Origin of the sequence: Pseudomonas sp. NPDC078416 (assembly GCF_050268485.1) — a bacterium.
In the GTDB taxonomy this organism is placed as follows: Bacteria; Pseudomonadota; Gammaproteobacteria; order Pseudomonadales; family Pseudomonadaceae; genus Aquipseudomonas.
Genome location: NZ_JBNNGV010000015.1, coordinates 9950 through 67620 on the forward strand (window position 1 = coordinate 9950; position 57671 = coordinate 67620).

Below are 57671 nucleotides of genomic sequence, written 5' to 3' on the forward strand. Positions count from 1 at the left end.
AAGCCGGTCCCGCTGACAGATCGCGTGCATTTAGTGGGACCGGCTTTAGCCGGGAAGGCGTCGGATGTCACGCCGCAGAATGGAGGGTGCCTGCGCGGCCCCCTTCCCGGCTGAAGCCGGTCCCGCTGACAGATCGCGTGCATTTAGTGGGACCGGCTTTAGCCGGGAAGGCGTCGGATGTCACGCCGCAGAATGGAGGGTGCCTGCGCAGGCCCCTTCCCGGCTGAAGCCGGTCCTACAACAGAAAGGCCAGGGAGTCCAAATGTCCTGCCTGACTCAGAGCACTGCCGACTTCGCCGCCCTCAGCACCCGATCCGACAGCTCGCTGGGGCCCAGGGCTCGGGCGAGCGCAAGACCGCCGACCATCAGCGCGATGTCGGCCAGGGTTTTGTCGGTTTCTTCAGGGCTGGCGGCGAGTTGCGCCACCATCAGTTCGACGTGTTCCGCCAGGGCGTTGCGGAAATCGTCGGACAGACGCGCCATCTCCCCGATCGCCGTCGGCAAGGGGCAAGCGTGCTCTTGGGCGTCGCGGTGCCTGCGCGACAGGTAGAACGCCGCCAACAGCGCGCGACGCTCTTCACCCGGCAATTGATCGTCGATGCTGGCGACCATCTCACGGCGCTCGGCCAGCAACTGGCTGAACGCTTCAAGCATCAGCGCTTCCTTACTGTCGAAATGCGCGTAGAAACCGCCCACCGTGAGCCCGGCTGCGCCCATGATCTCGTTCACGCTGGGCTCGATCGGGCCGCGCGCGATCAATGCGGTACTGGCAGCCGTGAGAATACGTTCGCGGGTCTGTGCTTTTTTGTCGTTCATGACCGCCTCCGGGATGATGGCGATAATATTATCCTCATCATGTGCGTTGGCAAGGTCGCATCAGGCATTTGAGATGACTGACAGGCGAATGAGTTGAGAGATGAACAGAGATGAGGTCAACAGAGAAGGGATTGAGAACTCAAACCCCGGAAAAACAAAAGGGCCATTCAATAATCGAATGACCCTTGGTCTCGCAGAGCGAGAAATCGTGGCGTCCCCTAGGGGACTCGAACCCCTGTTACCGCCGTGAAAGGGCGGTGTCCTAGGCCACTAGACGAAGGGGACGCAAAACCTTCAGTCAGGTTCGTCGAACAACATGACGAACCCTGGCGAAATTGGTGGAGCTTAGCGGGATCGAACCGCTGACCTCCTGCATGCCATGCAGGCGCTCTCCCAGCTGAGCTAAAGCCCCGAATTTACGCCTCTCGGCGGAGATCAGCTCTAACAACGGCCTCACTCGGTAAAACTGGCGTCCCCTAGGGGACTCGAACCCCTGTTACCGCCGTGAAAGGGCGGTGTCCTAGGCCACTAGACGAAGGGGACGTAACCCTTGCGTACCGCATCGGTGCTGGTTCCGAAGCGGGACAAACTTCAAGGAGGTAAAGCGAACCTTGAAGCTTCTAATTTGGTGGAGCTTAGCGGGATCGAACCGCTGACCTCCTGCATGCCATGCAGGCGCTCTCCCAGCTGAGCTAAAGCCCCACAATACACTTACGTAGAAGGCCGCGTTACCGCGTGTTTCTGCGTTGCCGTGTGGACGGGGCGCATATTAAGTGCGACCCACAAAGCTGTCAAACTCTTTTTCAAACAATTCCAAAAGAATTTTCCGGGATAACAATCACTTACCGCCTCCCGGAAAACCGAGCCATGCTGGGCCACTGGGCAATCGCCCAATGGCCCGGTGTCGCTCAGGCAGCCGCTCAGCCGATGGCGCCGAGCAGCTTTTCCCACTCTTTGTTCTCTTTTTTCGACACGCCGCCCAGCATGTCCAGCGCCTGGCGCAGACGGAAACGGGTCAGGTCGGGGCCCAGGATCTCCATCGCGTCGGTGACCGATACCGAGTTCGCCTGACCGGTAATGGCGGCGAACATCAGCGGCATGGCGTCACGCAGCTTCAACTCCAGGTGCTCGACCACCGCCTGAATGCAACCGGTGATCTTGTCCTTCTCCCACTGACGCAGGGATTCCAGCTTCCACAGAATCAGTTGAATGACCTGACGCACCTGCTCCGGCGACAGCTTCTTGTGCTCGAACAGCTTGGCGTCCGGGGTCACGCCACCGGCGAAGAAGAAGCCGCCCAGCGGTGCGATCTGGCTGAAGGTCTCGACGCGGCCCTGAACGTGGGGGGCGATCTTCATCATGTAGTCGCTGTTGAACGCCCACTTCTGCACGCGGGTGGCGAACTCTTCCACCGGCAGTTCACGCAGCCATTGGCCGTTGAGCCACGACAGTTTTTCGATGTCGAAGATCGGCCCGCCCAGGGAGACGCGGCTCAGGTCGAAGTGCTCGACCATTTCGTCCAGGGAGAACTTCTCGCGCTCGTCGGGCATCGACCAGCCCATGCGGCCGAGGTAATTGAGCATCGCTTCCGGCATGAAGCCCATGCGCTCGTAGAACGTCACCGAGGTCGGGTTCTTGCGCTTGGACAGCTTGCTCTTGTCCGGGTTACGCAGCAGCGGCATGTAGCACAGCGCCGGTTTTTCCCAGCCGAAGTATTCGTAGAGCAGGATCAGCTTGGGCGCCGACGGCAGCCACTCTTCGCCGCGCAACACGTGAGTGATGCCCATCAGGTGGTCGTCGACGACATTGGCCAGGAAGTAGGTCGGCAGGCCGTCGGTCTTCATCAGGACCTGCATGTCCATGCGGTCCCACGGAATTTCGACTTCGCCACGCAGGAGGTCCGGCACCACGCAGACGCCTTCGCTCGGGACCTTCATGCGGATGACATGGGGTTCACCGGCGGCCAGGCGGCGCTGGACTTCTTCTTTCGACAGCAGCAGCGCGCGGCCATCGTAGCGCGGGGTTTCGCCACGGGCGGTCTGCTCGGCGCGCATCTGGTCCAGCTCTTCAGCGGTGCAGAAGCACGGGAAGGCATGACCGGCGTCGACCAGTTCCTGCACGTACTTCTTGTAGATGTCGCCGCGCTCGCTCTGGCGATACGGGCCATGGGGACCGCCGACGTCGGGGCCTTCGCTCCACTCGATGCCGAGCCAGCGCAGGGCGTCGAAAATCTGTTGTTCGGACTCGCGGGTCGAGCGCAGTTGGTCGGTGTCTTCAATGCGCAGGATGAATTCGCCGCCATGCTGTTTGGCGAAGCAATAGTTGAACAGCGCGATGTAGGCCGTGCCAACGTGGGGGTCGCCGGTGGGCGATGGCGCGATGCGGGTGCGAACGGTGGTCATGGAAAATCCCGGATAGGTCGAACAAGCCGCGAATGTTAACAGGCGCGGCCTGCGCGGCTCCAGCGCGGACGCTTGATGGAGCGCAGAATCGTGGTAATGGCAGGACAGGCGGCCACGCCCTCGCCGCCCGGCACGCGTGGCCACGCGTGTTGCAACGAATGCCCCGCCATCAGTGCCGGTCATGATCGCGACGATGGCTAGGTGCCAGACCGCCAACCCTGATAAGTTTGCTTACATCCCAATCATCCAGAACGCCCATGCCCGCCCAACTCAAGCGCCGCCTGTTCATCTTCTTCGTGGTGGTCCTGCTGATCGCCCTCGCCTTCTTCGCCCAGTGGTACCTGAAGGGACGCTTTCACGAGTCCACCGACAACGCCTACGTGCAGGGTGAAATCACCCGCGTGTCCAGCCAGCTTGGCGCACGGATCAACGAGGTGCTGGTGCAGGACAACCAGCACGTGGAAAAAGGCCAGTTGCTGGTGCGGCTTGAGCCGGATGATTTCCGCCTGGCCATCGACCGGGCCCAGGCGACCCTGGCGACCCGCGAAGCGGAACGCCTGCAAGCCCAGAGCCGTTTGACCCAGCAGTCGAGCCTGATCGCCGCCAGCGATGCGCAGGTGCAGGCGAATCAGGCGACCCTGGGGCGCACGCAACTGGACCTGGCGCGGCTGCAAAAGCTGCGCACCCCGGGTTTCGTCTCGGAAGCGCAGGTCACGACCATGACCGCCGACAGCAACGTCGCCCGCTCCCAGGTCACCAAGGCCCAGGCCGATGCCCAGGGTCAGCGCCAGCAGGTCAACGCGCTGAACGCCGAGATCAAGCGCCTGGATGCGCAGATCGCCACTGCCCGCGCCGACCTGGCCCAGGCGCAGATCAATGTGCAGCGCACCGAAATCCACTCGCCCCTCAGCGGGCTGGTCGGCCAGCGGGCGGCGCGCAACGGCCAGTTCGTTCAGGCCGGCGCGTACCTGTTGTCGATCGTGCCGGACGAGGACATCTGGGTGCAGGCCAATTTCAAGGAAACCCAGATCGAGCACATGGAGATCGGTCAACTGGCCCAGCTGACGTTCGACAGTTTCCCCGACACGCCCATCGAGGGCCGCGTCGACAGCCTGTTTGCCGCCTCCGGGGCGCAGTTCAGCCTGCTGCCGCCGGACAACGCCACCGGCAACTTCACCAAGGTCGTGCAGCGCATCCCGGTCAAGCTGACCTTCACGCCAGACAACCCGCTGCACGGCAAGATCCGCCCGGGCATGTCGGTGACCGTTTCAGTCGATATCCGGCCGCCAAACGACGCCCGACATGGCCAGTGACGAGCTGATCCGCCCGGTCGGCGAACCGACCCGGCGCGACTGGATTGCCGTGATGAGTGTGATGCTCGGCGCGTTCATGGCGGTGCTCGACATCCAGATCACCAACTCGTCGCTCAAGGACATTCAGGGCGCGCTGTCGGCGACCCTGGAAGAAGGCTCGTGGATTTCTACCTCCTATCTGGTGGCGGAAATCATCATGATCCCGCTGACGGCCTGGCTGGTGCAGTTGCTCTCGGCGCGACGCCTGGCGGTCTGGGTGTCGGTGGGGTTTCTGCTGTCGTCCCTGCTCTGCTCGATGGCCTGGAGCCTGGAGAGCATGATCGTCTTCCGCGCCCTGCAGGGCTTCACCGGCGGCGCGCTGATCCCGCTGGCGTTCACCCTGACCTTGATCAAACTGCCGGAGCATCACCGGGCCAAAGGCATGGCGCTGTTTGCCATGACCGCCACCTTCGCCCCGTCCATCGGCCCGACCCTGGGCGGCTGGCTGACGGAGAATTTTGGCTGGGAGTACATCTTTTACATCAACATCCCGCCGGGCCTGGTGATGATTGGCGGTCTGCTCTACGGGCTGGAGAAAAAGGCGCCGCACTGGGAGTTGCTCAAGAGCACCGACTACGCCGGCATTGTCACGCTCGGCGTCGGGTTGGGCTGCCTGCAGGTGTTTCTTGAAGAAGGGCATCGCAAGGACTGGCTGGAATCGAACCTGATTGTCGGCCTGGGCAGCATTGCGCTGGTGAGCCTGATCAGCTTTGTGATCATCCAGTTTTCCAAACCGAAACCGCTGATCAACCTGGGGATTCTCGGCAACCGCAATTTCGGGCTGTCGAGTATTTCCAGCGTGGGCATGGGCGTCGGGTTGTATGGCTCGATCTACTTGCTGCCGCTGTACCTGGCGCAGATCCAGGGCTACAACGCGCAGCAGATCGGCGAGGTGATCATGTGGATGGGCGTGCCCCAGCTGTTTCTGATTCCGCTTGTGCCGCAACTGATGAAGGTTATTTCGCCGAAGTTGCTGTGTACGCTGGGGTTTGGTCTGTTCGGGCTGGCAAGCTTTTCGTCCGGCGTGCTCAATCCGGATTTCGCCGGGCCGCAGTTCAATCAGATTCAGCTCGTGCGAGCGCTGGGTCAGCCGCTGATCATGGTGACCATCTCCCTGATCGCCACAGCGTTCATTCAGCCCCAGGATGCGGGGTCGGCGTCGAGCCTGTTCAACATTCTACGGAACCTGGGCGGCGCCATTGGCATTGCGCTGCTGGCGACGTTACTGGATGCGCGGACCAAGACCTACTTCGACTATTTGCGCGAATCGATCTCCCCCGCCAACCCGCAAGTCGCCGAACGCATGGCGATGCTCACCGACCGGTTGGGCAGTGAAACAGCGGCCTTGGGCAAGCTCAGCGAGATCGCCCATCAACAGGCAGCGATCATGGCCTACAACGACGCGTTTCATTTTGTCGGGATTGCGCTGGGGGTCAGCATGCTGGCAGTGCTGTTGACGCGGAAGTTGCCTTCGGGGGTCAAGAGTGGCGCGGCGCACTGATTAATCAGCGGTCAGGCGCACGTCTATAGGAGCCAGCTTGCTGGCGAATGCTGTGTGTCAGTCGCCGGGTGGGTGACGGGTAGAACGCGTTCGCCAGCAAGCCGGCTCCTACGGATTGAATGGCGCCGTGACGACGGTCTGCGCCATCACGACGGTCCGCGCGTTCTCGCGGCATCACACCGCCAGCAAGCGCTCGCGAAGTTTGCCGATTTCGTCGCGCATCTGCGCTGCGGCCTCGAACTCCAGGTCGCGGGCCAGTTGGTACATCTTTTCTTCCAACTGACGAATGCGTTTGGTGATTTCGCTTGGCGAGCGCAGCTCGGCTTCGTACTTGGCGTTTTCCTCGGCGGCTTTGGCCATGCCTTTGCGCTTCTTGCTGCGCGAGCCGGGCACGGTGGCGCCTTCCATGATGTCGGCGACGTCCTTGATCACGCTTTTCGGCGTGATGCCGTTGGCCAGGTTGAAGGCGATCTGCTTCTCGCGACGGCGATCGGTCTCACCAATGGCGCGCTCCATTGAACCGGTGATGCGGTCGGCGTACAGGATCGCGCGGCCATTGAGGTTACGCGCGGCGCGGCCGATGGTCTGGATCAGCGAGCGCTCGGAACGCAGGAAGCCTTCCTTGTCGGCATCGAGAATCGCCACCAGTGACACTTCCGGCATGTCCAGACCTTCGCGCAGCAGGTTGATCCCCACCAGCACATCAAAGGTGCCCAGCCGCAGGTCGCGGATGATCTCGACGCGCTCGACGGTGTCGATGTCCGAGTGCAGGTAACGCACGCGCACGCCGTGGTCGGCCAGGTAATCGGTGAGGTCTTCGGACATGCGCTTGGTCAGCGTGGTCACCAGCACCCGCTCCTCGATCGCCACGCGCTTGTGGATCTCGGAGAGCAAGTCGTCGACCTGGGTCAGCGCCGGACGGATTTCGATCTGCGGGTCCACCAGACCGGTCGGTCGCACCACCTGCTCGACGATCCGCCCCGCGTGCTCGGCCTCGTAGTTACCCGGCGTCGCTGACACGAAGATGGTCTGCGGGCTGACATTTTCCCACTCATCGAAACGCATCGGCCGGTTGTCCAGCGCCGACGGCAGGCGGAAACCGTATTCCACCAGCGTCTCCTTACGCGAACGGTCGCCCTTATACATGGCGCCGACCTGGGGCACGCTGACGTGGGATTCGTCGATCACCAGCAGCGCGTCAGCCGGCAGGTAGTCGTACAGCGTCGGCGGCGGCGCGCCGGAAGGACGGCCGGACAGGTAGCGCGAGTAGTTTTCGATGCCGTTGCAGTAACCCAGTTCGAGGATCATCTCCAGGTCGAATCGGGTGCGCTGCTCCAGACGTTGCGCTTCCACCAGCTTGTTGGCGCCGCGCAGGTATTCCAGACGTTCCTGCAGCTCGACCTTGATGCCTTCCATCGCGTCCAGCAGGGTTTCGCGGGGGGTCACGTAGTGGCTCTTCGGGTAGAAGGTGAAGCGCGGCAGCTTGCGAATGACTTCGCCGGTGAGCGGATCGAACGCGGAAAGGCTTTCGACTTCATCATCGAACAGCTCGATGCGGATGGCTTCCAGGTCCGATTCCGCCGGGAACACGTCGATCACGTCGCCGCGTACACGGAAGGTCGCCCGGGCGAAATCCATGTCGTTGCGGGTGTACTGCAGGTCGGCCAGACGGCGCAGCAAGGCGCGCTGATCGAGCTTGTCGCCGCGATCTACGTGCAGAACCATGCGCAGGTAGGTTTCCGGGCTGCCCAGACCGTAGATGCACGACACCGTGGTGACGATGATGGAGTCCTTGCGCTCCAGCAACGCTTTGGTCGCGGACAGGCGCATCTGCTCGATGTGGTCGTTGATCGACGCGTCCTTCTCGATGAAGGTGTCCGACGACGGCACGTAGGCTTCGGGCTGGTAGTAGTCGTAGTAGGAAACGAAGTACTCGACCGAGTTGTTCGGGAAAAACGCCTTGAACTCGCCGTACAGCTGGGCAGCCAGGGTTTTGTTCGGCGCCAGCACCAGGGTCGGGCGCTGCACCTGCTGAATGACGTTGGCGATGCTGAAGGTCTTGCCCGAACCGGTCACGCCGAGCAGGGTCTGGTGCGACAGGCCGGCGTCGATGCCTTCGACCAACTGACGAATCGCCTCCGGTTGATCGCCGGCCGGCTCAAAACGGGTAACGAGCTGAAACTCGGACATAACGTACCTCTGGACGGGCTACTGCCAGATTCTGCAGCAACGCAATGAGCACGGACGACTGATCCCGCCAGGGAAAAGACGTACATAGAAGAAAGTGATGGGACTACAAGTGGAGTCGACTGCGCCACCTTTCAACCCACCCTCCGCAGATTAGTCCGCAGCACGGGACTAACGGTCGAAAAATTTCGCGAAAAACCCGGAAAAACCGGTCCCGGCCTGTCGCCCGCACTGGCGAGGGGCTTTATACTTGCTCCCCGTTTGTGCACCGCTCTAGTGCAATCGGCTGGAGCGACGCGACCCATTCACTCCCCACTCAGAGCCCCCGCACAATGAGCCTGTTCTCCGCTGTCGAAATGGCACCACGCGATCCTATCCTGGGCCTCAACGAAGCATTCAACGCCGATACCCGTACGACCAAGGTCAACCTGGGTGTAGGCGTCTACAGCAACGAAGAAGGGAAAATTCCGCTGCTGCGCGCCGTTGTCGAAGCGGAAGAAAACCGGGTGGCCCAACACCTGCCCCGCGGCTACCTGCCAATCGACGGCATCGCCGCCTACGACAAGGCTGTGCAAACCCTGCTGTTCGGTGCTGAGTCGCCGCTGCTGGCCTCGGGCCGGGTAATGACGGTCCAGGCGGTCGGCGGCACAGGCGCGCTGAAAATCGGCGCTGACTTCCTCAAGCAGTTGTCCCCTGACGCCGTTGTGGCGATCAGCGACCCGAGCTGGGAAAACCACCGCGCGCTGTTCGAAACTGCCGGTTTCCCGGTGCAGAACTATCGCTATTACGACGCCGCCACCCATGACGTGAACCGCACGGGGATGCTGGAAGATTTGCAGAACATGCCGTCCGGCTCGATCGTCGTGCTGCACGCCTGCTGCCACAACCCGACCGGCGTTGACCTGACCCTGGAAGACTGGAAGAAGGTCCTTGAGGTGCTGAAGGCCAAGGGTCATGTGCCGTTTCTGGACATGGCGTATCAGGGCTTTGGTGACGGGATTGACGAGGACGCTGCGGCGGTGCGTTTGTTCGCTGACAGCGGCATGACGTTCTTTGCTTCCAGTTCGTTTTCGAAGTCGTTTTCGCTGTATGGCGAGCGGGTCGGCGCGTTGTCGATCGTGACGGATTCGAAGGAAGAGACGGCGCGGGTGTTGTCGCAGGTGAAGCGTGTGATCCGCACCAACTATTCGAACCCGCCGACCCATGGCGCGTCGATTGTGGCGACGGTGTTGAACAGCCCTGAGTTGCGTGCGAAGTGGGAGGCGGAGCTGGGCGAGATGCGCCTGCGGATTCGCGGCATGCGTGAGGAGATGACGCAGCGTCTGGCGAATAATGCGGCGGGGCAGGATTTCAGTTTTGTCGCGCGGCAGCGGGGGATGTTTTCGTATTCGGGTCTGACGACGGCGCAGGTTCATCGTCTGCGCAATGAGTTCGGGATTTATGCGCTGGATACCGGGCGGATTTGTGTGGCGGCGTTGAACCAGGGGAATATCGGGGCCGTGACGAAGGCGATCTTGGCGGTTATCTAAACCGCTTAGATTTTAAGATCAAGATCAGGAGCGTCTGCCTAAGGGCAGACGTTTCGCCTTCGGCGAGTTACTTGGAAAAGCACCCCAAGTAACCAAGGGTGCTTGCTCCTGGTTGGGTTCCTCCTTCGTCGGAATACCTTCACTCCGGTCCCGCTCCGTGGGCCCGCCGCCATCCGCCATCCATGGCGGGGGGCGGCTCTCGCGGCATCCATGCCGCTCGGCCCACTCCGCGAAACCTGCGTTCAGCCTGCACCCAAGTCGCGATGGGTGTCGTCTGAAATCCTTGCGTAGGAAGATCAAAAGCGGATCACAAGCAGATCAAAGGCTTCCCGGCTGAAGCCGGTCCTACAGTCAGAGCCGGTCCCACTGGATGAACGCGACTTCACTGTAGGAGCCGGCTTGCTGGCGAATGCAGTTTGTCAGGCTACGTCTTCATGGCTGACCCACCGCGTTCGCCAGCAAGCCGGCTCCTACAGGGGATCGCATCCAGTTAGAGAGACTGTGCAAACGCTAGTCTTCACAACACAACACAACACACGTTTGTCGTTGCCGTTGCCGTTGCCGTTGCCGTGTGATCGTTCCCACGCTCCGCGTGGGAATGCCTCCGGCGACGCTCCGCGTCACATCCCCAAGCCTGAATGCGCGTCGTCTGCAGGACGCGGAGCGCCCGAGGCGGCATTACCACGCGGAGCGTGGGAACGATCAGTGAGTTCAATGCACGCGCTGCTTTGAGTGGGACCGGCTTCAGCCGGGAAGCTTTTGCTTTTGCTCGCCTTTGCTTTTGATCTTCATACGCAAAAGGTTTAAACACCACAAATCGCGACTTGGGTGCAGGCTGAACGCAGACGACGCGCAGTGGGCCGAGCGGCATGGATGCCGCGAGAGCGCCGTCAGGACAGGGATGTCCGTTCGGCGCGGGCCCACGGAGCGTCGTCGGAGTGAGGGTATTCCGACGAAGGAGGAACCCAACCAGGAGCAGGGCCTTTTTGGTTACTTTTTTCTGGGCCGGCAATCCGGGCTCTTGGAAAAAGTGACCCGCCGTAAGGGCGGAACCCTAACAACAGCGGACACAAATATTGGATATACACAGAAGACTCGATCGCTACGCCTTCTTCCGATACGCCATCGAATCATCTATCCGCTTAAGTATGTAATCCCCCGCCGCCACCGCCGGATAAAGACTCGCCCCCGCATCAACCCCCAAATCGCACGGATCAACAACCGCCCCATAGGTCGGGTCATAAAACGTCGCGATCGAATACCGCTCATGCCCTGACTGATTGATCACCCGATGCATGGTCGACCGGAACCGATCGTTCGACCAACGCGCCAGCAAATCCCCCACGTTCACCACCAAAGTGCCCTCGATCGGCGTCGCATCGATCCACGCCCCGCTGCCCAACTCACGCACCTGCAGACCGCCGCTGTTGTCCTGATGCAACAACGTGATGCAGCCATAATCCGTATGCGGCGCGACGCCGAACTGATCGGTTTCGGCCCGGGGCGGATGGGGCGGGTAATAGACCATCTGCGTGCGCTGCAAACGCTTGCCGTATTTCGGCGCAAAGAAACCGGGCTCAATGCCCAAGCCCACGGCCACTGCCTTCAACAGATCAGCGCCCGCCTTGCCGATCTCCTCGTAATACGCGTCCAGCGCCACCCGCAGCTCAGGCATGAAGTCCGGCCACTGGTTCGGCCCGCGCAACGCCTCCCCTGCCAGCACGCTCGGGTCATCCTCCGGCAGCTCCAGGCCGATGCTGAAAAACTCCTTGAAATCCGGCTTGGTCGCCTCGTACATCAGCGCCCCGCCCAACGCATGCCAGCCGCGATGACGTTTGTTCACTGCCACCTGGCGCTTCACCTCCGGCGCGAAGGCGAAGAAGTTTTTTGCGGCCACCATGGCGCTGTCGATCACTTGCCGGGGCACGCCGTGGTTAATGATGTAGAAGAAGCCGCTCTCGCTGCAGGCGCTGCGGATGGCTTCGCCGGCGCGACGGATCGCGGCCTCGTCGCCTTCGCGGACGCCGGCCATGTCGATGATCGGGAGGTTGGCGGTGACGGTCATGACAGGCTCCGGGCGGAGGAAATGGACTGGGCGGTATAGACCGGATCAAGCATTTACTGTGCCGCACCGCCCACAACGTTATTCGTAGGACACCGCGCGATCACTATGTGGGACCGGCTTTAGCCGGGAATGCGCCAGCGCGTGCGACCTGGATTCTGTGGTGTGACATCCGACGCTTTCCCGGCTAAAGCCAGTCCTACAGGGAAGCCCTTAGCGCCCTCAACCTACCGGCGTCGATCAACTGGCCTGCATCTTGCCTCAGCTGTCTATACAGCCTCCCCGCTTTCAGGCACGCCCCACCCCTGACGCGAATTGATCGAGTGGATTCCATGAGCGACCTGCAACAGACCATCAGCCAGTTGCGCCAGGCCCTGGGCGATGCTCAGGTGCTGACCGGCGAGGCCATCAGCCCGCGTCATTACAGCGACTGGACCCGCCACGCCCCCGCTTGCCCCGCCGCGTTGCTCTTGCCGACCAGCACCGAACAGGTCTCCCTCGCCCTGGGCATCTGCAATGCGGCGGGGCAAAGCGTGGTGCCCCAAGGCGGCATGACCGGGCTGGCGGGCGGCGCTGTTCCGCGCACCACCGACATCGCGCTGTCGCTGGATCGCCTGCGCGGCATCGAGGAGATCGACCCGGCAGCCGCAACCGTCAGCGTGCGTGCGGGCACGACGCTGGAGGACATTCAGCACGCCGTGGCCGAGGCCGGTTTTCTGTTTCCACTGGACCTGGGCGCGCGAGGCTCCTGTCAGATCGGTGGCAACATTGCTACCAACGCCGGCGGCAATGCGGTGATTCGTTACGGGATGACCCGCGATCTGGTGCTCGGTCTGGAGGTGGTGCTGGCGGACGGGCGCGTGCTCGACCTGATGAACAAGATGATCAAAAACAACTGCGGTTATGACCTAAAACAGTGCTTCATCGGCAGCGAAGGCACCCTTGGGGTGATTACCCGGGCGGTGTTGAAGATGGCGCCACCGCCGGGCCCGACCACCACGCTGCTTTGCGCCCTGCCCGATTACCCGAGCGCTGTCACCCTGCTGCGGCGGATTCAATCGAGTGTCGGCACGCCCCAGGCGTATGAACTGATGTGGCAGGACTTCTTTCGCCTTGGCGTGTCGTGGCTAGAGAAGCCCGTCGCGCCGATGCCCGATGATCATCCCTTGTACGTGCTGCTGGAATCGTCCGCCCCCCACGGTGCGCTGGAGCAGACCCTCGAAGCGGCGATCGAGGCCGGTGAAGTGGTCGATGCCATTCTCGCGACCTCCCAGGCCCAGGCCCGCTTGCTGTGGAAGATTCGCGAGGCCACGGGCGAGTTTCCCCAACGCATGGCGCCCTTGAACTTCGACATCAGCCTGCCCATCGGCCGCATCGGTGAGTTCGCCGAACGCTGCCGTGAGCGCATCGACGCGCGCTGGCCGGGTAACCTAAGCGTGTATTTCGGCCACATCGGTGACAGCAATCTGCACCTGACCGTGGACTGCCATTCGCTGCCGCAGCCCGCGCCGGTGCTGGAAATCGAAGAACTGGTGTACAGCGCCGTCGGCGAGCTGGGCGGCGCGGTGTCGGCTGAACATGGCATCGGCCTGCTCAAGCGCGAGTTTCTCCATCACTCGGTGAGCGCGCAAGCGCTGCAAGTGATGGCTGAGCTCAAGCGCAGTTTCGACCCCAACGGCATTCTCAACCCGGGCAAGATCCTCGGCTGATAACCACCTGCCGGTTGTATATACCGGTATGGCACGCTAACTGCAGTTGCAGAAGCCAGAGCAAAACCGTTCACCCGCTCACCAACATCCCACAGCCTTCGACGCCACACGCCCCATCCACCCAGGAGCCATCCCATGCCACTCGACTCTGTGTTCCGCAGGACGTTTAAACGCTTGAGTATCGCTGCCACGCTGGCGCTGTTGCCATTGGCGGTGCACGCCGACCAACTGGCCGATGTGAAAAAGGCCGGTGAGCTGGTGGTCGGCACCGAGATGCAGTTCGCGCCCTTCGACTTTCTCGAGGCGGGCAAGCAGAAAGGCTTGAACGCTGAGTTGTTCGAGGCGCTGGGTCAGGAGCTGGGGGTCAAGATCAAGTTCCTCGACCTGCCGTGGCCGAGCGTGCTGCCGGGCCTTGAAGCGAAGAAATTCGACGTGGTGGCCGGCCCGATCATCGTGACCAAGGCGCGCAAGGAGCGTTACCACTTCGTGTCGCCGATTGCCGAAGCGACCGTGGCCCTGCTCGCGGGCGCCAAGGACGACAGCATCAGCAAGCCGGAAGACATCGCGGGCAAAACCGTCGGTGCCGGCAAGGGCTCGGCGCAGCTGGAAGAGTTGAAGGCTTTTGCTGCGACCCTGCCGCAGAAGGTCACCATTCGTGAATACGTCGACAACAATCAGGCCTACGCCGACCTGGCGGCCAAGCGCATCGTCGCCGTGGCCAACTCGCTGCCGAACATTTCCTTCGTCGCCGCGCAGAAAAGCAATCTGTACAAAGTGGTGCAGCCGCCGTTCGGCAAGAAATCCTACTTCGCCTACCTGGGCCGCAAGGACGCCGATGCCGACAGCCTGATCGCCGCACTGGATGCGGCTCTGACCAAGATGCATGACGACGGCCGCCTGGCCGCGCTGCAGAAGAAATGGCTGGGCGCGGAAATGGACGTGCCGAAGGGTGATTTCGAGCCGACGTGGTGATAAGGAGCTGAGTCAATTGCATCGTCCCGAAACGATGCACGACCTGTAGGAGCGTGGCTTGCCCGCGAATGCGGTGTGTCAGTCACGCTTGCATCGACTGACTCACCCTATTCGCGGGCAAGGTGGAGCGCCACCCCGGTCGCTCCTACAGGATTTGCGTCAGGCATACGCTGGAGAAACGCCGTGTTCGATTGGCCCTTGCTGCAGCAAAACGCGCCGTTACTGCTCGGCGCCCTGTGGGTGACGTTGCAGGTGTCGATCGCCGCGCTGGTGTTCGGCTTTGTCATCGGCATTGTCGTTGGCAGCCTGCGCCTGTCGCCGATCCCTCTTCTGCGCCGCCTCGGTGGCGCTTACATTTTCGTGTTCCGCGGCATTCCGCTGCTGGTGCAATTGCTGTTCATCTATTACTTCCTGCCCCGGGTCGGCCTGCCCAATGTCTCGCCCACGGTGGCGGCGATCATCGGCCTGTCCCTGGCGGCCGGCGCCTATATCGCCGAGATCATGCGGGGCGGCTTTCTTGCGATTCCCGGCGGTCAGCTGGAGGCCGCCGGCCTATTGGGCATGAGCGACGCGCAGATGCTCATGCGCATCCGCGTGCCTCAGGCCGTGCGCCTGACGCTGCCGGCGCTGGTCAATGAAATGATCCTGCTGATCAAGGCCTCGTCGCTGGTCTCGGTGGTCGGGCTGGCCGACCTCACCCGCACGGCGCAGAACCTGGCGGCCAGCGACTATATGTTCGTCCAGGACTACCTGATGCTCGCCGGCTTCTACTGCCTGATCAACGTGCCGCTGGCGTATGCCGCGAGCCTGCTCGAACGACGCCTGAAGGAGCGCACGGCATGACCTTCGACCCGAGCATTTTTACCGACCACCTGGGCGACATCGGCTCGGGCTTTCTGGTCACCCTCGGCACCTGGAGCAGCGGCGTCGTGCTCGGCCTCGCGCTGGGCATGCTGATCGCGGTCGCCCAGGTGTTCGGCAACCACTTCGTGCGCGCGCCATTGCGGGTGTTCATCGAGCTGATCCGCAGCACGCCGTTTCTGGTGCAGCTGTTTCTGGTGTATTACGGCGGGCCGTCGTTCGGCATCAGCCTCGACCCGATCCCCGCCGGCATCCTCGGCCTGGGGGTTTACGGCAGCGTGTACTTCGCCGAGATCTTCCGCACCGGCTTCGAGTCGGTCGCCCGGGGTCAGCTGGAAGCCGCCGATTGCCTGGGCATCACCCGCCTGCAATGCATCTGGCGCATCCAGGTGCCGCAGATGCTGGTGATGATTCTGCCGGCGCTGGTGAACATGGTCACGGTGCTGTGCAAGGAAACCGCCGTGCTGTCGATCATCACCATTCCCGAGCTGACGATGGTCCTCACCGGCATCGGTTCGGAGACCTTCGCCTTCGTCGAAACCCTGCTGATGCTGTGCATCGGCTATCTGATTCTGGTGGAGCTGTGCTCGCGGCTGGGCATGCTGCTGGAAACCCGCGTCGGCCGCTTCATGAGCAGGCAACCGCGATGAACAGTCTTCTGATCCCCGGCGGCAAAGTGCCCGCCCCGACCCGCGAAACGACCCGCGAATCCCTGGATGAACCTATGAAAACCAACGGCGAGCAGTCGACCGTCCTGACCCTGAACAAGGTGGGCAAAAGCTTCGGCCACCTGCGCGTGCTCAAGGGCATCGACTTGCAGGTGCAGCGCTCGGAAGTGGTCTGTCTGATCGGCCCGTCGGGCTCGGGCAAAAGCACCCTGCTGCGCAGCATGGCGTTTCTCGAGGAGTATGACGAAGGCGAGATCCGCATCGAAGGCCAGTTGCTCGGCTGGCAGGACACCGACAAGGGCCGTCGCCGCGCGCCGCAATCGCAGATCAACCAGGTGCGACGCAACGTCGGCATGGTTTTTCAGCAGTTCAACCTGTGGCCGCACATGACCGCCCTCGGCAACGTCTGCGAAGCCTTGCGGCGGGTGCGCAAGCTCTCGGCCGACGACGCGAAAAAGCGCGGCATGGCGATGCTCGACAAGGTCGGCCTGGCGCACAAGGCCGAAGCGTATCCCGCGCAGCTGTCCGGCGGTCAGCAGCAGCGGGTGGCGATTGCCCGGGCGCTGGCGATGGAGCCGCACATCATGCTGTTCGACGAGCCCACCTCGGCCCTCGACCCGGAGCTGGTGGGCGAAGTGCTGCAGGTGATGAAGACCCTGGCGAAGGAAGGCATGACCATGGTCGTGGTCACCCACGAGATGGGCTTTGCCGCCCAGGTCGCCGATTCGGTGATTTTTCTCGATCAGGGCGAAATCGTTGCTCGCGGCACGCCCCGGCAGATGTTCCACAACGCCGAGCAACCCCGGCTGCAGCAGTTCTTGCAGAACTACCTGGACCGCAACGCGTTCTGGCAGGACGCCAAGGGGTGATGCACTTTTTTAGGGCCGTCAACGCACGCCTGTTCGGCAAGGGAGAAAAACGATGGACAAGCCGGCACCCCAGGCCCTGTATCGGCGGGCGAAATCTTTCGTCAACGGCAAGCTGTCGTCGGGGGAATGGAAGCCCGGCGATCTGATTCCGTCGGAGAACCGTCTGGTGGTCGAGCTGGGCATGTCGCGGATGACCGTCAACCGGGCGTTGCGCGAGCTGACCGAAGAAGGCCGCCTGCTACGGGTGTCCGGGGTCGGCACCTTCGTCGCCGCCAGCAAGCCGCAATCCAACCTGCTGCGCATCACCAACATCGCCGACGAAATCCTTGCCCGGGGCCATCGCTATCGTTGCCAGGTGCTGCATCTGGCACGGGAATCGGCGTCGATGCCCATCGCGTCGGCCCTCTCGCTGGCCACTGGCGCGTCGGTGTTTCACCTGTTGTGCGTGCATTACGAGGATGACGTGGCGGTGCAACTGGAGGACCGTTACGTCAATCCCCACGCCGCGCCTGACTTTCTAAACCAGCCCTTTGGCGACACGTTGCAGTCGGCGCGGTACCTGTTGCAGATCATTCAGCCCGATGAAATGGAGCACATCGTTGAGGCCAGCCACCCGAGCGCCGAGGAGCTCAAGCATTTGCAGATCGAGTCGGGCGAGCCGTGTCTGGTGCTGATGCGCCGCACCTGGAACAGCGGCAACGTGGTGACCTACGTGCGCCTGGTGCACCCGTCGTCGCGCTATCGACTGGGCAGTCGCATGCCGGTGACCGGCGCCTATCGCGACAGCTGAAGCCTGCCGGTCAGCACATGGATCGAACCCTTGCGCGTCGTTGCCCTCGATATCTGTAAGCCCTGTGAACGGGGCATGACATAAGAGGTGCGTATGGCTACCCAGAACAATGATCAAACCGTCAACCGCAACGACCCGGCGATTACTCCTGCCGTTGAGCAAGTCGGGCCCGACAGCAGCCTGGCGCAGAACGATGCGCTGAAAAACCAGGGCGGATCGCAGAGCCAGTCCGAGGACGGCGCGCAGAGTCAGGAGAACAATGGCAACGTGACCGGCGAGAACAGCTTTACCCCGGATTTCGAGCCCGAAGAGCATGAGTCGCCGGACACCACCAAAGAGGAACGGCAGACCGGTGAGCTGGATAAGGATATTGATACAGCGGGGGGTTGAGGTCGGTCACTGAATGCTTGCCTGACCCCATCCGTAGAAGCCGGCTTGGTGGCGAACGGGTGGGGTCAGTCATGAAACAGGTGGCTGATACATAGCATTCGCCAGCAAGCCGGCTCCTACAGTGGGATGCCGTCGCGATCCCTCCCTCGCGCATCTTTCATTGCGTAGCACCCTAACAAAACGGCACCATCACGCTTTCGTCTGCGACTGCAGACCCGCCTGAAGTTCATCCCCCGGAGCGTTGTCGATAATGGTCCAGCCCGCCACTCAGGATGCCCCGCGCGTCGGTAATAAACTCACACCCCGCGAGTTTCGCGGCATGGCGGCGATTTTGATGTCCATCGCCCTCGCCACCCTCGACACCGCCATCGCCAACACCGCCCTCCCCGCCATCGCGGCTGATTTGCACGCCTCGCCGGCAGCGTCGGTGTGGATCATCAACGCTTACCAGCTCGCCGCTGTCGCCACGCTGTTGCCGTTCGCGGCGTTGGGCGGCGTGCTCGGCCACCGCAAGGTGTACTTGGGCGGGCTGATTTTATTCGTGGTGTCGTCGGCGCTGTGTGCGCTGTCCTGGTCATTGCCCACGCTGACCATCGCCCGCGTGCTGCAGGGCATCGGCGCCAGCGCGATCATGAGTGTCAACGCCGCGCTGATCGGCTCGATCTTCCCCCACGAGCGCCTCGGCCGCGGCCTGGGCATGAACGCGCTGGTGGTCGGCACCTCGTTCTCCATCGGCCCGACCGTGGCCTCGCTGGTGTTGTCGGTGGCGAGCTGGCCGTGGCTGTTCGCGATCAACCTGCCCATTGGGCTATTCGCCCTGGTGTTTGCCTGGAATTCGCTGCCCGCGACCCGTCTCGGCACCCTGACGTTCGACCGCTTCACCGCCGTGCTCAACGTCATCACCTTCGGCGCGCTGATCTTTGCCCTGAGTCAGGCGGCGCAACTGGGTTCCATGACCAGCGTGCTGATCGCCCTGGCGGTTTTTCTGGTGGGCGGCGCGCTGATGCTCAAGCGCGAGGCCGGGCACCCTGCGCCGATGTTTCCCCTGGATTTGCTCAAGCGGCCGCTGTTTGCGCTGTCGGCCCTGACGGCGTTCTGTTCGTTCGCCACCCAAGGACTGGCGTTCGTCTCGCTGCCGTTCTTTTTTGAAAGCACCCTGGGCCGCGACCCGATCCAGACCGGGTTTCTGATGACGCCGTGGTCGGTGGTGGTGGCGATGATCGCGCCGTTCGCCGGGCGCCTGTCTGACCGCTATGCGCCGGGGCTGCTGGGCGGGATTGGCCTGGCCATGCTCTGCCTGGGGATGATTTCCCTCGCGACCATGCCCGCCGACGCCAGCGTGATGTCCATCATCGCGCGGATGGTGCTGTGCGGCATCGGCTTCGGTTTCTTCCAGGCGCCGAACCAGAAAGCGTTGATGACCAGCGCGCCGAAGGAGCGCTCCAGCGGCGCCAGCGGCACCATCGCGACGGCACGCCTGATCGGTCAGGCCACGGGGGCGGCCTTGGTGGCGTTGAGTTTCGGGATTTCCAGCACCCACGGCCCGGTGCTGGCGCTGAGCATCGGCGCAGGCTTTGCGGCGGTGGGCAGTGTGGCAAGCGGGTTGCGGCTGGTGACCAGGAACACGGCCAATCCGCGGGTGTGAGATGTCCACGGTCTGCGCCTGGTAGGAGTGAGCTTGCTCGCGATCGCGGTGTGTCAGTTGATTCACCTATAACTGACACGCCCTGATCGCGAGCAAGCTCACTACAAAATGACTATCAGTCGCGCCGTGGCAGCGCCAAGCCAGAGCAGGATCAGGCAATCATCGCGTAGAACTGGGTCATCGGTTTCGCGCGCAGGGTTCCTACCATGGGGCCTACGATCAACAGCTTCGGTCTTGTGAGGAAACGCACTATGAGCACAACTAAAACCCTGTTCATCACCGGTGTCAGCAGCGGCTTCGGTCAGGCGTTGGCGCAACAGGCGCTGGCGGCGGGTCATACGGTGATCGGCACCCTGCGCAGTGAAGACGCCGTACAGGCGTTTCAAGCCCAGGCACCCGGTCGCGCCCACGGCGTGCTGCTGGACGTCACTGATTTCGACGCCATCGACCGCGTGGTGGCCGAGGCCGACAACGCGTTCGGGCCCATCGACGTGCTGGTCAACAACGCCGGCTATGGCCACGAGGGCATTCTGGAAGAGTCGCCGCTGGAGGACTTGCGTCGGCAGTTCGAGGTCAACGTGTTCGGCGCGGTGGCGATCATCAAGGCCTTTGTGCCCCTGTTCCGCCAGCGCCGCCGCGGGCACATCCTCAACGTCACTTCCATGGGCGGCTTCATCACGATGCCGGGGATTTCCTACTACCACGGCAGCAAGTTCGCCCTGGAAGGCATTTCCGAATCCCTTTGCAAGGAGCTGAAGCCCTTCAATGTGTTCGTCACCGCGGTGGCGCCGGGTTCGTTCCGCACGGATTGGGCCGGGCGCTCGATGCAACGGACTGCGCGGCAGATTACCGACTACGACGCCAGCTTCGACCCGATCCGCAAGGCCCGTGAAGAACGCAGCGGCAAGCAGCCGGGGGATCCGGTCAAGGCAGCCAACGCGATGCTCAAGCTGATCGACAGCCCCAACCCGCCGGCGCATTTGTTGCTGGGCAGCGATGCGTTGACGCTGGTGCGGGAAAAGCTCGCGCAGCTGGAAGCGGAGTTTGCGGAATGGGAAGAAGTGTCGCGCTCGACGGATGGGTGAGTGAGGACTCATTCAGCCGTCTGTGCTGACACGCTGATATTTCAGCTGCCACCACAACACGTGTAGGAGCGCGCTTGGTCTGGGCCGCATCCGGACGAAGGCGTCGGCATGGACGACAGAGATGCGTCGGACGCACCGGCCTCTTCGCGGGCAAGCGCGCTCCTACAGGTGCTGCGTTAGCAGGGAAATCTGCGGTGCTCCCTTTTGAACGCTAAACCCCGCCGCGGCTGAAGATCCGGATCACTTCATCCAGATGCCCCGCCATCGCCTGCCTTGCGGCTTCCGCGTTGCGGTTTTGCAAGGCGTCGAGGATCAGGCGGTGTTCGTGCTCGGAGCGGAACGGCATGTCGTCGGAGGTGTAGTGCGCCTGTAGGCGCTGGAACATGCTGCCGTACTGATGCCCGAGCAGGTGCTTGATCATCAGCGCATAGGCCGGGTTGCCCGAGGCCTGGGCGATGCGAATGTGGAACAGCCGATCGCCCGGGTGGGTATGGGAATGCTCGCGGTTGTCCCGGGCGTTTCGTTCGAAGGCCTCGCGGATTGCGTCGAGTTCTTCATCGCTGGCGTTTTGCGCGGCAAGCGCCGCCGCTTCCGGCTCGATCAGCCGACGCGCCTGGAGCAAGGCAAACGGCGGAATCTCCGCGCTGAAATCCACCTCGATACCCAGCTCCGGGTCGACATCCTTCCACTGATCGCGGGTGACCTGGGTCATCACCGGTTCATCGGTCAGCACTTTCGCTGGCGGCTCACAGACCAGTACGCCATTGCCCACGCGCACATCCACCAGCCCGATCACCTCCAGCGCGATCATCGCCTCGCGCACCGACGCCCTGCTCACCCCCAGCATCTTCGCCAATTCACGTTCGGCCGGCAGGCGGCTGCCTGGTGGAAATTCGCCGCTGTCGATCAGCGCGCGCAGCTGGTCGGCGATCTGGCGATAAAGTCTCTGGTTATCAATTACTTGGATTGGCATCGGGCATCGGCTCGGAAATTTTCAGCGCACTGGATCGACAAATGGCCTTGTTGCGGCCCATGACAAGTGCTAAAAACAGGACCAATGGCCTGACCATTGGAGCGCTGCAGTGAGCGGAGCATAGCAAAACCCAACGGGGTTCGGCGTGTTTCAGATCCAGCTCGACGCGCTGCACTGGTTCGATCAACAGACCTCGAAAGCCCCGTAAGCAGACAGGTCGTCTCAACAATAAAAACAAGGGATCAACATGGACCTCACCGGTAAGCGAGTGCTCATCACGGCCGCCGCCCAGGGCATCGGTCAAGCCAGCGTCGAGGCGTATCTCAAGGCCGGCGCGGAAGTCTTCGCCGTGGACATCAACGGAGCCGCGCTGGACCACCTCCAGGGCGTGCACAAGCGTGTGCTCGACGTCACCGATCACGCCGCCATCGAACGGCTGGCCGCCGAAGTGGGCGCGCTGGACGTGCTGTTCAACTGCGCGGGCGTGGTGCACAGCGGCAATATCCTCGAATGCTCCGACGATGACTGGCGCTTCGCCTTCGACCTCAACGTCACCGCGATGTACAAGATGATCCGCGCGTTTCTGCCGGCGATGCTGGCCAACGGTGGCGGCTCGATCATCAACATGTCGTCGGTCGCCTCGGCCATCAAGGGCGTGCCCAACCGCTTCGCCTACTGCGCGAGCAAGGCCGCCGTCATCGGCATCACCCGCTCGGTCGCTGCCGATTTCGTCGGGCAGAACATCCGTTGCAACTGCATTTGCCCCGGCACCGTGGAATCCCCTTCCCTGCGTCAGCGGGTGGCCGATCAGGCCGCGCGCGAGCACCGCGAAGAAGCCGAGGTGTACGCGGCGTTCGAAGCGCGCCAGCCTATGGGGCGCCTGGGCACGCCCGAGGAAATTGCCCAATTGGCGCTGTACCTCGGTTCGTCCGCCAGCGGTTTTACCACCGGCACCGCGCAGATCATCGACGGTGGCTGGAGCAACTGAGCATGGCTGCTGATCACCCTTAACGGCAGGAGTTAGCTGGTCCGTGTTGCATCCGGGCGATAACAAGGTGTTAGTCGACCGATGAGCACCCGTACCATCGGATCGCGAGCAAGCTCACTCCTACAGCATCAACGAATCTGATCAATCACCTTTAGAGGACACCCCATGAAATTGCTGCGTTACGGCGAACCCGGTCAAGAACGCCCTGGCCTGCTGGACAGCAACGGCCGCATTCGCGATCTGACCGACCTCATCGGCGACCTGTCGGGCACTGCCCTGAGCCCGGAAAGCATCGCGCACTTGCAGTCCCAGGACGTCAACAGCCTGCCGCTGGTGGAGGGCAATCCGCGTATCGGCCCGTGCGTCGGCCAGATCGGCAAGTTCATCTGCATCGGCCTGAACTACGCCGACCACGCCGCTGAAACCGGCGCGGACATTCCGAAAGAGCCGATCATTTTCAACAAATGGACCAGCGCCATCGTCGGCCCCAACGACAACGTGGAAATCCCGCGCAACTCGAAGAAGACCGACTGGGAAGTCGAACTGGGCGTGGTCATTGGCAAGGGCGGTCGGTACATCGACGAGGCCGATGCGCTAGAACACGTGGCGGGTTATTGCGTGATCAACGACGTCTCCGAGCGTGAATTCCAGATTGAGCGCGGCGGCACTTGGGACAAGGGCAAGGGCTGTGACACCTTCGGCCCGATCGGTCCGTGGCTGGTCACCCGCGATGAAATCGCCGACCCGCACCAGCTCAACCTGTGGCTGGAAGTCGACGGCAAGCGCTACCAGAACGGCAACACGCGGACGATGATTTTCCAGATCCCCAAGCTGGTGAGCTACCTGAGCCAGTTCATGAGCCTGCAGCCGGGCGACGTGATTTCCACCGGCACACCGCCGGGCGTGGGCCTGGGCATCAAGCCGGAGCCGGTGTTCCTGCGCGCCGGCCAGACCATGCGTCTGGGGATTGAAGGGTTGGGTGAACAGCAGCAAGTGACCGTCGACGCCTGACCGGTAGGAGTGCTTGTTCGCGAAGGCTGCATTTCTACCGCTGGATAATTACCGGATGTACCGGCCTCTTCGCGAGCAAGCTCACTCCTACAACGATCTCCGTCCCCTGGAGATCCTTGGGGTGCCAGGAAGACCGCTTTTCCCGAATTCCTGGGTAAACCGCGCTGCCCATAACAATGCCAAAGGGACCCGCCATGACCACCATCACCGCCTTGCGCGTTGAAGACATTCGTTTCCCCACCTCGCAATTGCTCGACGGCTCCGACGCGATGAACCCGGACCCCGATTACTCGGCGGCCTACGTCATTCTCGAAACCGATCACCCCACCCTGCAAGGCCACGGCCTGACCTTCACCATCGGGCGCGGCAACGAGATCTGTTGTGCCGCGATCAACGCGCTGGCAGGCGTGATGGTCGGCTTGAAGCTGGAATGGATCGCCGAAGACATGGGGCGTTTCTGGCGCCACGTCACCAGCGACAGCCAGTTGCGCTGGATCGGCCCGGACAAGGGCGCGATCCACTTGGCGACCGGCGCCGTGGTCAATGCCACCTGGGACCTGTGGGCCAAGTCCGAAGGCAAACCGGTATGGCAACTAGTGGCGGAAATGACCCCGGAGCAGCTGGTGCGCTGCATCGATTTTCGCTACATCACCGACTGCCTGACGCCGGACGAAGCCTTGGTCCTGCTGACCGAGCGCGCCGAGGGCAAGGCGCAACGTCTGCAATCGCTGCTGGCCGACGGTTACCCCTGCTACACCACCTCGGCGGGCTGGCTGGGCTACCCGGACGACAAGCTGCGCCGGCTGTGTCAGGAAGCGGTCGATGGCGGCTTCTCTCACATCAAATTGAAGGTCGGTCGCGACCTGCAGGACGACATTCGCCGCGTGCGCATCGCCCGGGAAGTGCTGGGGCCGGATCGTCATCTGATGATTGACGCCAATCAGGTCTGGGAGGTCGAAGAGGCCATTGACTGGGTCCGCGAGCTGGCGTTCGCCAAGCCCTGGTTTATCGAAGAACCGACCAGCCCCGACGACGTCGAGGGCCATCGCACCATTCGTCTCGGCGTCCACCCGGTCAAGGTAGCGACCGGCGAAATGTGCCAGAACCGCATCGTCTTCAAGCAGCTGATCATGCGCGGGGCCATCGACGTGGTGCAGATCGACGCCTGCCGCCTCGGCGGGGTCAACGAGGTGCTCGCAGTGATGCTGATAGCCGCCAAATACCAGCTGCCAGTCTGCCCCCATGCCGGCGGCGTCGGGCTGTGCGAGTACGTGCAGCACCTGTCGATGATCGATTTTCTGTGCATCGCCGGCACCCATGAGGGTCGGGTGGTGGAGTACGTCGATCACCTGCACGAGCACTTTGAAGACCCCTGTGTGATTCGTGATGCGGCTTATTTGCCGCCGGCCGCGCCAGGGTTCTCGATTCAGATGAAGGCCGCTTCGCGGGAGCGGTATGCGTACGTGAAATGAGCACAAATCTCTGTGGGAGCCGGTTTGCTGGCGAATGTGTGCGTTCAGACGCTGCTGGGTCGCCTGGCCCATCGTATTCGCCAGCAAGCCGGCTCCTACAAATGCGTGCCCCGCGGAACTTGCGCCAGGCATGAAACGGACGGAGTACAACAACAATGTCGTCCCGACACTCAAGCGTTCCGGCACCGCCCTTGCGGGTGGATGCCCATCAGCATTTCTGGACTTACACCCCGCAGGAATACCCGTGGATCGACCAACGCCATGGCGCGCTGCAACGGGATTTTTTGCCGGGCGATCTGAAGCCCTTGCTCGATCAGCGCGGTATCGACGGCTGCGTCGCGGTGCAGGCCCGGCACAGTGTCGGCGAGACGGACGCACTGCTGAACCACGCCGCTAATCACCCGTGGATCTTCGGCGTGGTCGGCTGGGCGGATCTGCGCGCGGATGATGTCGACGCGCAACTCTCGCGCTGGGGCGACTCTCATAAAGGCGCGCAAAAACTGGTCGGCCTTCGTCACCTGATTCAGGACGAGCCGGCGCCGTCGCTATTCCTTCAGGACGCCGCGTTCGCCCGTGGCATAAAGCTGTTGCAACGCAAGGGGCTGACTTACGACGTGCTGATAAAAGACAACGACCTGCACGCCGCCACCGCCTTCTGCCAACGCCACGATCAGCATCATGTGATCCTCGATCACCTCGGCAAACCCGACCTGTCCCTTGAAGATCCCATCGCCTGGGCCGACCGCCTCGCCCCGCTGGCCGCCCTGCCCCACGTCGCCTGCAAGTTGTCCGGGCTGATCACCGAAGCCGACTGGCAGCACTGGCGACCGGTGGAACTGCTGCCGTATTTCTACCTGGCGCTGGAATTGTTCGGACCGCAGCGACTGATGTTCGGTTCCGACTGGCCGGTCTGTCAGGTTGCCGGCAGCTACAGCGACGTTCACCAGCTGTTCGAAACCGCCATCAGCACGCTCTCCGTCGACGAGCAAAACGCGCTGCGCGGCGGCACCGCCATTCGCCTTTATGGCCTGCAAGGAAACTGCCCATGAATCTGCACCTGCACGACAAAATCATCATCGTCACCGGCGGCGGCTCGGGGATTGGCGCGGCCATCTCGCTGGGGCTGGCCGAAGAAGGCGCGATCCCGGTGATCTTCGCCAACCAGCCGCTGCCGCCCGAATTGGCCGCCGAGCTGGACAGACGCCAGCCACAGACCCTGTTCGTGCAGGTCGAGCTGCGTGACGAGGCGGCTTGCGCGGCGGCGGTGAGCCAGGTGCTGGAGCGTTTCGGGCGCATCGACGGGCTGGTCAACAACGCCGGGGTCAATGACAACGTCGGGTTGGAGGCCGGTCGCAGCGCGTTCATCGAGTCGCTGGAGAAGAACCTCATTCACTACTACGTCATGGCGCATTTGTGCGTCGACGCGCTGAAGGCCAGCCAGGGCGCCATCGTCAACATCGGCTCCAAGACCGCCCTCACCGGCCAGGGCGGTACCAGCGGTTACACCGCGTCGAAAGGCGCACAACTGTCGCTGACCCGGGAATGGGCCGCGTCGTTGCTGAGCGATGGCGTAAGGGTGAATGCGGTGATTCCGGCCGAAGTCATGACGCCGCTGTACGAGCGCTGGATTGCCAGCTTCGACAACCCTGACGCGAAGCTGGCGAAGATCGTTGAAAAAATCCCCCTCGGTCAGCGCATGACCACGCCGACGGAGATTGCCGACAGTGTGTTGTTTCTGCTGTCGCCGCGAGCGTCCCACACCACTGGGCAGTGGCTGGTGGTGGATGGCGGCTACACGCACCTTGACCGGGCACTGACTTGATCACCGAGGCGGGCGCGCAGCGGTTCTGTCTGGCGCTGGACCTGGCCGATGACGAGGCGTTGATTGCCGAGTATGAGCAGTTGCACCGGCGCATCTGGCCGGAGATTGCCGAACACCTGCGCGGCCAGGGCGTGCTGGACATGCAGATCTGGCGACTGGGCACGCGGCTGTTCATGGTCATGGACACGGCGCCCGGCTTCAGCGCCGACGTGATGGATCAGGCGTCGGCGGCCCATCCCAAGGTGCAGGAATGGGAGGCGTTGATGTGGCGGTTTCAGAAACCGACGCCGTGGACCGAACCGGGGAGTAAATGGCAGCCCATGGCGCAGATTTTCAGTCTGGCGGATCAGCCGCCTTGAAGCCCTCCATTGTAGGAGCGCGCTTGCCCGCGATGGCGTCGGCACTTTCAACATCACGGGCGGCTGACGTATCGCAATCGCGGGCAAGCGCGCTCCTACAGGTCCGTGGATTGATGCGAGCCCGGCATTAACCAGGCACCTGCTTCATCACGCTGCACGCTTTAACAACAACAAAAAGGAGAGCGTTATGTTGACCAAACAAAGCAAAGTCCAGACTGGGGTGTACCGGCACGCTGAGCCGTCGGTGCGGGTGGCGTTGATGCTGGTGACCAGCCTGTTTTTCCTCTGGGGCCTGTCGTATGGCCTGCTTGATGTGCTGAACAAGCATTTTCAGGAAACGCTGCACGTCAGCAAGGCCCAGTCCGGGCTGCTGCAGGCGGCCTACTTCGGCGCTTATTTCATCATCGCCCTGCCCGCCGGCTTCCTGATGGACCGCTTCGGCTACAAGGCCGGGATCCTGCTGGGCCTGTGTCTGTATGCGGCTGGCGCGTTGCTGTTCATGCCGGCGGCCAATGCGGCGAGCTTCCCGTTTTTCCTGTTTGCGCTGTTCGTCATCGCTCTGGGGCTGGGTTGCCTGGAAACGGCGGCCAATCCCTACGCGACCGTGCTGGGCGATCCGAAAGGCGCGGAGCGTCGGCTCAATCTGGCGCAGTCGTTCAACGGCCTCGGCCAGTTCGTCGGGCCGCTGCTGGGGGGCGCGTTGTTCTTCGGCGGCAGCAACGCGGGCAGTGACAACAGCTCGCTGCAAACGACCTACGTGGTCATCGCGGTCATCGTCCTGCTGGTCGCCGCGCTGTTCGCCCGCACGCCGATGCCCGATCTGCGCGAGCAGGAATCGAGCATTCAACGCCATGATAACAAGACCCTCTGGCAGCACCGTGAATTCGTTGGTGGCGTGGTCACGCAGTTTTTCTACGTGGCGGCGCAAGTCGGCGTGGGCGCGTTCTTCATCAATTACGTGACCGAACACTGGGCGAGCATGACCAGCCAGAGCGCCGCGTACCTGCTGTCGGTGGCGATGATCTGCTTCATGTGCGGACGCTTCTTCAGTACTTGGCTGATGGGGCGCATCCCGGCGCAGCGGCTGCTGATGGTCTACGCGTGGATCAACGTCGCGCTGTGCGCGGTGGTGGTCAGTGGGGTGGAAAGCCTGTCCGTGGTGGCGCTGGTCGCGGTGTTCTTCTTCATGTCGATCATGTTCCCGACCATCTTCGCCATGGGCGTGAAAAACCTCGGCCCCCACACCAAACGCGGCAGCTCGTTCCTGATCATGGCCATCGTCGGCGGCGCGCTGATGCCGTATTTCATGGGGCTGGTGGCGGACCACTTCTCCACGGCGCTGGCGTACCTGCTGCCGCTGGGATGTTTTGTGGTGGTGGCGTTTTATGGCCGTAGTGGATTGCGCGGGCGGGAGGCGTGATCTCGCTTTTGCGGTGTGGCGACTGGCGCTTTCCCGGCTGAAGCCGGTCCCACTATCGAGTTTCAGCCAGTCCCAATGATCGTGCCCACGCTCTGCGTGGGTATGCATCCCGTGACGCTCCGCGTCGCCTCGCGCAAAACCCGGAATGTGCGTCGTTTCATCGACGCAGAGCGTCCGGGCCTGCATTACCACGCGGAGCGTGGGAACGATCAGACGCCTTCCCGGCTGAAGCCGGTCCCACTATCAGGTTTCAGCCAGTCCCAATCGGTGTGCGCGACGCCTTTGTGGGACCGGCTTTAGCCGGGAAGAGGCCGGGGGTATCACCCTCACTTTTGCGGTGTGAAGACCGACGCTTTCCCGGCTGAAGCCGGTCCCACAGTGTGTGCGCGGTCAGTCAGGAGAGCGGGCAGTTGCCGCAATAGTCGAGGCCTTTTACCCGGTAACGGATGCAGCACACGCGGCGTTGGCGCTTTGGTTCGTCTTGCCCTTCGACCTTGAGGTAGCGCACGGGTTGGTAGAGCGGATTGCGGCGTCCGTCGGGGAGAAGATGCGCGTTGAGTAACTGGTGACCATGGGTCAGATCGGCATGGGGCATCGCAGTGGCGAGCACGCCCAACAGCCACTCGAAATAGTTGCCGGCGTTGCTCCACAGCACTTTCGGGGACAGGCGCACATGCCGGGCCAAGGTCTCGATGAACGGCCTGAGGTGATGGTCGAGCAACTCATCGAAACGCTCGAAAGCATCGGCCGGGGTGGGCTTCCAGCGCTGTCCTGCATCAGGCAGTTTGAACGCGGCAGGCAGGCCATCGTCGCTGAGGATCAGTTGTACTTGATCGAGGTGCAGCGGCAGGGGCTGGTTGAGGATCAGCGACGCGGCCACCACCGGCGGAATCAGTTTGATGAAGTAGTACTTGCACCAGATCGACGCCAGTCCGCGCGGGTCGCTGTCGGGATAGGCGCTGCCGAAACGCGTCAGCACCTCATTCAGGTATTCGCTGGTCAGAAACGTGCGCAGGGGCACGCCGACTCGGGGATCGTCGGGCAGTACGAGGACGTCGCGATAGTGCTCGAAATCGGCAATGAACAGCGGCGCCAGCGCAGGAATCATGGGCTGATTCCCTGCGCCGACGGGCTGTTCAATTGAGCGCGATCAATGGGACTGTTGCCGTGCCAGCACCCACAACCCCTGCTCCAGCGCGGGGAACAGGCTGTTGTTGAAGTTGTTCCAGCGCAGTTCGAGGATGGTGTCGTCCGGCGCGATGGGCGTGTCGAGCACGTCGAAGACCACCTCACCGGAATCGATGCCGGTGTCGACGTAATGGAACGACGCGCCGGTCATGTTCACTACCGGAATGTCGACCATCTCCCGCGTGGTCCAGTCGACCACTTTCTTGCCCCGGGCGCCGTACAGCGCGTCGAGGGTGGCATAGGCCCCGCGCCGCTCGTACGGCGATTCCAGGCGGGTGATGCCCGGGTGCACGTTGAAGATGCGCCGATGGAAATCAGCGCCTTCGCGCACCAGTTCATCGAGGATCACCAGCAACCCGTCCAGCACCACGACGTCGGCTTGCAACGCGTGCAGCCGGTCGCCGAGGCGTCGCTCGAAATCCGACTTACCGGCTGGCCGCGCGCTGTCGTCCAGGGGCAAGGCGCGGTAGCTCGACGGCACGTTTTCCAGCAGGTCATCGACCTTGCGTCCCTGTACCGTCAGGCCCGCCGGGTAGAACCAGTGGGCGCCCTGCCCCGGCGCGAAACCGTAGTCCTTGATGCTCTCGCGGTCCCGTGCGGACTCGGGGTTTTCGTCGTAGATGATCGCTTCCAGCGAGTAGTGATCGCCGAGGGCGGTGTCATTGAGCGCCTTGACCAGGTACTCCAGGGGCGAGGTCATGTAGCGCTGTTCGCCATGGTAATCGACGTATTGACCGGCCTTGTCCGCCGCTGCGTTACGCAACGACCAGACGTACACAAGTTTGGTTTTCTGCATGAATATCGGACTCAGGAAAGGGTGTGCAGGGTGTTGCCGCTGACGCCTTCGGCCATGGCAACCACGACTTTTCGTTCGCCGCTGAACGGCTTGCGCGAGTGCGCCGTGAGCATGTTGTCGAGCATCAGCACGTCGCCGGTCTGCCACGGGAAGACCACTTCGCATTCGCTCAGCACGCCGCGGATCTCCGCCAGGGCGTCGGCCTCCAGCCGGCTTCCGTCGCCGTAATACACGTTGCGCGGCAAGCCTTCTTCGCCGACGGTGTCGAGGAGGATTTCCTGCATCTCCTCGTCGAGGTTCGACAGGTGGAACAGGTGCGCCTGGTTGAACCAGACCCAGTCTTTGGTGCGCGGATGCTGGGCCACGCCTTGCACCAACTGTCGGGTGCGCAGGTCGCCGTCCTCGTTCCAGTCGCAGTGGATGCCTCGGGGGCTGCAGTAGGCTTCGACGTCGCTGTGGCGGTCGGTGTTGAAGACCTGCTGCCAGGTCAGGTCCAGGCCGTTGCCGTAGTTGCGCACGTACATGAGGCGCTTTTCTTCGAAGCGTTTGCGCAGCGCGGGGCTGATGCGCTGGAACACCCGGCGGCTGTCGGCAATCGGCGTCTCGCCTCCGCTGATGGCGGCTTTGGCGCAGTAGAAGAAGATGCGCATGGGCCATTCAGTGGTGTAGGCCTGTTCGTTGTGCAGCGGGATCGAGCGGTGCGCCGGGTATTCGGTGGAGGTGTAGACGCCTTTGCCATCGACCTGGCTGCGCGGGGTGGAGCCGAATTCGTAGTTGAGCAGCGGGTGGCCGAAGGAGGCGGCGAACTGCTGGAAGCCTTCGACGCCTTCGGGGGTGAAGCCGCTGAAGAGGATGGCGCCGTCGCGTTCCAGCGAGTGGTCGACGACGCTGCGCAGGGCGTCGAATTCGGCGGCCAGGGAGACGCCGGTCCGGCCGGGCTGGACGCGCAGGGGGAAGCCGGCTTCAAGGCGCAGGCGTTCGGGGGTGAGCATGCGCATGTTCATGGGCGTTACGCTCCTGATACGTCGGAAAGAGGGGGAATCAGGCCATGGCCTTGCGCAGGCTGAGGGGGCGCATGTCGGTCCAGACGGTTTCGATGTGGTTGAGGCAGGTTTGTTTGTCGCCTTCGACGCCGACGCTTTTCCAGCCGTCCGGGATGGCTTTGTAGTCGGGCCAGATGGAGTACTGTTCTTCGTGGTTGATGACGACCCGGAACTGTGTGTTTTCGCTGTCGAAGCTCATGTGTAATCCCTCGTGGTGTTGGAACGGCGCAGGTAAGCGCGCCTTACCTGAAAGACGAACGAGGGGGCTGGATGGTTAGTGGTTTTCAGTAAAAATCTGTTGCCGCGTGAAGCTTGAAGATCAAAGTCAGGGGCGTCTGCCTGGGGGCAGACTGTTTCGCCTTCGGCGACTTACTTTTGAAAAGCACCAAAAGTAAGCAAAAGTGCCTGCTCCTGGTTGGGCCCCTCCTTCGTCGGGGTTCCTTCACTCCGGTCTCGCTCCGTGGGCCCGCCGCCATCCGCCATCCATGGCGGGGGGCGGCTCTCGCGGCATCCATGCCGCTCGGCCCACGGACCGAGACCTGCGTTCAGCCTGCACCCAAGTCGCGTTTGGCGGTGACTGGGCTTTTTGTGTACGAAGATCAAAAGCAGATCAAAGGCAGATCAAAGGCTTCCCGGCTAAAGCCGGTCCCACTAACAGCACCGCGTACACCCGTAGGACCGGCTTTAGCCGGGAAGCTTTTGATCGTGATCGTTCCCACGCTCCGCGTGGTAATGCCGCCCAGGACGCTCCGCGTCCCGTCTTCGGTGGGGTGACGCGGAGCGTCACGGGATGCATGCCCACGCGGAGCGTGGGCACGATCAGTACAGGGAGGGGGTGCAATCAGCAAAAATTGTTGGCGCCTCGGCTGGCCTCTTCCCGGCTGAAGCCGGTCCCACTAAAAGCACCGCGTACACCCGTAGGACGGCTTTAGCGGGGAAGCTTTTGATCGTGATCGTTCCCACGCTCCGCGTGGTAACGCCGCCCAGGACGCTCCGCGTCCTGTCTTCAGTGGGGTGACGCGGAGCGTCACAGGATGCGTGCCCACGCGGAGCGGGGACACGATCAGTACAGGGGGGGCTATCAGCAAAATGGTTGGCGCCTGGGCTGGCCTCTTCCCGGCTGAAGCCGGTCCCACAAAAAGCAGCGCGTGCAGCCAGTGGGACCGGCTTCAGCCGGGAAGCCGTTGCCGTTGCCGTTGCCGTTGCTTTTGATCTTCATACGCAGGAAGCCCAGACGACACCCATCGCGACTTTGGTGCAGGCTGAACGGAGGTCTCGCGGAGTGGGCCGAGCCGCATGGATGCGGCGAGAGCGCCGTCAGGACATGGATGTCCGTTCGGCGCGGGCCCACGGAGCGGGACCGGAGTGAGGGTATTCCGACGAAGGAGGAACCAAGCCAGGAGCAAGCACCCTTGGTTACTTGGGGTGCTTTTCCAAGTAACTCGCCGAAGGCGAAACGTCTGCCCCTAGGCAGACGCTCTTGATCTTGATCTCTCGCTACGCAGAACTAAGGAATTACCAGCGGAACGCCACAGTTCCCAGCACCGTCCGCTCTTCGCCCCAATAACACCGACCCGCGTTATTGCAGCCGCTCACATACTCCTTGTCGAACAGATTCTTCGCATTCACATCCACCGACCAATGCTTATCGATGTCATACCCCACCAACGCATCCACCAGCGTCACATCACCCGTCTTCAACTTCCCGTACAACGTCGGCTTGGTATACGCGAACGTATTGTCGAAATAACGCACCCCGCCACCCACACGGAAACCGCTCATCGGACCGTCCAGGAAGCGATACGTCGCCCACGTACTCGCCTGATTACGCGGTATGCCGGTCAACTGATGATCCTTGAACAGCGAACCCGCCGTGTCCTTGGTCACTCGGGCATCAGTGTACGTATACGAAGCCGTCAAACTGAGGTTCTTCGTCACATCACTGTTCATCTCAAGCTCGACGCCCTTCGATTCGCTCTTGCCGACTTGACGGCTGAATCCGGTGCTATCAGGCACCACATCGTCGGTCTTGGTGAGATTGAACACCGCCGCGCTGAAGGTCGTGTTCCAGCCCCTCGGCTCATACTTCAGGCCCATCTCGTACTGCTCGCTCTTGATCGGATCGAACAGCCCTCCGGTCGGACTCGACGATTGCTGTGCCGGGGTAAACGCAGTGGAATAACTGACATAAGGCGACAAGCCATTTTCAAACTGATACATCAGCCCGGTTTGCCAGCTGAACTCGTTATCCCATCCGTCCAGGTCCGTCGCAGCCACTGCCGGGCTGTTGAGACGCGCGGCGCTGGCCCGGTTGCGATATGTACTGTTGACGAAGTCCTGACGAGCGCCCAACAGATAAATCCAGTTGTTGTATTTGCTCTGCAACTGGCCATACGCGCCGTACATCTGCTGGTCCAGCTGGGAGTTCTGCACGTAGCGGGGGGTAGCGGGAGGTGTCGACGAAAACACCGGGTTGAATACGTTGTAAGTGCCGCCGTTTCCGACTGTCCAGTCTTGATTAAATGAGATACGGTCGTAGCTCGCGCCCAGCAACACGGTGTTTTCCAGTGCGCCGGAGGTGAAGTGGCCTTCGAACTGGTTGTCCAGGGAATAGGTGATCGACTTGTTGTCGCGGTCGTAAGCTAGGCTGCTCAGCGTGCTACCGAAGCCAGAATTACTAAGGTCACCTGGCCAGGTCTCGTGACGGTCCAGGCGCGATTCCATGAAGCGTGAGTTCTGGCGGAACTGCCAGGTGTCGTTGAGCTGGTGCTTGAACTCGTAACCCAGGGTCCAGGTTTCGCGCTCGAAGTCGTCCCAGTTCGGGTTGCCGTTGAACTGGTCCTTGCCGATCTTGCCGTTGACGTTGTTCAGCAAGGTCCCCGCAGCGGGGTAGCCGAGCAGCAGCTTGGTGCGGTCGCGCTGATAGGACGAGAGCAGGGTCAGCGCGGTGTCTTCGTCGAAGTTGAAGGTCATCGACGGCGCGATGTAAATGCGGTCGTCCGGCACCGAATCGACCTGGGTGTCGGCGTTGCGGCCGAGCATGACCACGCGGCCGAGGATGCGGTTATCGTCGGTCAGCGGACCGGACACATCAAGGGACAGTTGCCGACGGTTGTTGCTGCCGTAGGTGAATTTGGCTTCGCCCTGGGCGGTTTCGGTCGGGCGTTTGCTGACCAGGTTGACCAGCCCGCCCGGCGCGTTTTCACCGTAGAGGATCGAGCTCGGGCCGCGGAACACTTCGGTGCGTTCCAGACCATAGGGTTCGGTGGTGGTGTCGTAGCGGTTGCCTTGCAGACGCAGGCCGTCCTTGAGCAGGCCGTAACCGTAGTCGGTGGCGTTGTAGCCGCGAATGGAGAACAGGTCACCCGCGAGGCCGTCGCCGACGGCAAAGGGCGGGGCGAAGATGCCGGGGACGTAACCGAGGATGTCGGTCAGGCTTTGCGAGCCCTGATCCTGAATGCGCTGACGTGTCACCACTGACACCGAGCGCGGGGTTTCCGACAGCGGTGTGCTGGTCTTGGTGCCGGCCGTGCTGTTTTTCACCTGATAGCCGACGGTTTCCTGCCCTTCGGGTGCTTCACCGGTGACCACCGAATTCTGCAGCTCGATGGTGGCGCCCTGCTCGGCCTTGACCGGGGCATCCGCCGCCCATGCCGCGCCGTGGCAGGCGACCGTTGCGACCAGCGCCGCCAGGGCATTGACCTTGAATTGACCCTTGTTATTGCTCGCCATCCGAACTCCCCCTCCCTTTCAAATCACACGGGGCAATGCCCCAAAATTGACTGCTAATGTCAAAAAAGCGTGAAAATGTAACAAAGAACGTTTCTCATTACCATTCTTATCATAAAAAAAGGGCGAAGGGCCATCGCGGCTCCTACGCCCTGTTTCAACGCTTTTACAACAAAGATTTAAGGCTGTTTGACGGCCGCTGAAACGGCGGCGGCAAAGATGTCGGCGATCTGGTCGATCTGCGCGGCGGTGACGATCAGCGGCGGCAGGAAGCGGATGACCGACGAGTGCCGGCCGCCCACTTCGATGATCAGTCCGCGTTGCAGGCATTCACGCTGAATCTTCGAGGCCAGCGCGCCGCTGTGGGGGAAGTGACCGAGGGCGTCGGGGCGGCCCTCGAGGTCGACCATTTCCACGCCGAGCATCAAGCCCATGCCGCGCACATCGCCCATCTGCGGAAAGTCTTTTTGCAGCGAGCGCAGGTGGCCGATCAGGCGTTCGCCCATGGCAGCGGCGTGCAGGTCCAGTTGCTGTTCGCGGACGATGCGCAGGGTGGTGGAACCGGCGACCATCGCGAGTTGGTTGCCGCGGAAGGTGCCGGCGTGGGAGCCCGGTTTCCACACGTCCAGGGACTTGTTGTAGACCACCACTGCCATCGGCTGGCCGCCGCCGATGGCTTTGGACAGCACCAGCACGTCCGGCACGATCCCCGCGTGTTCGAAGGCAAACGGCTTGCCGGTGCGGCCGACGCCACACTGGATTTCGTCGAGAATCAGCGGCACGCCGGCGTCGCGGGTGATGCGGCGGATTTCCCGCAGCCAGTTCGCCGAAGTCGGTACCACGCCGCCCTCCCCCTGCAGGGTTTCCAGAATCATCCCGGCGGGTGGCAACACACCGCTTTCCGGGTCGGTCAGCTGGTTCTCGATGTAGTGCAGACCGATGCGCTCGCCGGCCTCGCCACCGACGCCAAACGGGCAGCGGTAGTCGTAGGGAAACGGCAGGAACTGCGCGCCGCCGGCCATGCCGTCCAGATAGGTTTTCGGCCCGAGGTTGCCCATCAGCGCCAGGGCGCCCTGGGTCATGCCGTGATAGGCGCCGTGGTAGGCCATCAGGTTGCTGCGCCCGGTGGCGGTGCGCACCAGTTTCAGCGCCGCTTCCACCGCATCGGTACCGGCCGGGCCGCAGAACTGAATGCGCGCGTCCTTGGCGAATTCCTTCGGCAGCAGCGCGAACAGTTCGCTAATGAAGTCGTCCTTCGCTTCGGTCATCAGGTCCAGGGTGTGCAGCGGACGCTGGCCGTCGAGGGTGGCGCGCATGGCCTGGATCACCTCGGGGTGGTTGTGCCCCAGCGCCAGGGTGCCGGCGCCGGCCAGGCAATCGATGAACCAGCGCCCTTCGCTGTCCTGCACGTGAATGCCTTGGGCGCGCTTGAGTTCCAGGGGGATACGCCGCGGGTAGCTGCGGGCGTTGGATTCCACGGCAGCCTGCCGCTCCAGGCGCGGGGTCGGCGCAAAGCGGTAGTCGGCGTTGGCCACGGCGGTGTCCGGGCTGCTCGACAGCGCCTCGCTGTGGCGAGGGGCAATCGGCGTCACGTTGTGTTGGCTATGCATGTTCGTGCTCCTGGAAATCGTGGGAATGAGGGCGTTCGTTGACCTGCGCGAGGGCCTCGGCAAGTTGAGTGATGAACAGCTGATCACGGACGATCGAAAGGTGGTCGGCGTCGATCCAGGCAGAAACCTGCAAGCGAACACCCATGCCCTGCTCCAGAAGAGCCGGTGCGTTATCGTTATTTTCCGGCGAGCGCTCGGCCCACCAGGCGTAGACCGGCACGCTGAGGGCGTGGACCTGGCGGCATTGATTGGCCAGCTGGCGCATGTGCCGCTCGACGCCGAGCAACTGTTGCCAGTGCGCGTCGGCTTCCAGGCCTTCATCGCCAGCGTCCAGAGCCGGGCTTTCCGGGGCCGTTTCTGGAAGGACAGGACGCGGCTGGCCGGCACCCGGTACGTAGCCGTCGATCAGGCCGACGAACTCGACGCGCTTGCCGAGGCGGGTCAGCAGTCGGGCCATTTCCAGGACCATCGTCCCGCCCATGGACCAGCCGATCAGCCGGTATGGCCCGGACGGCTGTTGTTCGAGCAGCGCTTTGACGTAGTCCCGGGCCATTTGCTCGATAGAACTGTCGCGCCACTGGCCGTCCAGCACCTGACGGTTCTGGATGCCCCAGACGTCCCACTGCGCAGACAGCCGGCGGGCCAGTGCGTAGTAACCGACCACCGTGCCGCTGACCGGGTGCACACAGAACACCGGCGGCTTGTCGCTGGCGCCGCTGCTCAGACGAATCAGCGGATTCGGCGCGCCCTCGCGGCTGACAGGCAGGCTTTGCGGTGCTGCAGGTTGTGCAGACGGCAGGCTGTCCAGCAACGCCACCAACCCGTCGCGATAGGCCGTTTGCAGGCGTTCGATGGTCTTGCGCTGATAGCGCTGACCGCTGAAACGGAAGGTCAGCCCCAGTTGCCCGGCGAAGACCTGACCGTTGATTTCCAGCTCGCGATTAAGCGGCGTAGACGGATCCACCAGCGCGCCCGCCGACACCTTCGACGGCGTGAAGCGGCCATCGCCCAGGTCCTGATCAAACTGACCGAGGTAGTTAAACACCACCTTGGGTTCGGGCAGTGCGGCCAGTGACTGCCGCGCCGAATCGTCGCCCAGATAGCGCAGCAGTCCGAAGCCGACGCCCTTGTCCGGCAAGCCCCGCAGGCTGTCGCGCACGCTGGCGAGCGTCTGGCGTATATCGGCAGCAGCACGCACCCGCAGCGGGAACAGGCTGGTGAACCAGCCCACCGTGCGACCGACATCCAGGCCCTCAGCCAGGGCTTCGCGGCCATGGCCTTCCAGCGCAACGAGCGTGTCGGGCTGGCCACTCCAGCCTTTCAGTGCCTCGGCGAGCACCGCCAGCAGGATTTCATCGGTGCGCGCCGCCAGTGCCGCCGGGGCTTCGCGCAGCAGACGATGGGTCAGCCCAGCGTCCAGCAGCAGCTCGCACTGTTCAAGGTCCTGTTGCGTGGCGCGGCCTTCCGGGTGGTCCACTGGCCAGAGCGGCTCGGAGTTGCCGACCTGCTCCCGCCATTGCGCCACTTCGCCTTGACGCGCAGGCGCCAGTGCCGCATCGACCAGATGCTGCGCCCAGCGCTGGAAGCTACTGGATTTTGGTCCGAGATCAACCGCACTGCCCGAAGCGACTTGGGCGTAAGCCCGCGCCAGATCCTCCAGCAGCACCCGCCACGAGACGCCATCCACCACCAGGTGATGGGCGACCAGCAACAGCTTTTGCCCCTCGGGCATCTGCGCCAGCACCACGCGCAACAGCGGACCGTCATGCAGATCAAGGCTGCGCTGGGCCTGTTCGCACAGCGCAGTCATGGCGCGCTCGTCGGCCACGTCACGCAGCCAGAGGCTGTCGGCAGCCGGCGTCGCTCGATACTGCTGCTGCCAGCAACCGTCGGCGTGCTGATGGAAACTCAGGTTGAGGCCGTTGTGGTGACTCAGCAGCGCGGCCAGCGCTTGGCTCAACAGCGGCGCTTCCAGCGGGCGCTGCACGTCCAGCAACAACGCCTGATTGAAGTGCGCGCGATTGCTCATCGGTTGCTCGAAGAAGTGCGCCTGAATCGGCGTCAACGGCAGCTCGCCGGTGGGCGCGTCTTCAATCAACGGCGCTGCGCTGGCCTCGATGACCGTGACGCGCAGGGCCAGATCCTTGAGCTGCGGATGGCTGAACACGTCCTTGGGCAGCAGCTTCAAACCCACCTGACGCAGACGGGTGATCACGGCCAGCGACTGGATCGAATCGCCGCCCAGTTCGAAGAAGCTGTCCTGACGGCTGATGGTTTCGACGCCCAGCAATTGCTGCCAGACCCTTGCCAGCTCGACTTCCCGCTCACCTTCCGGCGCTTCGAAGGCCTGACTGCGGACTTGCGGATCCGGCAGCGCGTTGCGATCGAGCTTGCCGTTGGGCAACTGCGGCAAGCGCTCCATGACCACGATGTGCGCCGGCACCATGTATTCCGGCAGGGTGTTTTTCAGCTGATTTTTGAGGCTGTCTTCCGACAGGTCATTACCGCCGACATAACCGAGCAACTGCTTGCCGTTGCCTTTGTCGCGGACGATCACCAGCGCTTCGCGCACGCCCTCGCAGGCCTTGAGCGCCGCTTCGATCTCGCCGGCCTCGATGCGGAAGCCACGGATCTTGATCTGGTGGTCGATACGGCCGAGGTACTCCAGCAGCCCTTCGCTGTTGAGGCGCACGCGGTCGCCGCTGCGGTAGATGCGTTCGCCAGCCCTGAACGGGTGCGGCAGGAAACGCTCGGCGGTCGCGCCGGGACGGTCCAGATAACCCCGCGCCACCGCGCCGCCCAGATAGAGTTCGCCAGCAATGCCCTGGGGCAGCGGGTTCAAATCCGCGTCCATCACGTAGCCCTGACGATCACCCACCAGATCACCGATCGGCGCGTAGGCGGTGGTGAAGTCGGCAGTCTCGGCGGAGGCCAGCCACAGCGTCGGCGTGACCACGGTTTCGGTCGGGCCGTAGCCGTTGATGATCCACAACGGCTGCAGATTACGGATCACGTCATGGAGCATTTCCCGGCTGAAGGCTTCACCGGCAAAACAGTAGGTCTTCACTCCCGGCCCTTTGCCCTGCACACCGGCCCAGTCGGACAGCTGACGCAGGTAGCTCGGCGGGAACGAGGCCACGGTGATGCCCTCGCGCATCAGCGTGTCGTAGGTCTGCTCGACGCTCCACAGTTCCTGGTCGCGCAACACCACCCGGGCGCCGTAGCACAGGGGCATCATCCAGCCTTCGTGGGCGCCGTCGAAGCTGATCGACAGGAAGTGGAACTTGCGGTCCTCCGGCGTGAAGCGATAACGCTCGCCGATGGTCTGGATGTGCATCGAGATGTCGGCGTGGGCGATGGCCGCGCCCTTCGGCTTGCCGGTGGAGCCCGAGGTGTAAATCAGGTACGCCAGTTGCTGCGGATGAATCACCACATCCGGTGCCGTCACCGGCTCGGACGAGCAATCGAGCTGATCGATATTGAGTACCGGCACATCACCCACCGGCACACGATCCAGCGCGGCATCGTGGCTGATTAGCAGCTTCACGCCGCCGTCTTCGAGCATGTAGCGCAGGCGCTCGGTCGGGTAATCAGGGTCGAGGGGGATATAAGCGCCGCCGGCTTTCAGCACGGCATAAAACGCCAGCCACAAATCAATCCCGCGCTCCATGGCAATCGCCACGCGCACTTCGGTGCCGATGCCCCGCGCGCGCAAGGCGTGGGCCAGCTGGTTGGCGCGGCGGTCGAACTCGGCAAAGGTCAGGCGCTGTTCGCCATGGACCAGCGCTATGGCGTCAGGCCGAATGCGCGCATGGTCGGCGATCAACTCATGGATCGGGCGATCCACGTAAGGCGAGAACGGCGGCGTGTTCCATTGGTCCAGCGCGGCCAGGTCCGTCTCGCCGAGCAACGGCAGATCGCCGATGGCAGCGTCGGGCTGGGCGCAAATCGCCTGCAGCAGCGTGACCAGTTGTTCGAACAAACGCGCCACGGTCGAGGCGTCGAACAGGTCGGTGGCGTAATCGAGGTAGCCGCTGATGCAGCCGTCGCGGTGCTCGAAGGTGCTGAGGACCAGATCGAACTGCGCGCCCTTGATGTCCCACGGGCGGGCGTCGCAGCTCAAATCATCGAACTGCAACAGCGACATATCCGGCTGTTGCTGGTGGTTGTAACTGACCTGGAACAGCGGGTTGACGCTGAGGCTGCGCGCCGGTTGCAGCGCTTCCACCAGTTGCTCGAACGGCAGGTCCTGATGGGCGTGGGCGCCGAGCAGGTTGTCCTTGACCTGAGCGAGCAGCGCGGTGAACGGCTGGTCGCCGCTGACCTGGGCGCGCAGCACCAGGGTGTTGACGAAGAAGCCGATCAGGCCTTGGGTCTGCACCTCGGCCCGCCCTGCCACCGGCACGCCGATGCGCAGGTCGCGCTGGCCGCTGAGGCGATAAAGCAGCGTGTCGAACGAGGCCAGGAACAGCATGAACAGCGTGGCATCGTGGGCTTTGGCGGTCTGGCGCAGCGTGTCGGCGAGATCTTGCGGCAGCACAAAGGCATGGCGCCCGCCTTTGCCGTCGCGCTCGGCGGGACGCGAACGGTCCGCCGGCAGCTCCAGCACCGGCTGTTCGTCACCCAGCGCCTCACGCCACCAGTTCAACTGGCGCTCGCGCTCGGCGCCGCTCAGGTATTCGCGCTGCCAAGCGGCGTAGTCAGCGTATCGCACGCTGAGCTCTGTAAGTTGCAGCTCAGCCAACTGCACATCGTTGCCTTGGGCGAACCGGCGATACAGCGCGGCGAAGTCTTCGAGCATGACCTGCACCGACCAGCCGTCCGAGATGATGTGGTGCATGCACAGCAGCAGGCGCCACTGATCGTCCGCGACCCGCGCCAGGGCCACCCGCCATGGCGCGCGCTCGGCGTCGAGGTCGAACGGCTGGTTCATGAAATCCTCTGCCAGCGCGTCGAATGCGGCTTCCGGCGCCGCGTCGTCGCGCAGGTCGTGACGGGCGATGTGTACGCTGGTGACCGGCAAAATCCGTTGCTGGGGCACCGCTTCGCCGTTTTGCATCGGTGACGGGCGGAAACAGGTGCGCAGGGTTTCGTGACGGGCCGCCAGGGCGTCAAAGGTCTGCTGCAGGGCGTCGAGTTTCAGCGCGCCGCTGAGGTTGAGCACGCACGGCAGGTTGTACGCGACGCTCTCCGGTTCCAGTTGCGCGAGGAACCACAGGCGCTGCTGAGCGAAGGACTGCGGCGCGAATTCCCGGTCGGCACGAAGATGCAGAGCCGGCATCGCCGTGGCGACGGCCTGGGTGTTCAGGTAGTGAGCGAGGTCAGCCAGCACCGGCGACTCGAACAGCGCGCGCAGGGGCAGCTCAAGTTTCAGGTCGCGGCGGATCTGCGCCACCAGTTGAATGCCCAGCAACGAATGCCCGCCGAGGGCGAAGAAGTTGTCCTGACGGCCGATCTTCGCGAAGCCGAGCAGGTCTTGCCACAGGGCAGCGAGTTGGGCTTCAACCCCGGCCAGCGGCGCTTCGAAAGCCCGTTGCTGGATCTGCGGGTCGGGCAGCGCTTTGCGGTCGAGCTTGCCGTTGGCCGACAGCGGCAGGCTGTCCAGCCTGACAAAGTGCGACGGGACCATGTAATCCGGCAGGCGCTGTTTCAGTTGGCTGCGCAGGTGTTCTTCGTCGAACGCCTCGGCGACCAGATAGCCCACCAGCTGCATGCCAGTGCTGAGTTCACGGGCGATGACCACCGCTTCATTGACCGCCGGATGATCCAGCAAAGCCGCTTCGATCTCGCCGATTTCCACGCGCAAGCCGCGCAGTTTGATCTGGTGATCGAGACGGCCGAGGTATTCCACCACGCCGTCGGCACGCCAGCGCGCCAGGTCACCGGTGCGATACAGCCGCTCGCCGGTGCCGAATGGGCTCGCCACGAAACGCTCGGCAGTCAGGCCAGGACGCAGGTGATAACCCCGCGCCAGACCGTCGCCGCCGATGTACAGCTCGCCCGGCACGCCGATGGGTTGCGGGTTGAGGCGGTTGTCGAGGATGTGGATGTGCAGGTTGTTGATCGGGCGACCGATGGGCACGGAAACGCCCGGCTCATCAACGCAGGTCCAGTGGGTGACGTCGATGGCCGCTTCGGTTGGGCCATACAAATTGAACAGGCCAGCGTGTGGCAGGCGCTGCAGGGTTTCCCGGGCCAGATCGGCAGGCAAGGCTTCGCCGCTGCACACGATGCGTTTGAGGGAAGCGCAACCGGTGAGATCGTCCTGAGCCATGAAGGCCCCGAGCATCGACGGCACGAAATGCAGCGTGGTGATCTGCTGTTGTTCGATCAGCGTCTTCAACACCAGCGGATCGCGATGATCACCCGGCTGGGCGACCACCAGATGCGCACCGACCATCAACGGCCAGAAGAACTCCCAAACCGACACATCGAAACTGAACGGCGTCTTTTGCAATACCGCGTCTGATGCGTCGAGGGCGTAAGCCTCTTGCATCCAGGCCAAGCGGTTGAACAGCGCGGCGTGAGTGTTGCCCGCGCCCTTCGGTTTCCCCGTCGAGCCGGAGGTGTAAATCATGTAGGCCAGTTGCTCGGGGTGCAGCTCTACAGCAGGCGCGGTGAAGGGATAAGACGCCAGCGCCAGATGATCCAGATTTACGACACGAAGGCCTTCGACAACTGGCAGATCAGCGACCACCGCATCGTGGCTCAGCAGCAAGCCGATCCCGGCGTCTTCGAGCATGTAGCGCAGACGATCCGCCGGGTACTCGGGATCCAGCGGCACATACGCGGCACCGGCTTTGAGCACGGCATACAGCGCAACCACCATCTCTACGGAACGCAACGCCGCCACGCCCACCAGCGATTCGCGCCCGACGCCCTGCTCCCGAAGGTAATGGGCCAGCTGATTCGCACGCTGATCCAGCTCGCGATAACTCAACACCTGCTCGCCAAAGCTCAACGCCTCCCGCTCAGGGTGCATCTGCGCCAGCCGCTCAAAATGCCAATGCACAAACGGCTCCGAGTCCCACTCCCGCGCCGTGTCGTTGACCAACGCCAACTGCGCGCGGTCTTCGGCATCGAGCAATTCAAAGTCACCAATCGCCGCATCCGGCTGCTCGATCAACTCGGCGAACAGTTGCTCAAAGCGCCCATGCAAGCGCTCGATACTGCCGTGTTCAAACAGATCCGTGGCGTAAGTCCACGATCCACCCAGCCCGCCGTCGGCGTCTTCATGGGTGTTTAGCGCCAGGTCGAACTGGCTGCTGCCATCGTCCAGCGGCAGCACGTCGGCGCGCAGGCCGGGCAGACCTGAAAGGGATTCGAAATCACGCTGCTGATGGTCGTACGCCACCTGGAACAACGGGTTATGGCTCAGGCTGCGCGCAGGTTGCAGCGCTTCGACCAGTTGCTCGAACGGCAGGTCTTGATGGGCCTGGGCACCGAGGGTTCGCGCCTTGGCATGCTCCAGCACCTGAAGATAGGTCTGCTCGGCAGATACCTCGGCGCGCAGCACCTGGGTGCTGACGAAGAAGCCGATCAGCCCTTCGACTTCCAGCCGCGAACGGCCGGCAATCGGCACGCCCATGCGCAGGTCGTTCTGTCCGCTCAGGCGATGCAGCAATACCTGGTACGCCGACAGGATCGCCATGAACGGCGTGACGCCCTGCTGTTTCGCGAACTCGCGCAGGCGCTGACTGAACGCGGCATCGAAGGCGAACAGCACGCGGTCGCCGCGGTAGCTTTGCTGGGGCGGACGCGGCCGGTCGGTCGGCAGCTCCAGGACTGGATGCTCGTCGCCCAGTTGCTCGCGCCAGTAATTCAGCTGCTTCTCGCCCTCGCCCGCCGCCAGCCATTCGCGCTGCCAGGCGGCGAAATCGGCGTATTGCACCGGCAATGGCGTGAGTTGCGGCGCGCGGTTTTCCACGGCGGCGCGGTACAGCTCGCAGAATTCCTGCAGCAGCACACGCACCGACCAGCCGTCCGAGATCATGTGGTGCAGGCACAGCAGCAAGCGCTGTTCGTCGGCCGCGACACGCACCAGCGCCAGCCGCCAGACCGGGCTGCACGACAGATCGAACGGGCGCTTGACGAAGGCTTGGGCCAAGGCGTTGAAGGCGGTGTCGACATCCCCTTCATGGCTGATATCTATTCGCTCAATCTGCACAGACTGGGCAGGCTCGATTTGCTGCATCGGCACGCCATCGACCGCCAGGAATCGTGTGCGCAGCACTTCATGGCGCGCGGTCAGGCCGTCGAATGCCGCCTGCAATGCAGTCTCGTTCAGCTCGCCGCACAAGCGCACGGCGCCCGGCAGGTTGTAAGCGTGACCGCCGGGTTGCAGCTGATCGAGGAACCACAGGCGCTGCTGGGAGAACGACTGCACGGCTCGTTCCTGCTGGCGTGGGGTCAGCTCAAGCTGCTTGGCATCGGTGTGCCCCAAGCCCGCAATACGCTGGGCGAAATCGCTGAGGCGCGGCGCGTCGAACAGGGCACGCAACGGCACGCTCAGTTGATGCTCATGGCGCAGCCGGGAGATCAGTTGCATCGCCAGCAGCGAGTGGCCGCCAAGCTCGAAGAAGTGATCGTTGCGGCCGACGGCGTCGATGCCCAGCAGTGGCTGCCACAGCGCCGCCAATTGCTGTTCAAGCACCGTTTGCGGCGCCTGGTAATCGCTGGAGATCACCTGCGGATCGGGCAGCGCGTTGCGGTCCAGTTTGCCGTTGGGCAACTGCGGCAAACGTTCCATGATCACGATGTGCGCCGGCACCATGTATTCCGGCAGGGTGTTTTTCAGCTGTTGCTTGAGGCTGTCCTCGGCCAGACCGTTGCCGCCGACATAACCCAGCAGGACCTTTCCGTTCGCGCTGTCACGGACAACGACCAAGGCCTCGCGCACGCCGTCACAGGCTTTCAGCGCCGCTTCGATCTCACCGGCCTCGATGCGGAAGCCACGAATCTTGATCTGGTGGTCGATACGGCCGAGGTATTCCAGCAGCCCTTCGCTGTTCAGACGTACGCGGTCGCCGCTGCGGTAGAGGCGCTCACCGGCCTTGAAAGGATGCGGCAAGAAGCGTTCGGCCGTTGCGCCGGGACGGTCCAGATAACCCCGCGCCACGGCGCCACCCAGATAGAGTTCGCCGGCAATCCCTTGGGGCAGCGGATTGAGGTCCGCGTCCATCACGTAGCCTTGGCGATCACCCACCAGATCCCCAATCGGCGCGTAGGCGGTGGTGAAGTCGGCAGTGTCGGCGGAGGCCAGCCACAAGGTCGGCGTGACTACAGTCTCGGTCGGGCCATAGCCGTTGATGATCCACAGCGGCTGCAAATTGCGAATCACGTCGTGGAGCATTTCCCGGCTGAAGGCTTCACCGGCGAAGCAGTAAGTTTTCACGCCAGGCCCCTTGCCCTGCACACCGGCCCAGTCGGACAGCTGACGCAGATAGCTCGGCGGGAAGGAGGCCACGGTGATGCCTTCGCGAATCAGCGTGTCGTAGGTCTGCTCGACGCTCCACAGTTCCTGATCGCGCAGCACCACGCGGGCGCCGTAACACAGCGGCATCATCCAGCCTTCGTGGGCGCCGTCGAAGCTGATCGACAGGAAGTGGAACTTGCGGTCCTCCGGCGTAAAGCGATAACGCTCGCCGATGGTCTGGATGTGCATCGAAATGTCGGCGTGGGCGATCGCCGCGCCTTTCGGCTTACCGGTCGAACCCGAGGTGTAAATCAGGTAAGCCAGTTGCTGCGGATGAATCGTGACGTCCGGGGCCGTGAATGGCTCGCATGAGCAGTCCAGTTCGTCCAGATTAAGCAATGGCACATCACCGACCGGTACCCGATTCAGCGCGGCATCGTGGCTGATCAACAGCTTCACACCGCCGTCTTCCAGCATGTAACGCAGGCGCTCGGTCGGGTAATCCGGGTCGAGCGGAATGTACGCCCCGCCAGCTTTGAGCACGGCATAAAACGCCAGCCACAGATCAATCCCCCGCTCCATTGCGATTGCCACGCGGACTTCGGTGCCGATGCCCCGGGCGCGCAAGGCGTGGGCCAGTTGATTGGCACGGCGGTCGAACTCGGCAAAGGTCAGGCGTTCATCGCCATGGACCAGCGCGATGGCGTCGGGCCGAATGCGCGCGTGGTCGGCGATCAGCTCGTGAATCGGCCGATCCACGTAGGGCGAAAACGGCGGCGTGTTCCAGGCGTGCATGGCGTCGATGTCGCCTTCGGTGAGCATCGACAGCTCGCCGATGCGCGCCTCGGGGAAGCGGCAGAGGCCGTCCAGCAATGCCTGAAAATGCCCGCACAAGCGCTCGATCTGTTCGGCGCTGAACACGTTGCTGTGGTAGTTGACGTGCACATGGGCGTGCTCGCCCGCCACCACCGCCAGGCTCAGCGGGTAGTGGGTCTTGTCGCTGAGTTCAACGGAACCCAGGTTGACGCCGTTGGCCTGCTTGTCCCGCAGCACCGCGTCCACCGGGTAGTTCTCGAAGACCAGCAGGCTGTCGAACAGGTCGCGACCGGCGTGGCCTGCGTAGCGCTGGGCCTCGAACAGTGGCGTGTGTTCGTGTTCGCGCAGCTCCAGATTGTGCGCTTGCAGGTCGTTCAGCCAGTCGCCGACCTTCTGCTGCGCCTCGGGCGCCTGCACCAGCGGCAGGGTGTTGATGAACAGCCCGAGCATGCGCTCGATGCCCGGAATCTGGGCGGAACGGCCGGACACGGTGGCGCCGAAGGCGACCCGCTGCTGCCCGGTGTAGCGCTGCAACAGCAACACCCACACCGCTTGAATCAGCGTGTTGACGGTCACGCGCTGACGGCGGGCGGCGCTGTTGAGCAGTTCGCTGTTCAGGTCCATGGACGTGACCCGCACCTGGTTCGGCAACGGCTCGCCGGTGCTGGAGGTCGGCGCGGTCAGCGCCGCCGCCATCATCGTTGGCTGGTCGAAACCGGCCAGGTGGGTCTGCCAGAAGGTCTTGCTGCCCTCGGCGTCGCGGCTCAGCAGCCATTGGACGTAATCGGCGTAATGCCCGGCAGGTTGCGGCGTGGCGTCGGACATGGCCGCCTGAATCACTTCGCCCAGCACTGCCGCGCTGCTCCAGCCATCCAGCAGAATGTGGTGGAAGGTCCAGACCAGTTTCCACAGCGTCTCGCTCTGGCGAACCAGCAAAACGCGCATCAGCGGCGCGGCGTGCAGGTCAAACGGGGTCTCGCGCTCGGTGGCCAATACGTCGGCCAATGCCTGATCGCTGCTGCGCAGGTCAAGTTCGCGCACCACCAACGCCGCATCGCGACGAATCAGTTGCACCGGTTGTTCGCTGCCGGACACGCGCAGGAACGCCGCGCGCAGGATCGGATGACGCTGAACCGCTGCCGCCCACGCCGATTTGAATCGGGTCACCGGCAGGTGTTCGATGTCCAGCGCCACCTGATTGATGTACAGATCCCGCGCGCTGCCCTCTCCGGCGATCTCGCTGCCGCTCAGTTCGGTGTGAAACAGCAGGCCCTGCTGCATCGGCGTCAGCGGATACAACTGTTCGATATCCCAGGCGGCGACCGGCAGTGCGTCGAGTTGTGCCTGAGTCAGAGCGAGTGCCGGGAAGTCCGACGGGGTGACCGCAGAGTGATGGCGGCAGTGTTCGATCACTTCGTCCAGCGCTTCGCCGTAGGCATCAAGCAGCCGCTGAATCGACGCCGACTCATGGCGTTCGCCACTGAAGCTGCAGGTCAGGCTGAACTGACCGTCACGGATTTGCGCATCCATGGACAGCTCGCCATTGAGCGGCGCATCGGCGGCGCGCTGGGCACCGCTGCCCTCCTCGGCCAGGCTGAAGAGCCCGCTGCTGTGTTGCAGCCGACCCATGTAGTTGAACAGCACGCAGCCGTCCAGCGCCGGCAAGGCTTCGCCGCGCAGATGGCGCAACAGGCCATAACCCAGGCCGCCATTAGGCACGGCGCGCAGGGTTTCCTTGGTGTGTTTAAGCGCGGCGTCGAGGTCGTCGTGGGCGTACAGGCTGACCGGGTACAGGCTGGTGAACCAGCCGACGGTACGCGCTGGATCAACGCCGTCGAACAGGTCTTCGCGGCCGTGGCCTTCCAGGGCGATCATCGCCTGGGACTCGCCGCTCCAGCGCTTCATCGCCCGCACCAGTGCGGTCAACAACAGGTCGTTGATCTGCGTGCGATAGGCCGCCGGGGCCTCGCTGATCAGTTTCTCGGTGCGCACGGCGTCCAGTTGCAGATGCAGTTGGCGCACATTGTTTTGGCGCGCTTCGCCCTGTGGATGGGCGCAAGGCAACGCAGGTGCGGACGGCAGGCTGCGCCAGTAATCGGCTTCGGCCAGCACGGCATCGCTGTAGGCGAAATCCAGCAAACGGTTGGCCCAGCGCTGGAACGACGCGCTCTTGTTGCCGAGGTCGATGGCGAGGCCGGCTTGGGCCTGGGTGTAGGCGTTTTGCAGGTCCTCCAGCAGGACGCGCCACGACACGCCGTCGACGACCAGGTGATGCACCACCAGCAACAGACGTTCGCCGCCGTCGGGCAGGGTGAAATGCACGGCGCGCAGCAGCGGACCGTCTCGCAGATCGAGGCTGGCCTGGGCTTCGTCGCAGGCTGCATTGAGTTGCGCGAGGCTGCATTCACGCTGCCACAACAGACCGTCGGGAGCCTGCTCGTCAGCTGAAAGCTCTTCAGCAGAAAGGCGGGCGCGATAGCGTTGCTGCCACTGGCCGTTGTCCTGCTGCACAAAGCGCATCCGCAGCGCGTCATGATGGTTAAGCACGGCGTGAAGGGCCTGGATCAGCGCCGGGAGGTTCAGGACTTCATTCGGGGTCAACAGCAGCGACTGGTTCCAGTGGCTGCGGTTACGCATTGGCTGCTGGAAGAACCAGTGCTGAATCGGGGTCAGCGGGATGTCGCGGTTCAGCTCGATGCGCTCGACCGCGGGCGCATCCTGACTGACCACCTGAGCGACCTGGGCCAGTTCGGCGATGGTCTGGCGTTCGAACATCTGCCGGGGCGACAGCACGATGCCGGCCTTTCGGGCGCGGGAGATGATTTGCAGGCTGAGGATCGAGTCGCCGCCGAGGGCAAAGAAGTTGTCCTGGCGCCCGATTTGCGCGACGCCGAGCAGGTCTTGCCACAGCGCGGCCAGCTGGGTTTCGACTCCGGCCAGCGGCGCTTCGAAGTCACGTTGTTGAATTTGTGGGTCTGGCAGCGCCTTGCGGTCGAGCTTGCCGTTGGCCGAGAGCGGCAGGCTGTCCAGCGTAACGAAGTGCGCAGGCACCATGTAATCCGGCAGGCGCTGTTTGAGCTGGGTGCGCAGATGCTCTTCGTCAAACTCATCGGCGACCAGATAACCGACCAGCTGCATGCCAGTGCTGAGCTCACGGGCGATGACCACTGCTTCGCTGACGGCTGGGTGATCGAGCAAAGCGGCTTCGATCTCGCCGATTTCCACGCGCAAGCCGCGCAGTTTGATCTGGTGATCGAGACGGCCGAGGTATTCCACCACGCCATCGGCACGCCAGCGGGCCAGGTCACCGGTGCGGTACAGACGCTCGCCTTGACCAAACGGGCTGGCAACGAAGCGCTCGGCGGTCAGACCGGGGCGCAGGTGATAACCGCGCGCCAGGCCGTCGCCGCCGATATACAGCTCGCCCGGTACGCCGATGGGTTGCGGGTTGAGGCGGCTGTCGAGGATGTGGATGTGCAGATTGCTGATAGGGGCGCCGATCGGGACAGAAACGCCCGGCTCATCAACGCAGGTCCAGTGGGTGACGTCGATGGCCGCTTCGGTCGGGCCATACAGATTGAACAGGCCGGCATGGGGCAGGCGCTGCAAGGTTTCCCGGGACAGATCGGCGGGCAAGGCTTCGCCGCTGCAGACGATGCGTTTCAGGGAAACGCAGCCAGTAAGATCGTCCTGTGCCATGAAGGCACCGAGCATCGACGGGACGAAGTGCAGCGTGGTGATGTGCTGTTGTTCGATCAACGATTTCAACAACAGCGGATCGCGATGATCCCCCGGTTGAGCAACGACCAAGCGCGCGCCCACCATCAACGGCCAGAAGAACTCCCACACCGACACGTCGAAACTGAACGGTGTTTTTTGCAGCACAGCGTCTGAAGCGTCGAGCCCGTAAGCGTCCTGCATCCACGCCAGACGGTTGAACAGCGCTGCGTGGGTGTTGCCGGCGCCTTTGGGTTTTCCGGTCGAACCGGAGGTGTAAATCATGTAGGCCAGTTGTTCGGGGTGCAGCTCTACAACCGGTGCCGTGACGGGTTGCGCGGAGAGATCACGCTGATCCAGATTCAGCACACGCAGCCCTTCAACAACCGGCAGGTCATTGATGACCGCATCGTGGCTCAGCAGCAAGCCAATCCCGGCATCTTCCAGCATGTAGCGCAGACGATCAGCCGGATATTCCGGGTCCAGCGGCACATACGCGGCGCCGGCTTTGAGCACCGCATACAGCGCAACGACCATTTCCACCGAACGCAACGCCGCCACGCCCACCAGCGATTCGCGGCCGACGCCCTGCTCCCGAAGGTAATGGGCCAGCTGATTCGCCCGCTGATCCAAGTCGCGATAACTCAGCACCTCATCGCCAAAGCGCAACGCCTCGCGCTCGGGATGTACCTGCGCCAGCCGCTCAAAATGACGATGAACAAACGGCTCCGAATCCCAGTCCCGCGCTGTGTCATTCACCGCCAACAACTGCGCGCGGTCATCGGCATCCAGCAACTCAAAGTCACCGATCGCCGCATCCGGCCGCTCCAGCAACTCGGCAAACAGCTGCTCAAAACGCCCATGCAGCCGCTCGATGCTGCGGTGATCAAACAGATCCGTGGCGTAGTTCCAGTTGCCCGCCAGTTCCCCCGCCGCGTTTTCCCAAGTGTGCAGCGCCAGGTCGAACTGGGCGCTGCCGTTGTCCAGGGGCATCAGCGTGGCGTTGAGGCCGGGCATCAGTTGCAGCGCTTCGTCCTGGCGTTGCTGATGGTTGTAGAGCACCTGGAACAGCGGGTTGTGGCTGAGACTGCGCTCGGGCGCCAGGGCGTCGACCAGTTGCTCGAACGGCAGGTCCTGATGGGATTGTGCGCCCTGGGAAGCCCGGCGAACGCCGTCGATGACCTGGCTGAAACTGGCGTCGGATTGGACCTCGCCGCGCAGAATCTGGGTGTTGACGAAGAAGCCGATCAGGCCTTCGGTCTCGGCACGCTGACGGCCGGCAATGGGTACACCGATGCGCAGATCGGTCTGGCCGCTCATCCGCTGCAACAGCACTTGATAGGCCGCGAGCAGGACGGTGAACAGCGTCACCCCGCGCTGCCGGGCCAGTTCGCGCATGCGCCCGGACAGCGCGGCGTCGAAGCTGAACGGCAGGCGCGCGCCACGGAAACTCTGGCGCGCCGGGCGTGGACGGTCCGCCGGCAGTTCCAGCACCGGCGGCTCATCGCCCAGTTGTTGCCGCCAGTAGGCGAGTTGCCGATCACCCTCGCCCGCGTCCAGGCAGGCGCGCTGCCACAGGGCGACGTCGGCATAAGTCAGGGGCAGCGGCGCCAAGCTGTCGTCGCCACCTGAAAGCGCGGCGCGATAGGCCTCGACGAAGTCCAGCAACAGCACTTGAATCGACCAACCGTCAGCGATGATGTGGTGCAGACAGACCAGCAGCACGTGCTCATTTGCCGCGCGTTCGATTAACGCCACGCGCCACAGCGGGCCCTGGGCCAGGTCGAACGGGCGTCGGGCGAAGGCATCGGCCAGCGCCTGCACGTCGGCTTCGTCAGCTGCGTGCAGACGTTCAAATGGCAGCGGTTGACCAGGTTGAATCACCTGCTCCGGCGTGCCGTCTTCAGCCGTGGCGAACACCGTGCGCAGGCTGGCATGACGCTCGGCCACGCGCTCGAAGGCCGTTCCCACGGCACCAACATTCAGCTCGCCCTTCAGCCGCAAGGCACCCGGCAGATGGTAGGTGCTGTTGTCCGGTTCCAGTTGTTCGAGAAACCACAGCCGCTGTTGGGAAAACGACGCCGGGCTGCGCTCGCCTGCCACGCCGGGCGGGACCGGCAGCGACGACGCATCGAGGCCCTGCTCGCGCAGCTTGTTCAAAAACACCCGACGCTGAGCGCTGCCAAGGCTGAGGAAACGCGTGGCCAACGCCAGCAGTTTGCTCCGGGAAGTCATGCTCGGTTGCGACATCAGTTGCTTTCCTCCAGCTCATTCATTAACTCGTCCAGGGCATCGAGCCGGTCGAGTGTCAGGGTCTGCCCCTGCAAGGTGTCGATCAGCGCCGCCTGGGCGGCGACGGTGGTGGCTTCGAAGGCCTGGGCCAGCGGGATGCTCACCCCGAGGCGCTCGCGAATGCGCGACAGCAGCCGCGTCGCCAGCAACGAATGACCACCGAGTTCAAAGAAGTTGTCGTGACGACCGACCTGCTCAACCTTGAGCAGGCTCTGCCACAGCTCGGCGAGGACTTCCTCACGTTCGCCTTCGGGCGCTTCGAACACGCGTTCTTCCAGGCTCGGCGCCGGCAGGGCCTTGCGGTCGAGCTTGCCGTTGGCGTTGCGCGGCATCTGCGCCAGCACAACCACGTGCGCCGGCACCATGAACGCCGGTAGCGTCTGCGCCAGCGCGCTTTTCAGCACGTCGCTGGACAGCGCCTGCCGGGCCTCGGCGACCACATAGGCCACCAGTTGCGGGCCGTGGGCCGTCGGTAGCGCGCTGACCACGGCGTCGTGCACCGAGGGTTGTGCCAACAGTAGGTTTTCGATTTCGCCCAGCTCGATGCGCTGGCCGCGGATCTTCACCTGGAAGTCCGCACGGCCTACGTATTCCAGGGCGCCGTCAGCATTCCAGCGGGCCAGGTCGCCGCTGCGGTACAGCCGCGCACCGGTTTCGCCAAACGGATCGGGCAGGAAGCGCTCGGCGGTCAGCCCTGGCCGCGCGGCGTAGCCACGGCCGACACCGACACCGCCGATGTACAGCTCGCCCACCACACCAGGCGCGGCCAGTTGCAGGTTGGAATCCAGCACATACAGGCCGTTGTTGTCGGTGGGCCGCCCAATCGGCATGTTGGCGTTGAGCGCCGGCGCGGCGGTCAGGGTGTGCAGCGCGACATCGTCGGCGCACTCGGCGGGGCCGTAGGCGTTGACCAGCGGCACCTCGGGGTAGCGCGCAAACCAGCGCGCGGCAAGGTCGGTGGTCAGCGCTTCACCGGTCGGCAGCAGCCAGCGCAAAGCATCGAGCCGCTGGGGCGCGACCGCGAGCATGGCGTCGATCACCGCCGGCACGCATTCCAGTACGCTGACTTGGTTGGCCGCCACTTCTTCCAGCAGCCGTTGCGGGTCCTGCACCACGGCGTCCGGCAGAATCTCCACGCGCCCGCCGAACAGCGGCGCGGTGAGGAATTGCCACACGGAAATGTCAAACCCGGTGGCAGCGGTCTGGGCAATGACATCGCCCTCACCCAGCCGCAGATACGGCAGCTTGGACATCTGGTTGTTGAGCATGCCGCGCTGATTGACCATCACGCCTTTCGGCTCGCCGGTGGAACCGGAGGTGTAGATGACGTAGGCCAGTTGCTCGGCGGTGGCGTAGCGGCCCGGATTTTCGTCGGCGGACTCATCGGCGGCAGTCAGCAGCTCTTCAAGCACCAACACACGGGGTTTGCGTTCGGCCAGCGCAACGATCGCCTCGACCTGGGGCAGACACTCCCGCGGCGTCAGCAACACCGGCGCGGCGCTGCTCACCAGCATGCGCGCGCTGCGCCCGGCCGGGTGACGATCATCCAGCGCCAGATAGGCCGCACCGGCCTTGAACGCGCCGACGATCATGCTCAACAACGGCAGGCCGCGCGGTGCGAACAGCGCCACCACGTCGTCGCCCTGCACGCCCGCTGCAATCAGGCCGTGACCGATGCGGTTGGCCTGACGATTGAGTTCGCAGTAGCTCAGGCTCTGACCTTGGCAGCGCGCGACTTCCTGGGCCGGATGGGCCAGCACCCGCGCCTCGAAACGCTCCAGGTAGCTGATGTCGTACCAATGCTGTTGCACCGGGCCGAGCCCTTGGGCCAGCAACTGCTCACGCTCGTTGTGCTCAAGGATCTGCAACTGGCTCAGCGTCTGCTGCGGGTTGTCGATCAACTGGGTGAGCAGACGGCGGAAATGGCTGACCAGCGTGCCCATGTCGGCGTCGTTGAAGTGCCGGGTGTCGTAGGTCAGCTGCAGTTGCAGGGATTCACCCGGCAGCAGCACCACGGTCAACGGGTAGTTGGTGTGGGTGCGGTTGGCCAGCGGGTTGATGCGGTATTCGTTCACGGCCTGCTGCACCTCGGCGCCCAACGGAACGTTTTCAAAGACAAACAGGCTGTCGAACAGCGGCTGGCCGCGGGGGGTGTCGGCGAGCAGCTGAATGTCGGCCAGGGACAAATGTTCGTGCTGACGCATGTCGGCGTTCTGCCCCTGCAAGGCGTTGAGCAGCTCCAGCGCCGAGGCGCCGATGCCAGGCCGGCGGATGCGCAGCGGCAAAGTGTTGATGAACAGCCCAATCGCGCCTTCGATGCCTTCCAGCTCGGTCGGACGACCGGCCACGGTGACGCCGAACAGCACTTCGTCGCGGTCGGCATGGCGCATCAACAACAACGCCCACGCGGCCTGAACGAAGGTGTTGGCGGTCAGGCGGTGCTGGCGGGCTTGCTCGGCGAGTTTTGCGGTCTTATCGGTGCCCAGCGCCAGGGTCACGTCGCGCATCTGCGAGTCACCCTGAGGACTGTGGCGGTACGGCAGCGGCGTAACGTCGGTGAAGCCCGCCAATGCGTTGTGCCAGTAATCGCGGCTCACCGCTTCGTCCTGCTCGGCGAGCCAGGCGAGGAAGTCGCGGTACGGCCGCGCCGGCGGCAGGCTGACCTGACGCCCATCCAGAAACGCGCGGTAATGGGCGAAGAATTCGGTGAGCATCAGGCCCCGGCACCAGGCGTCGATCAAGGCGTGGTGGTGACTCTGGACGATGCGGAAATCCGCCTCGCCGAACTTGATCAGGCGCAGGCGCAGCAGCGGCGCCCGGGCGAAATCGAAGCCCTGCTCGCGCTCGCTTTTCAGCAGGTCATCCAGCTCGGCCTCGGCGGCGTCGCGGGACAGATGGCTGAGGTCGATCAGTTGCACCGGTGACGGCACGCGACGCATCACCACCTGACGCTGCACGCCGCTTTCCAGGCCGTGAAACGCCGTGCGCAACGCCGGGTGACGCTGCACCACTTGCTGCCAGGCGAATTTGAACGCCTCGAAATCCACGTTGGCCCCGACGTCGTACTGGTCCTGCATCAGGTAGATGCCGTTGCCCTGCTCCAACAGGCTGTGCAGCAAAATGCCCTGCTGCATCGGCGCCAGCGGCAGGATATCTTCGATCTCCCGCGCAGGGATGCCGAGGGCATCGAGTTGCGTTTGATTCAACGCCGCCAGCGGGAAATCCGAGGGCGTCAGGCCGGCATTGGTTTCATCGCTGCAATGGGCGATGAGCTGCAGCAACTGCGCTTCATACAGCGCCACCAGTTGCTCGATGCTCTCGCGGCTGAAGCGCTTACTGCTGAAGGTCCAGTCCAGTTGCAACTGGCCGTCGCGCACCTGACCGTCCACCGCCAGGGCATTGGCCAGCGGCCCTTGGGGGTCTCGTAGATTTTTCGGCGTGCGGCTCGACAGCGAGAACAGCGCGCCCTCGCTGTCGTCGAAACGGCCGAGGTAGTTGAAGGTCACGCCCTGGCCGATCAGCTCCGGCAAATCGGCCTTAGTGATGTACTTCAGCACGCCATAGCCGAGGCCTTTTTCCGGCACCGCGCGCACGGCTTCCTTCACCGACTTGAGGGTAGCGACCGCGCCATCCGCTGCGTCCAGCGCCAGCGGGTACAAGCTGGTGAACCAGCCGACGCTGCGGCTCAGGTCCAGGTTGCCAGTGGCATCCTCGCGGCCATGGCCTTCGAGGCTGATGACGTGGCGACGGCGACCGCTCCACTGCCACAGCGCCTGGGACAATGCCGCCAGCAGCAGGTCATCGATGCGTGTGCGATACGCCGCCGGGGCTTCGCTGAGCAGGCAACGTGTAGCGGCTGCGTCTAGGGTCAGGTGCAGGGTTTGGCTGTCGCCGACAAGGCTTTGCACCGAAGCATCGCCGGGCAGGATGGCATCGGCAGCGTTCAGCCCTTGCCAGTACGGCAGTTGTTGTTGCAGCTCAGGGCTGCGCGCCAGGGTGCTCAACGACTGCGACCAGGCCTGGAAGCTCGCGGTTTTGTCGGCCAATGCCACGCTCTTTCCAGCCGCCAGTTGGCTGTAAGCCAGCTGCAGATCTTCCAGCAACACCCGCCACGACACGCCGTCCACGGCCAGGTGATGGATCGCCAGCAGCAACCGCGCCTCGCCCGACGGCAGGCGCGCA

The 57671-nt window shown here is 63.3% G+C and carries 32 protein-coding genes and 4 tRNA genes (1 of these 36 cut by a window edge); 19 read left to right on the forward strand and 17 right to left on the reverse strand.

What is annotated here, in order from left to right; translation table 11 throughout:
• Positions 1 to 276: 276 nt before the first annotated feature.
• The 6 genes from ACQKEN_RS14810 to gltX form a co-directional block, all read right to left on the reverse strand.
• Positions 277 to 816: a TetR/AcrR family transcriptional regulator gene (locus ACQKEN_RS14810; RefSeq protein ID WP_427686526.1), complete on the reverse strand. Its 540-nt coding sequence runs from the start codon at positions 814 to 816 to the stop codon at positions 277 to 279.
• A 209-nt stretch (positions 817 to 1025) separates the two neighbouring features.
• A tRNA-Glu gene (locus ACQKEN_RS14815) sits at positions 1026 to 1101 on the reverse strand.
• Positions 1102 to 1152: 51 nt separating this feature from the next.
• A tRNA-Ala gene (locus tag ACQKEN_RS14820) sits at positions 1153 to 1228 on the reverse strand.
• Between the two features lie 55 nt (positions 1229 to 1283).
• A tRNA-Glu gene (locus ACQKEN_RS14825) sits at positions 1284 to 1359 on the reverse strand.
• Between the two features lie 83 nt (positions 1360 to 1442).
• A tRNA-Ala gene (locus ACQKEN_RS14830) sits at positions 1443 to 1518 on the reverse strand.
• A 218-nt stretch (positions 1519 to 1736) separates the two neighbouring features.
• Positions 1737 to 3218 (reverse strand): glutamate--tRNA ligase, encoded by a 1482-nt coding sequence (gene gltX / locus ACQKEN_RS14835; protein WP_427686527.1) that lies wholly within the window; start codon positions 3216 to 3218, stop codon positions 1737 to 1739.
• A 257-nt stretch (positions 3219 to 3475) separates the two neighbouring features.
• On the opposite strand from gltX, the gene ACQKEN_RS14840 reads away from it, so the two are divergent.
• Together ACQKEN_RS14840 and ACQKEN_RS14845 are read left to right on the forward strand one after the other, a co-directional pair.
• The gene (locus ACQKEN_RS14840) at positions 3476 to 4531 is read left to right on the forward strand and encodes an HlyD family secretion protein (RefSeq protein ID WP_427686528.1); all 1056 of its coding nucleotides are present in this window, start codon (positions 3476 to 3478) and stop codon (positions 4529 to 4531) included.
• A gap of 49 nt (positions 4532 to 4580) precedes the next feature.
• The gene (locus tag ACQKEN_RS14845) at positions 4581 to 6071 is read left to right on the forward strand and encodes an MDR family MFS transporter (protein WP_427686639.1); all 1491 of its coding nucleotides are present in this window, start codon (positions 4581 to 4583) and stop codon (positions 6069 to 6071) included.
• 174 nt (positions 6072 to 6245) lie between these two features.
• Here the strand turns inward: ACQKEN_RS14845 and uvrB are convergent, their stop codons facing one another.
• On the reverse strand, positions 6246 to 8261 hold the full coding sequence (uvrB, locus tag ACQKEN_RS14850; protein ID WP_074885065.1) for an excinuclease ABC subunit UvrB: 2016 nt from the start codon (positions 8259 to 8261) through the stop codon (positions 6246 to 6248).
• 329 nt (positions 8262 to 8590) lie between these two features.
• Here uvrB and ACQKEN_RS14855 point away from each other — a divergent pair, with 329 nt between their 5' ends.
• Positions 8591 to 9787, forward strand: coding sequence for an amino acid aminotransferase (locus tag ACQKEN_RS14855; RefSeq protein WP_427686529.1), 1197 nt, complete (start codon positions 8591 to 8593; stop codon positions 9785 to 9787).
• 1102 nt (positions 9788 to 10889) lie between these two features.
• On the opposite strand, the gene ACQKEN_RS14860 is transcribed toward ACQKEN_RS14855, so the two are convergent.
• On the reverse strand, positions 10890 to 11852 hold the full coding sequence (locus ACQKEN_RS14860) for an isopenicillin N synthase family dioxygenase (RefSeq protein ID WP_427686530.1): 963 nt from the start codon (positions 11850 to 11852) through the stop codon (positions 10890 to 10892).
• A gap of 329 nt (positions 11853 to 12181) precedes the next feature.
• On the opposite strand from ACQKEN_RS14860, the gene ACQKEN_RS14865 reads away from it, so the two are divergent.
• The 9 genes from ACQKEN_RS14865 to ACQKEN_RS14905 all read left to right on the forward strand — a co-directional run bounded on the left by ACQKEN_RS14865 (position 12182) and on the right by ACQKEN_RS14905 (position 20838).
• A complete protein-coding gene (locus ACQKEN_RS14865) occupies positions 12182 to 13558 on the forward strand; it encodes an FAD-binding oxidoreductase (protein ID WP_427686532.1) in 1377 nt (458 codons plus the stop codon).
• Positions 13559 to 13693: 135 nt separating this feature from the next.
• The gene (locus ACQKEN_RS14870; RefSeq protein WP_427686534.1) at positions 13694 to 14530 is read left to right on the forward strand and encodes a transporter substrate-binding domain-containing protein; all 837 of its coding nucleotides are present in this window, start codon (positions 13694 to 13696) and stop codon (positions 14528 to 14530) included.
• Between the two features lie 183 nt (positions 14531 to 14713).
• A complete protein-coding gene (locus ACQKEN_RS14875) occupies positions 14714 to 15373 on the forward strand; it encodes an amino acid ABC transporter permease (protein WP_427686536.1) in 660 nt (219 codons plus the stop codon).
• A complete protein-coding gene (locus tag ACQKEN_RS14880) occupies positions 15370 to 16041 on the forward strand; it encodes an amino acid ABC transporter permease (protein WP_427686538.1) in 672 nt (223 codons plus the stop codon). Before ACQKEN_RS14875 ends, ACQKEN_RS14880 begins: the two co-directional genes overlap by 4 nt.
• Positions 16042 to 16115: 74 nt before the next feature.
• On the forward strand, positions 16116 to 16928 hold the full coding sequence (locus ACQKEN_RS14885; protein WP_427686641.1) for an amino acid ABC transporter ATP-binding protein: 813 nt from the start codon (positions 16116 to 16118) through the stop codon (positions 16926 to 16928).
• 52 nt (positions 16929 to 16980) lie between these two features.
• Positions 16981 to 17718: a histidine utilization repressor gene (gene hutC / locus ACQKEN_RS14890; protein ID WP_427686540.1), complete on the forward strand. Its 738-nt coding sequence runs from the start codon at positions 16981 to 16983 to the stop codon at positions 17716 to 17718.
• Between the two features lie 93 nt (positions 17719 to 17811).
• Complete coding sequence (locus tag ACQKEN_RS14895; protein ID WP_427686542.1) at positions 17812 to 18108, forward strand: hypothetical protein; 297 nt, start codon at positions 17812 to 17814, stop codon at positions 18106 to 18108.
• Positions 18109 to 18427: 319 nt separating this feature from the next.
• On the forward strand, positions 18428 to 19753 hold the full coding sequence (locus tag ACQKEN_RS14900; RefSeq protein ID WP_427686643.1) for an MFS transporter: 1326 nt from the start codon (positions 18428 to 18430) through the stop codon (positions 19751 to 19753).
• Between the two features lie 251 nt (positions 19754 to 20004).
• Positions 20005 to 20838 (forward strand): oxidoreductase, encoded by an 834-nt coding sequence (locus ACQKEN_RS14905; protein WP_427686544.1) that lies wholly within the window; start codon positions 20005 to 20007, stop codon positions 20836 to 20838.
• Between the two features lie 211 nt (positions 20839 to 21049).
• Here ACQKEN_RS14905 and ACQKEN_RS14910 read toward each other — a convergent pair whose 3' ends face one another.
• A complete protein-coding gene (locus ACQKEN_RS14910) occupies positions 21050 to 21811 on the reverse strand; it encodes a FadR/GntR family transcriptional regulator (protein ID WP_427686545.1) in 762 nt (253 codons plus the stop codon).
• A gap of 247 nt (positions 21812 to 22058) precedes the next feature.
• Between ACQKEN_RS14910 and ACQKEN_RS14915 the strand changes: the two genes are divergently transcribed.
• From ACQKEN_RS14915 to ACQKEN_RS14945, 7 genes are all read left to right on the forward strand, one after another.
• Entirely contained in the window at positions 22059 to 22799 is a 741-nt protein-coding gene (locus tag ACQKEN_RS14915; RefSeq protein ID WP_427686547.1) for an SDR family oxidoreductase, read from the forward strand.
• 165 nt (positions 22800 to 22964) lie between these two features.
• The gene (locus tag ACQKEN_RS14920) at positions 22965 to 23810 is read left to right on the forward strand and encodes a fumarylacetoacetate hydrolase family protein (RefSeq protein WP_427686549.1); all 846 of its coding nucleotides are present in this window, start codon (positions 22965 to 22967) and stop codon (positions 23808 to 23810) included.
• A 194-nt stretch (positions 23811 to 24004) separates the two neighbouring features.
• Complete coding sequence (locus ACQKEN_RS14925) at positions 24005 to 25282, forward strand: L-fuconate dehydratase (protein ID WP_427686551.1); 1278 nt, start codon at positions 24005 to 24007, stop codon at positions 25280 to 25282.
• A gap of 155 nt (positions 25283 to 25437) precedes the next feature.
• A complete protein-coding gene (locus ACQKEN_RS14930) occupies positions 25438 to 26331 on the forward strand; it encodes an amidohydrolase family protein (RefSeq protein WP_427686552.1) in 894 nt (297 codons plus the stop codon).
• A complete protein-coding gene (locus ACQKEN_RS14935; RefSeq protein WP_427686554.1) occupies positions 26328 to 27104 on the forward strand; it encodes an SDR family oxidoreductase in 777 nt (258 codons plus the stop codon). The genes ACQKEN_RS14930 and ACQKEN_RS14935 overlap by 4 nt, the downstream gene beginning before the upstream one ends.
• The gene (locus ACQKEN_RS14940; RefSeq protein WP_427686556.1) at positions 27101 to 27463 is read left to right on the forward strand and encodes an L-rhamnose mutarotase; all 363 of its coding nucleotides are present in this window, start codon (positions 27101 to 27103) and stop codon (positions 27461 to 27463) included. Before ACQKEN_RS14935 ends, ACQKEN_RS14940 begins: the two co-directional genes overlap by 4 nt.
• A gap of 187 nt (positions 27464 to 27650) precedes the next feature.
• The gene (locus ACQKEN_RS14945) at positions 27651 to 28883 is read left to right on the forward strand and encodes a sugar MFS transporter (protein ID WP_427686557.1); all 1233 of its coding nucleotides are present in this window, start codon (positions 27651 to 27653) and stop codon (positions 28881 to 28883) included.
• 394 nt (positions 28884 to 29277) lie between these two features.
• Here the strand turns inward: ACQKEN_RS14945 and fhuF are convergent, their stop codons facing one another.
• The 8 genes from fhuF to ACQKEN_RS14985 form a co-directional block, all read right to left on the reverse strand.
• Complete coding sequence (gene fhuF / locus ACQKEN_RS14950) at positions 29278 to 29991, reverse strand: siderophore-iron reductase FhuF (RefSeq protein WP_427686559.1); 714 nt, start codon at positions 29989 to 29991, stop codon at positions 29278 to 29280.
• A gap of 42 nt (positions 29992 to 30033) precedes the next feature.
• Positions 30034 to 30867: a formyltransferase family protein gene (locus ACQKEN_RS14955; RefSeq protein WP_427686561.1), complete on the reverse strand. Its 834-nt coding sequence runs from the start codon at positions 30865 to 30867 to the stop codon at positions 30034 to 30036.
• A gap of 11 nt (positions 30868 to 30878) precedes the next feature.
• Positions 30879 to 31871, reverse strand: coding sequence for a TauD/TfdA family dioxygenase (locus ACQKEN_RS14960; protein ID WP_427686563.1), 993 nt, complete (start codon positions 31869 to 31871; stop codon positions 30879 to 30881).
• Between the two features lie 37 nt (positions 31872 to 31908).
• Positions 31909 to 32109, reverse strand: a complete 201-nt coding sequence (locus ACQKEN_RS14965; RefSeq protein ID WP_074885105.1) for an MbtH family protein — start codon at positions 32107 to 32109, stop codon at positions 31909 to 31911.
• 1316 nt (positions 32110 to 33425) lie between these two features.
• On the reverse strand, positions 33426 to 35642 hold the full coding sequence (locus ACQKEN_RS14970; protein WP_427686565.1) for a TonB-dependent siderophore receptor: 2217 nt from the start codon (positions 35640 to 35642) through the stop codon (positions 33426 to 33428).
• A 176-nt stretch (positions 35643 to 35818) separates the two neighbouring features.
• A complete protein-coding gene (locus tag ACQKEN_RS14975; protein ID WP_427686567.1) occupies positions 35819 to 37249 on the reverse strand; it encodes an aspartate aminotransferase family protein in 1431 nt (476 codons plus the stop codon).
• Entirely contained in the window at positions 37242 to 53447 is a 16206-nt protein-coding gene (locus ACQKEN_RS14980; protein WP_427686569.1) for a non-ribosomal peptide synthase/polyketide synthase, read from the reverse strand. Before ACQKEN_RS14980 ends, ACQKEN_RS14975 begins: the two co-directional genes overlap by 8 nt.
• A protein-coding gene (locus ACQKEN_RS14985) for an amino acid adenylation domain-containing protein (protein ID WP_427686571.1) crosses the window boundary here: on the reverse strand, positions 53447 to 57671 show its 3' portion. The gene runs 5510 nt beyond the window's last position; 4225 of the gene's 9735 nt are visible here — the last part of the coding sequence; its start codon lies beyond the right edge, outside the window; the stop codon is at positions 53447 to 53449. Before ACQKEN_RS14985 ends, ACQKEN_RS14980 begins: the two co-directional genes overlap by 1 nt.

Bases quoted from the DNA above. Each gene is read 5' to 3' on its own strand.
- ACQKEN_RS14810 (WP_427686526.1), bottom strand. From the start codon at position 816: ATGAACGACAAAAAAGCACAGACCCGCGAACGTATTCTCACGGCTGCC.
- gltX (WP_427686527.1), bottom strand. From the start codon at position 3,218: ATGACCACCGTTCGCACCCGCATCGCGCCATCGCCCACCGGCGACCCC.
- ACQKEN_RS14840 (WP_427686528.1), top strand. From the start codon at position 3,476: ATGCCCGCCCAACTCAAGCGCCGCCTGTTCATCTTCTTCGTGGTGGTC.
- uvrB (WP_074885065.1), bottom strand. From the start codon at position 8,261: ATGTCCGAGTTTCAGCTCGTTACCCGTTTTGAGCCGGCCGGCGATCAA.
- ACQKEN_RS14855 (WP_427686529.1), top strand. From the start codon at position 8,591: ATGAGCCTGTTCTCCGCTGTCGAAATGGCACCACGCGATCCTATCCTG.
- ACQKEN_RS14860 (WP_427686530.1), bottom strand. From the start codon at position 11,852: ATGACCGTCACCGCCAACCTCCCGATCATCGACATGGCCGGCGTCCGC.
- ACQKEN_RS14865 (WP_427686532.1), top strand. From the start codon at position 12,182: ATGAGCGACCTGCAACAGACCATCAGCCAGTTGCGCCAGGCCCTGGGC.
- ACQKEN_RS14870 (WP_427686534.1), top strand. From the start codon at position 13,694: ATGCCACTCGACTCTGTGTTCCGCAGGACGTTTAAACGCTTGAGTATC.
- ACQKEN_RS14880 (WP_427686538.1), top strand. From the start codon at position 15,370: ATGACCTTCGACCCGAGCATTTTTACCGACCACCTGGGCGACATCGGC.
- ACQKEN_RS14885 (WP_427686641.1), top strand. From the start codon at position 16,116: ATGAAAACCAACGGCGAGCAGTCGACCGTCCTGACCCTGAACAAGGTG.
- hutC (WP_427686540.1), top strand. From the start codon at position 16,981: ATGGACAAGCCGGCACCCCAGGCCCTGTATCGGCGGGCGAAATCTTTC.
- ACQKEN_RS14895 (WP_427686542.1), top strand. From the start codon at position 17,812: ATGGCTACCCAGAACAATGATCAAACCGTCAACCGCAACGACCCGGCG.
- ACQKEN_RS14900 (WP_427686643.1), top strand. From the start codon at position 18,428: ATGGCGGCGATTTTGATGTCCATCGCCCTCGCCACCCTCGACACCGCC.
- ACQKEN_RS14905 (WP_427686544.1), top strand. From the start codon at position 20,005: ATGAGCACAACTAAAACCCTGTTCATCACCGGTGTCAGCAGCGGCTTC.
- ACQKEN_RS14910 (WP_427686545.1), bottom strand. From the start codon at position 21,811: ATGCCAATCCAAGTAATTGATAACCAGAGACTTTATCGCCAGATCGCC.
- ACQKEN_RS14915 (WP_427686547.1), top strand. From the start codon at position 22,059: ATGGACCTCACCGGTAAGCGAGTGCTCATCACGGCCGCCGCCCAGGGC.
- ACQKEN_RS14920 (WP_427686549.1), top strand. From the start codon at position 22,965: ATGAAATTGCTGCGTTACGGCGAACCCGGTCAAGAACGCCCTGGCCTG.
- ACQKEN_RS14925 (WP_427686551.1), top strand. From the start codon at position 24,005: ATGACCACCATCACCGCCTTGCGCGTTGAAGACATTCGTTTCCCCACC.
- ACQKEN_RS14930 (WP_427686552.1), top strand. From the start codon at position 25,438: ATGTCGTCCCGACACTCAAGCGTTCCGGCACCGCCCTTGCGGGTGGAT.
- ACQKEN_RS14935 (WP_427686554.1), top strand. From the start codon at position 26,328: ATGAATCTGCACCTGCACGACAAAATCATCATCGTCACCGGCGGCGGC.
- ACQKEN_RS14945 (WP_427686557.1), top strand. From the start codon at position 27,651: ATGTTGACCAAACAAAGCAAAGTCCAGACTGGGGTGTACCGGCACGCT.
- fhuF (WP_427686559.1), bottom strand. From the start codon at position 29,991: ATGATTCCTGCGCTGGCGCCGCTGTTCATTGCCGATTTCGAGCACTAT.
- ACQKEN_RS14955 (WP_427686561.1), bottom strand. From the start codon at position 30,867: ATGCAGAAAACCAAACTTGTGTACGTCTGGTCGTTGCGTAACGCAGCG.
- ACQKEN_RS14960 (WP_427686563.1), bottom strand. From the start codon at position 31,871: ATGAACATGCGCATGCTCACCCCCGAACGCCTGCGCCTTGAAGCCGGC.
- ACQKEN_RS14965 (WP_074885105.1), bottom strand. From the start codon at position 32,109: ATGAGCTTCGACAGCGAAAACACACAGTTCCGGGTCGTCATCAACCAC.
- ACQKEN_RS14970 (WP_427686565.1), bottom strand. From the start codon at position 35,642: ATGGCGAGCAATAACAAGGGTCAATTCAAGGTCAATGCCCTGGCGGCG.
- ACQKEN_RS14975 (WP_427686567.1), bottom strand. From the start codon at position 37,249: ATGCATAGCCAACACAACGTGACGCCGATTGCCCCTCGCCACAGCGAG.
- ACQKEN_RS14980 (WP_427686569.1), bottom strand. From the start codon at position 53,447: ATGTCGCAACCGAGCATGACTTCCCGGAGCAAACTGCTGGCGTTGGCC.